This window comes from Companilactobacillus sp. RD055328, assembly GCF_022835675.1.
Lineage (GTDB): Bacteria > Bacillota > Bacilli > Lactobacillales > Lactobacillaceae > BQUT01.
On record NZ_BQUT01000001.1, the window covers coordinates 170,229 to 227,899 of the forward strand.

At 34.5% G+C, this 57,671-nt stretch carries 48 protein-coding genes and 5 tRNA genes (2 of these 53 cut by a window edge); 7 read left to right on the forward strand and 46 right to left on the reverse strand.

The genetic code is table 11. The features are described from left to right. On the forward strand, positions 1-379 hold the 3' portion of the coding sequence (locus RD055328_RS07295) for a prepilin peptidase (protein WP_375708054.1). It extends 296 nt beyond the left edge of the window; the window shows 379 of its 675 coding nt (coding positions 297-675); its start codon lies beyond the left edge, outside the window; it ends in the stop codon at positions 377-379. A 29-nt stretch (positions 380-408) separates the two neighbouring features. Here RD055328_RS07295 and RD055328_RS00965 read toward each other — a convergent pair whose 3' ends face one another. From RD055328_RS00965 to pth, 28 genes are all read right to left on the reverse strand, one after another. After that, positions 409-1,323 (reverse strand): DUF5692 family protein, encoded by a 915-nt coding sequence (locus RD055328_RS00965; RefSeq protein ID WP_244086963.1) that lies wholly within the window; start codon positions 1,321-1,323, stop codon positions 409-411. Between the two features lie 75 nt (positions 1,324-1,398). Then, entirely contained in the window at positions 1,399-1,953 is a 555-nt protein-coding gene (locus RD055328_RS00970) for a TetR/AcrR family transcriptional regulator C-terminal domain-containing protein (RefSeq protein WP_244086964.1), read from the reverse strand. A gap of 57 nt (positions 1,954-2,010) precedes the next feature. Further along, positions 2,011-5,673 carry a DNA-directed RNA polymerase subunit beta' gene (gene rpoC, locus RD055328_RS00975; RefSeq protein WP_244086965.1) on the reverse strand — a complete coding sequence of 1,221 codons (3,663 nt, stop codon included), beginning with the start codon at positions 5,671-5,673 and terminating at the stop codon, positions 2,011-2,013. Positions 5,674-5,684: 11 nt separating this feature from the next. Further along, the gene (locus RD055328_RS00980) at positions 5,685-9,308 is read right to left on the reverse strand and encodes a DNA-directed RNA polymerase subunit beta (RefSeq protein ID WP_244086966.1); all 3,624 of its coding nucleotides are present in this window, start codon (positions 9,306-9,308) and stop codon (positions 5,685-5,687) included. Between the two features lie 221 nt (positions 9,309-9,529). Continuing rightward, positions 9,530-12,013 carry an ATP-dependent Clp protease ATP-binding subunit gene (locus tag RD055328_RS00985; RefSeq protein ID WP_244086967.1) on the reverse strand — a complete coding sequence of 828 codons (2,484 nt, stop codon included), beginning with the start codon at positions 12,011-12,013 and terminating at the stop codon, positions 9,530-9,532. A 125-nt stretch (positions 12,014-12,138) separates the two neighbouring features. Then, entirely contained in the window at positions 12,139-13,359 is a 1,221-nt protein-coding gene (locus RD055328_RS00990) for an MFS transporter (RefSeq protein WP_244086968.1), read from the reverse strand. 222 nt (positions 13,360-13,581) lie between these two features. Next, positions 13,582-13,652, reverse strand: a tRNA-Gly gene (locus RD055328_RS00995). Positions 13,653-13,775: 123 nt separating this feature from the next. Next, positions 13,776-14,822, reverse strand: coding sequence for a 2,3-butanediol dehydrogenase (locus RD055328_RS01000; RefSeq protein ID WP_244086969.1), 1,047 nt, complete (start codon positions 14,820-14,822; stop codon positions 13,776-13,778). Between the two features lie 139 nt (positions 14,823-14,961). Beyond that, positions 14,962-15,255 carry a hypothetical protein gene (locus RD055328_RS01005; protein ID WP_244086970.1) on the reverse strand — a complete coding sequence of 98 codons (294 nt, stop codon included), beginning with the start codon at positions 15,253-15,255 and terminating at the stop codon, positions 14,962-14,964. Between the two features lie 11 nt (positions 15,256-15,266). Further along, complete coding sequence (locus tag RD055328_RS01010; RefSeq protein ID WP_244087147.1) at positions 15,267-16,556, reverse strand: arsenic transporter; 1,290 nt, start codon at positions 16,554-16,556, stop codon at positions 15,267-15,269. Between the two features lie 30 nt (positions 16,557-16,586). Next, a complete protein-coding gene (gene arsA / locus RD055328_RS01015; RefSeq protein ID WP_244086971.1) occupies positions 16,587-18,317 on the reverse strand; it encodes an arsenical pump-driving ATPase in 1,731 nt (576 codons plus the stop codon). An 86-nt stretch (positions 18,318-18,403) separates the two neighbouring features. Beyond that, on the reverse strand, positions 18,404-18,751 hold the full coding sequence (gene arsD, locus RD055328_RS01020; protein WP_244086972.1) for an arsenite efflux transporter metallochaperone ArsD: 348 nt from the start codon (positions 18,749-18,751) through the stop codon (positions 18,404-18,406). 3 nt (positions 18,752-18,754) lie between these two features. Next, complete coding sequence (locus tag RD055328_RS01025; protein WP_244086973.1) at positions 18,755-19,069, reverse strand: helix-turn-helix transcriptional regulator; 315 nt, start codon at positions 19,067-19,069, stop codon at positions 18,755-18,757. A gap of 133 nt (positions 19,070-19,202) precedes the next feature. After that, positions 19,203-19,275 (reverse strand) — tRNA-Thr (locus RD055328_RS01030). A gap of 7 nt (positions 19,276-19,282) precedes the next feature. Then, positions 19,283-19,365 (reverse strand) — tRNA-Leu (locus RD055328_RS01035). A gap of 36 nt (positions 19,366-19,401) precedes the next feature. Next, positions 19,402-19,474, reverse strand: a tRNA-Lys gene (locus RD055328_RS01040). A gap of 2 nt (positions 19,475-19,476) precedes the next feature. Next, a tRNA-Val gene (locus RD055328_RS01045) sits at positions 19,477-19,549 on the reverse strand. A gap of 128 nt (positions 19,550-19,677) precedes the next feature. Further along, positions 19,678-21,159 (reverse strand): lysine--tRNA ligase, encoded by a 1,482-nt coding sequence (gene lysS, locus RD055328_RS01050; protein WP_244087148.1) that lies wholly within the window; start codon positions 21,157-21,159, stop codon positions 19,678-19,680. A 42-nt stretch (positions 21,160-21,201) separates the two neighbouring features. Then, positions 21,202-22,212 carry a tRNA dihydrouridine synthase DusB gene (gene dusB, locus RD055328_RS01055; protein ID WP_244086974.1) on the reverse strand — a complete coding sequence of 337 codons (1,011 nt, stop codon included), beginning with the start codon at positions 22,210-22,212 and terminating at the stop codon, positions 21,202-21,204. 142 nt (positions 22,213-22,354) lie between these two features. Then, positions 22,355-23,224: an Hsp33 family molecular chaperone HslO gene (gene hslO, locus RD055328_RS01060; protein ID WP_244086975.1), complete on the reverse strand. Its 870-nt coding sequence runs from the start codon at positions 23,222-23,224 to the stop codon at positions 22,355-22,357. A 111-nt stretch (positions 23,225-23,335) separates the two neighbouring features. Then, positions 23,336-25,435, reverse strand: coding sequence for an ATP-dependent zinc metalloprotease FtsH (gene ftsH, locus RD055328_RS01065; RefSeq protein WP_244086976.1), 2,100 nt, complete (start codon positions 25,433-25,435; stop codon positions 23,336-23,338). An 83-nt stretch (positions 25,436-25,518) separates the two neighbouring features. Beyond that, on the reverse strand, positions 25,519-26,064 hold the full coding sequence (hpt, locus tag RD055328_RS01070; RefSeq protein WP_244086977.1) for a hypoxanthine phosphoribosyltransferase: 546 nt from the start codon (positions 26,062-26,064) through the stop codon (positions 25,519-25,521). Next, positions 26,051-27,403, reverse strand: a complete 1,353-nt coding sequence (gene tilS / locus RD055328_RS01075) for a tRNA lysidine(34) synthetase TilS (RefSeq protein ID WP_244086978.1) — start codon at positions 27,401-27,403, stop codon at positions 26,051-26,053. Before tilS ends, hpt begins: the two co-directional genes overlap by 14 nt. Positions 27,404-27,455: 52 nt before the next feature. Then, on the reverse strand, positions 27,456-27,839 hold the full coding sequence (locus RD055328_RS01080; RefSeq protein WP_244086979.1) for a septum formation initiator family protein: 384 nt from the start codon (positions 27,837-27,839) through the stop codon (positions 27,456-27,458). A 131-nt stretch (positions 27,840-27,970) separates the two neighbouring features. Further along, a complete protein-coding gene (locus tag RD055328_RS01085) occupies positions 27,971-28,210 on the reverse strand; it encodes an RNA-binding S4 domain-containing protein (RefSeq protein ID WP_244086980.1) in 240 nt (79 codons plus the stop codon). Then, positions 28,207-29,742: an oligosaccharide flippase family protein gene (locus RD055328_RS01090; protein ID WP_244086981.1), complete on the reverse strand. Its 1,536-nt coding sequence runs from the start codon at positions 29,740-29,742 to the stop codon at positions 28,207-28,209. Before RD055328_RS01090 ends, RD055328_RS01085 begins: the two co-directional genes overlap by 4 nt. Positions 29,743-29,744: 2 nt before the next feature. After that, positions 29,745-33,260 carry a transcription-repair coupling factor gene (gene mfd / locus RD055328_RS01095; RefSeq protein WP_244086982.1) on the reverse strand — a complete coding sequence of 1,172 codons (3,516 nt, stop codon included), beginning with the start codon at positions 33,258-33,260 and terminating at the stop codon, positions 29,745-29,747. Between the two features lie 17 nt (positions 33,261-33,277). Beyond that, positions 33,278-33,838: an aminoacyl-tRNA hydrolase gene (pth, locus tag RD055328_RS01100; protein WP_244086983.1), complete on the reverse strand. Its 561-nt coding sequence runs from the start codon at positions 33,836-33,838 to the stop codon at positions 33,278-33,280. Between the two features lie 124 nt (positions 33,839-33,962). Between pth and RD055328_RS01105 the strand changes: the two genes are divergently transcribed. Then, positions 33,963-34,940 carry an L-lactate dehydrogenase gene (locus tag RD055328_RS01105; RefSeq protein WP_244086984.1) on the forward strand — a complete coding sequence of 326 codons (978 nt, stop codon included), beginning with the start codon at positions 33,963-33,965 and terminating at the stop codon, positions 34,938-34,940. A gap of 54 nt (positions 34,941-34,994) precedes the next feature. Here RD055328_RS01105 and RD055328_RS01110 read toward each other — a convergent pair whose 3' ends face one another. Then, positions 34,995-35,153, reverse strand: a complete 159-nt coding sequence (locus tag RD055328_RS01110) for a hypothetical protein (protein ID WP_244086985.1) — start codon at positions 35,151-35,153, stop codon at positions 34,995-34,997. A 564-nt stretch (positions 35,154-35,717) separates the two neighbouring features. Between RD055328_RS01110 and cbpA the strand changes: the two genes are divergently transcribed. Next, the gene (gene cbpA / locus RD055328_RS01115; RefSeq protein ID WP_244086986.1) at positions 35,718-36,380 is read left to right on the forward strand and encodes a cyclic di-AMP binding protein CbpA; all 663 of its coding nucleotides are present in this window, start codon (positions 35,718-35,720) and stop codon (positions 36,378-36,380) included. 15 nt (positions 36,381-36,395) lie between these two features. Here cbpA and arsC read toward each other — a convergent pair whose 3' ends face one another. From arsC to murF, 5 genes are all read right to left on the reverse strand, one after another. After that, on the reverse strand, positions 36,396-36,812 hold the full coding sequence (gene arsC, locus RD055328_RS01120) for an arsenate reductase (thioredoxin) (RefSeq protein WP_244086987.1): 417 nt from the start codon (positions 36,810-36,812) through the stop codon (positions 36,396-36,398). Positions 36,813-36,822: 10 nt separating this feature from the next. After that, complete coding sequence (gene alr / locus RD055328_RS01125; RefSeq protein ID WP_244086988.1) at positions 36,823-37,926, reverse strand: alanine racemase; 1,104 nt, start codon at positions 37,924-37,926, stop codon at positions 36,823-36,825. Between the two features lies 1 nt (position 37,927). Then, positions 37,928-38,287 (reverse strand): holo-ACP synthase, encoded by a 360-nt coding sequence (gene acpS / locus RD055328_RS01130; protein WP_244086989.1) that lies wholly within the window; start codon positions 38,285-38,287, stop codon positions 37,928-37,930. A gap of 134 nt (positions 38,288-38,421) precedes the next feature. Continuing rightward, positions 38,422-39,990, reverse strand: coding sequence for a DEAD/DEAH box helicase (locus RD055328_RS01135; protein WP_244086990.1), 1,569 nt, complete (start codon positions 39,988-39,990; stop codon positions 38,422-38,424). A 117-nt stretch (positions 39,991-40,107) separates the two neighbouring features. Next, positions 40,108-41,481 carry a UDP-N-acetylmuramoyl-tripeptide--D-alanyl-D-alanine ligase gene (gene murF, locus RD055328_RS01140; RefSeq protein WP_244086991.1) on the reverse strand — a complete coding sequence of 458 codons (1,374 nt, stop codon included), beginning with the start codon at positions 41,479-41,481 and terminating at the stop codon, positions 40,108-40,110. A gap of 107 nt (positions 41,482-41,588) precedes the next feature. Here murF and RD055328_RS01145 point away from each other — a divergent pair, with 107 nt between their 5' ends. Then, on the forward strand, positions 41,589-42,809 hold the full coding sequence (locus RD055328_RS01145) for a multidrug efflux MFS transporter (RefSeq protein WP_375708059.1): 1,221 nt from the start codon (positions 41,589-41,591) through the stop codon (positions 42,807-42,809). Positions 42,810-42,838: 29 nt separating this feature from the next. On the opposite strand, the gene RD055328_RS01150 is transcribed toward RD055328_RS01145, so the two are convergent. From RD055328_RS01150 to RD055328_RS01180, 7 genes are all read right to left on the reverse strand, one after another. Next, the gene (locus tag RD055328_RS01150; RefSeq protein ID WP_244086993.1) at positions 42,839-43,273 is read right to left on the reverse strand and encodes a GNAT family N-acetyltransferase; all 435 of its coding nucleotides are present in this window, start codon (positions 43,271-43,273) and stop codon (positions 42,839-42,841) included. A gap of 49 nt (positions 43,274-43,322) precedes the next feature. After that, on the reverse strand, positions 43,323-43,571 hold the full coding sequence (locus RD055328_RS01155; protein WP_244086994.1) for a type B 50S ribosomal protein L31: 249 nt from the start codon (positions 43,569-43,571) through the stop codon (positions 43,323-43,325). A gap of 81 nt (positions 43,572-43,652) precedes the next feature. Further along, complete coding sequence (gene abc-f, locus RD055328_RS01160) at positions 43,653-45,170, reverse strand: ribosomal protection-like ABC-F family protein (RefSeq protein WP_244086995.1); 1,518 nt, start codon at positions 45,168-45,170, stop codon at positions 43,653-43,655. 269 nt (positions 45,171-45,439) lie between these two features. Further along, on the reverse strand, positions 45,440-46,708 hold the full coding sequence (locus tag RD055328_RS01165) for a UDP-N-acetylglucosamine 1-carboxyvinyltransferase (RefSeq protein ID WP_244086996.1): 1,269 nt from the start codon (positions 46,706-46,708) through the stop codon (positions 45,440-45,442). Positions 46,709-46,772: 64 nt separating this feature from the next. After that, on the reverse strand, positions 46,773-48,386 hold the full coding sequence (locus RD055328_RS01170) for a CTP synthase (protein WP_244086997.1): 1,614 nt from the start codon (positions 48,384-48,386) through the stop codon (positions 46,773-46,775). Between the two features lie 178 nt (positions 48,387-48,564). Further along, positions 48,565-49,146, reverse strand: a complete 582-nt coding sequence (rpoE, locus tag RD055328_RS01175; protein ID WP_375708055.1) for a DNA-directed RNA polymerase subunit delta — start codon at positions 49,144-49,146, stop codon at positions 48,565-48,567. A gap of 35 nt (positions 49,147-49,181) precedes the next feature. After that, positions 49,182-49,613 carry a DUF1934 domain-containing protein gene (locus RD055328_RS01180; RefSeq protein ID WP_244086998.1) on the reverse strand — a complete coding sequence of 144 codons (432 nt, stop codon included), beginning with the start codon at positions 49,611-49,613 and terminating at the stop codon, positions 49,182-49,184. 30 nt (positions 49,614-49,643) lie between these two features. On the opposite strand from RD055328_RS01180, the gene RD055328_RS01185 reads away from it, so the two are divergent. From RD055328_RS01185 to mscL, 3 genes are all read left to right on the forward strand, one after another. Beyond that, a complete protein-coding gene (locus RD055328_RS01185) occupies positions 49,644-50,450 on the forward strand; it encodes a lipoate--protein ligase family protein (RefSeq protein WP_244086999.1) in 807 nt (268 codons plus the stop codon). A gap of 9 nt (positions 50,451-50,459) precedes the next feature. Next, positions 50,460-51,785 carry an HD domain-containing protein gene (locus tag RD055328_RS01190; protein WP_244087000.1) on the forward strand — a complete coding sequence of 442 codons (1,326 nt, stop codon included), beginning with the start codon at positions 50,460-50,462 and terminating at the stop codon, positions 51,783-51,785. Positions 51,786-51,874: 89 nt separating this feature from the next. Next, the gene (mscL, locus tag RD055328_RS01195; RefSeq protein WP_279593874.1) at positions 51,875-52,273 is read left to right on the forward strand and encodes a large conductance mechanosensitive channel protein MscL; all 399 of its coding nucleotides are present in this window, start codon (positions 51,875-51,877) and stop codon (positions 52,271-52,273) included. Between the two features lie 35 nt (positions 52,274-52,308). Here the strand turns inward: mscL and RD055328_RS01200 are convergent, their stop codons facing one another. The 5 genes from RD055328_RS01200 to RD055328_RS01220 form a co-directional block, all read right to left on the reverse strand. Then, positions 52,309-53,277, reverse strand: coding sequence for a ribose-phosphate diphosphokinase (locus RD055328_RS01200; RefSeq protein ID WP_244087001.1), 969 nt, complete (start codon positions 53,275-53,277; stop codon positions 52,309-52,311). A 12-nt stretch (positions 53,278-53,289) separates the two neighbouring features. Then, complete coding sequence (gene glmU / locus RD055328_RS01205) at positions 53,290-54,681, reverse strand: bifunctional UDP-N-acetylglucosamine diphosphorylase/glucosamine-1-phosphate N-acetyltransferase GlmU (RefSeq protein ID WP_244087002.1); 1,392 nt, start codon at positions 54,679-54,681, stop codon at positions 53,290-53,292. A gap of 102 nt (positions 54,682-54,783) precedes the next feature. Continuing rightward, on the reverse strand, positions 54,784-55,623 hold the full coding sequence (gene purR, locus RD055328_RS01210) for a pur operon repressor (protein WP_244087003.1): 840 nt from the start codon (positions 55,621-55,623) through the stop codon (positions 54,784-54,786). 147 nt (positions 55,624-55,770) lie between these two features. Continuing rightward, on the reverse strand, positions 55,771-56,775 hold the full coding sequence (locus RD055328_RS01215) for an acyltransferase (RefSeq protein WP_244087004.1): 1,005 nt from the start codon (positions 56,773-56,775) through the stop codon (positions 55,771-55,773). Positions 56,776-56,877: 102 nt separating this feature from the next. After that, on the reverse strand, positions 56,878-57,671 hold the 3' portion of the coding sequence (locus RD055328_RS01220) for a MucBP domain-containing protein (protein ID WP_244087005.1). 715 nt of this gene lie beyond the right edge of the window; only the last 794 of its 1,509 coding nucleotides appear in the window; the start codon falls outside the window, past its right edge — the gene reads right to left on this strand; it ends in the stop codon at positions 56,878-56,880.

A 57,671-nucleotide genomic window follows, 5' to 3' on the forward strand; every position in this document is an offset into this window, starting at 1 on the left:
TAGAATCGTACTATTAATGTTCTTGTTATTATTTGCGACTATGGATTATTTTTATGGAATAATTCTGCCAATCTTCCTTATTCCTAATTTTGTCATTTTATTTCTTCTACATCCCCAGATATCATTATTAAACTGCTTTATCTTTCTCATTTGTCTATCCTGCTTTAGTTATATTTCTAAAGGTTTCGGGTTTGGTGATGTTGAAATATTATCTTTTTTGGCGTTATTCCTTCCATTATACGATTGTTTATTGATTATACTTATATCCTGTTTGCTATGCTTATTAGTAGAATTAGTTAAACAAAATTTTGACTATGCCATTCACTTTATTCCTTATATCTATTTAGCAACAACTTTAATCTTAATATTCTGCAAATAAAAAAAGACATCTATAAGATGTCTTTTTTGTTAGTTGTTTTCTACAACTTCATTATAAGCACGTGTTCCTTTGTACACTTCATCATGTAAAACATTACGTTTGTACTTATTAGCACGATATATGTGAAGAATTAATACCGAAATATTAATAACTAATGCTAATAAACTAACAACAAATAATGATGTACTGTCATGTGAACTAGCTACTGCGAATTGGCTATCTGTAACAAAGGCTGGATAACTCATAGTGAACATCATCCAAAAAGCCAATGTTTGTGCGCGAGCTTGTAGCCATGTACCTTTTTTGATAAAGAATGCTGCTGTTGTTGGTGCAACTAACAATGCTAAACCAGCATAGAAAGAATGATCACCTACACAGTTATAAACATAAGCAAAGTTCCAAACATCATAAGCGATAATCCAAGGCCAAATTTGGTCTGGCCAGATCATATCTTTTTGTTTGTTTTTACTAATCTTGATTCCAAACCAACCGGTAATGGTAACAATATTAATAATACCAGCAATACCGTTCATGATATTCCATGAACCACCATTCATGAATACTCCATCAACCATGCCATGCATACCTGATACTTGGAAATCACGAATTACTGCTTCTAAAATATTAAAGGCTAAAATAAATGGTGGAAATGCTAATAACCATTTATTCTTCGCTAACTTAGGATAGTATCTCAAAGCCATAAATCCTAAACAACCAGCTAAGGCTGAATAAACTTTGACCCAGTGGAACCAGCTTCCAGTACTACTTCCCTCTCCAGCCGTTGTTGGCCAGACAAATATTGTTAAACAAATTGGCACAATAATGAATAATATAATTGAAGTGATTTTGCTAGCTCGTGCTAGTTCATTAAGTGCCATTAAAACAGCGACTACAACAAACCAAACAACGATGTGCATTGCTTGCAAATCTTGAAATAAGAACATAATAATACCTCCTAGATTTATCCATACCCTATTACCATAGATAAATCTAAAACGCATTCATATGGTCAAAACCCACTATTTGTACAAATTAGCATTACATTTCACTACATATTCTAAAGTGGTATGTAACATGGCATACATTCGATCTAATAAACTCGATTTAGATTCTTCTAAATTAGTTATTAGCCACTGTACAAGTTGTACTTCAATTGCCGACCCATAAAAGTTACCAATTTCATTGCGTACTTTTTGAGGACACTGATCATCAATCTCATCTACGACTCGAACTACCATTTTGTATAGATTTTTATATAAAAAACAATTCAACAAATCTCGGTCTAATGATCTAAAAGTATTCAAGCAGAATTTTTTATTCTGTTCTATGTATTCTAAAACTAACTTTAATCCATCAAGCCAATGATCTTGATTTTGATAATCATCAAGCTGAGCAATTACTTCATGGTTATATATCCAAGCCAACAAATCATGAATATCTAAAAAATGATAATAAAATGTATTTCGTGACACATGTGCAAACTTTGCTAATTCATTAACTGTAATCTTGTCTATAGCTTCTGTTTGCATTAATGTTTTCAATGCATTAGCTAATTTGGTTTTTGTATCCGTCATCAAGTATCCTCCTATTCATAATATTTAAAAAAGGCATCCTAATGGATGCCTTTTTTATTATTCTTGTGTTGTTTCTTCTTCGGCTTTCATTTGAGCTTCAATGTCAGAAATAGTATAAGCACCATTTACTGCATTAGCTGCAACTGGACCATTCTTTTTAGGTTCCATATGACGATACTTAGCCATACCTGTACCTGCAGGAATAATCTTACCGATAATAACATTCTCTTTAAGTCCAAGAAGTGGATCGTGCTTACCACGAATTGATGCATCTGTAAGCACACGTGTTGTTTCTTGGAATGAAGCAGCAGACAAGAAACTGTTTGTTTCAAGACTAGCTTTAGTAATACCAAGAAGCACTGGACGACCAGTAGCTGGTAATCCACCTTTTAGAATTGATTTACGGTTATTTTCTGTGAAGTCAGCAATATCAAGAAGTGCACCTGGCAATACATCTGTATCTCCTGGATCAAGCACACGCATCTTACGAATCATTTGTCTGATCATAACTTCGAAATGCTTATCTGAGATATCGATACCTTGCATACGGTAAACTTTTTGAACTTCTGAAAGCATGTAAGTTTCAGTAGATAATACATCAGTGATTTGAATAAGTTGTTTTGGATCAATTGATCCTCCAGTTAACTTACCACCACGTGTAACGTGATCACCTTCTGCAACTTCAACGCTTGAAGCATAAGGAACGCTATAAGTACGTGTATCTGTTGCACCTTCAACTGTAATTTCACGAGTGTGTTCAGCTGAATTTTCATCAATTGCAGTAATAATACCATCAACTTCTGAAATGATAGCTTGTCCCTTAGGATTTCTAGCTTCCACAATTTCTTGAATACGAGGAAGACCTTGAGTAATATCGTTTCCACCAGCAACACCACCAGTATGGAAGTTACGCATAGTAAGTTGAGTACCTGGTTCACCGATTGATTGAGCAGCAACAGTTCCGACTGCTTCACCAATTTCAACTTCTTCACCAGTAGCCAAGTTACGACCGTAACATTTCTTACATACACCGTGTTTTGTATCACAGATGAATGCTGAACGAATAGTTACTTCTTCAACGCCGGCATCAACAATTTCTTGTGCCATTTCTTCGTCCATCAATGTTCCCTTAGGAACAATTACATCATGAGATTCAGGATCGAAGACAGTTTTTTGTGTGTAACGTCCGACAATTCTATCAAACAATGGTTCAATAATTTCATTTCCTTCACGGAAAGTTGAAACTATAAGACCACGATCAGTGTGACAGTCTTCTTCACGAACGATAACATCTTGAGCAACGTCAACCAAACGACGAGTTAAGTAACCTGAGTTAGCAGTCTTCAAGGCTGTATCAGTCATACCTTTACGGGCACCATGGGTAGAAATAAACATTTCTAGGACTGACAATCCTTCACGGAAGTTAGATGTAACAGGAAGTTCCATCATACCACCATTAGGGGCAGCCATTAATCCACGCATACCAGCTAGTTGAGTAAAGTTAGAGATATTACCACGAGCTCCTGAATCACTCATCATTGAGATTGGGTTATTGTGATCAAATGAATCGATAAGTTTTTGTTGAATACTATCTTTAGCTTCATTCCAGATTGTAATAACACGATCATGACGTTCTTCATCAGTAATCAAACCACGACGGAATTGTTTAGAAACTGTAGCAACTGAGGCATGAGCTTCTCCAACAATTTCTGATTTTTCAGCTAGTTGAGGAACATCTTTAACCCCAACAGTTAGACCAGAAACAGTACATACTGTATATCCAAGTTCTTTCATATCATCAAGTAATTCAGAAGTTCTTTGAACTCTGTATACTTTGAAGATTTGAGCAATGATATCACTTAAGAATCCACCATTAAATGGTTGAATAAGTGGTTCATCAGCTAAGTATTCATTAATATCTTGTCCTTTTTCAAGGAAATATTTATTAGGAACACCATTTTCAATATTATCTTGAGTTGGTTCGTTCAAGAAATTGAAGTCTTCTGGTAGTACTTCATTAAAGACTACTTTACCAACACTAGTTACCATAACTTTGTCTCTTTGAGCATCTGTAAATGGTTTGTCTGGCATTGAATCAACTGCCAAACCAATACGTGTATGGTAGTGAACACGTCCTGTAGCATAAGCCATTAAGACTTCTTTTGTATCTTTAAAAATAGTTCCTTCACCAGTACGACCTTTTTCTTCAATTGTTAGGAAGTAATGTCCTAAAACAACGTCTTGAGAAGGTGCAACAACTGGTTTTCCATCTTTAGGTGCCAAAATATGGTGAGCAGCAAGCATTAACATACGAGCTTCAGCTTGAGCTTCGTCAGATAATGGAACGTGAACAGCCATTTGATCTCCATCAAAATCGGCATTGTAAGCTTCACAAGCTAATGGGTGAAGACGCATAGCCTTACCGTCAACAAGAACTGGTTCAAATGCTTGAATACCAAGTCTATGCAATGTAGGTGCTCGGTTCAATAGAACTGGGCGTTCTTTAATTACATCTTCAAGAACATCCCATACTTCATCATCTTGTCGTTCAATCTTACGTTTAGCATTTTTAATGTTAGAAGCAATTTCTCTTTTAACAAGTTCATGCATAACAAATGGTTTGAACAATTCAAGAGCCATTTCACGTGGAAGTCCACATTGATAGAACTTAAGTGTAGGACCAACATCAATAACTGAACGTCCTGAGTAGTCTACACGTTTACCAAGTAAGTTTTGACGGAAACGTCCTTGTTTACCTTTAAGCATGTGTGACAATGATTTCAATGGACGGTTACCAGGTCCTGTAACAGGACGGCCACGACGACCATTATCAATCAATGCATCAACAGCTTCTTGTAACATACGTTTTTCATTTTGCACGATAATACTTGGAGCATTTAAATCAAGCAATCTCTTCAAACGGTTATTACGGTTAATAACACGACGGTACAAGTCATTTAAATCTGAAGTGGCAAAACGTCCACCTTCAAGTTGTACCATCGGACGTAAATCTGGAGGAATGACAGGAATTGCTTCCATAATCATCCATTCAGGTTTGTTGCCTGATTTTTTAAATGCATCAAGAATATCTAAACGACGAATTGCACGTGTTCTCTTTTGTCCTTGAGCTGAATGTAGAACATCACGAAGTTCTTTGATCTCAGCTTCAAGTTCAACTTTACTAAGCAATTCACGAATAGCTTCTGCACCCATTTTTGCTGTGAATTTGTTACCAAATTCTTCGTATTTTTCACGATATTCAGCTTCAGTAATAAGTTGCTTGTATTCAAGGTCTGATTGACCCGGATCAATAACAACATAGGCTGCAAAATAAATAATTTCTTCAAGTGAACGAGGACTCATGTCTAAAACAAGTCCCATACGACTTGGAATACCTTTAAAGTACCAGATATGAGTTACAGGTGCTGCAAGTTCAATGTGAGCCATACGTTCACGACGAACTTTAGATCTAGTAACTTCAACACCACAACGATCACAAACAATACCCTTGTAACGAATACGCTTGTACTTACCACAAGCACATTCCCAGTCTTTTTGAGGTCCAAAAATTCTTTCATCAAAAAGTCCGTCACGTTCTGGTTTTAAAGTACGGTAGTTAATTGTTTCTGGTTTTTTAACTTCACCATAAGACCAACTACGGATCTTATCTGAAGATGCCAAACCAATTTGCATACTTTCAAATTTATTAACGTCTATCACGCGGCAGCCTCCTATTCTTCACTATTATCAGAATCTTGTACTACAGGTTCTGTTACTTCAATATTTTGTTTTTCTTCATCAGTTGCATCTTGTAATGCATCTTCTTCAGCACGTTTTTGTTCTTGTTCTTGAGCAAACTTAGATAATGCATCAACGTTTACAACATCTTCATCATCGTCCATATCGCGAAGTTCAATTTCAGTCTTATCAACATTAAGAACTTTCATATCAAGACCAAGTGCTTGTAATTCTTTTACAAGAACACGGAATGATTCAGGAACACCTGGTTTTGGAATTGGTTCACCTTTAACAATTGCTTCATAAGTCTTAACACGTCCGACAATATCATCAGACTTGTATGTCAAGATTTCTTGCAATGTATAAGCAGCACCATAGGCTTCAAGAGCCCAAACTTCCATCTCACCAAATCTTTGTCCACCAAATTGTGCTTTACCACCAAGTGGTTGTTGTGTAACAAGTGAGTAAGGTCCGATTGATCTAGCATGTAGCTTATCATCAACCATGTGGGCCAATTTCATGTAGTACATAACTCCTACAGCAACACGGTTGTGGAATGGTTCACCTGTACGTCCATCATAAAGAATTGATTTAGCATCTGAGGCCATACCAGCTTCTTTAACAATGTCCCAAAGGTCAGCATCGTTTACACCATCAAAAACAGGTGATGCAACTTTGATTCCAAGGTTCTTAGCAGCCATACCTAAATGAAGTTCAAGCACTTGCCCGATATTCATACGAGATGGCACACCCATTGGGTTCAATAGGATATCAACTGGAGTTCCGTCTGGTAAGAATGGCATATCTTCTTCAGGTACCACGATTGAAACAGTACCCTTGTTACCATGACGTCCAGCCATCTTGTCACCAACTTGGATTTTACGTTTTTGAGCGATGTATACACGAACCATCATGTTAACACCTGGGCTCAATTCGTCGCCGGCTTCTCTAGTAAAGATCTTAACTTCTTGAACGATACCGCCACCACCGTGAGGAACACGAAGTGATGTATCACGAACTTCACGAGCTTTTTCACCAAAGATAGCATGTAACAAACGTTCTTCAGCTGACAATTCAGTAACACCCTTAGGTGTAACTTTACCAACTAAAATGTCACCATCATTTACTTCGGCACCAATACGGATAATTCCGTCTTCATCAAGATCTTTAAGAGCTTCTTCACCGACGTTTGGAATTTCACGAGTTATTTCTTCAGGTCCAAGTTTTGTATCACGAGCTTCTGATTCATATTCTTCAATATGAATTGAAGTATATTTATCATCGCGTACCATTTTTTCTGAAAGAACAATGGCATCTTCGTAGTTATACATATTCCATGTCATGAAGGCGATAACTGGGTTTTGACCTAGTGCTAATTCACCATTTTCCATTGCTGGTCCATCGGCAATGATATCTCCAGCGTCAACTTTGTCACCTTTAGCAACAATAGGACGTTGGTTATAACTCTTACCTGAGTTAGAACGACGGAATTTAGTGATTTTGTATGTTCTTGTTTCTGATTTTTCTTTGATTCTGATTTCTTTAGCATCAACATATTCAACGACACCAGCGTCTTCAGCAAGAAGAGCTGAACCTGAGTCATGAGCAGCTATGTATTCCATACCAGTACCAACAATAGGAGCTTCTGGTTTGATCAAAGGAACAGCTTGACGTTGCATGTTAGCACCCATCAAGGCACGGTTTGAGTCATCGTTTTCCAAGAAAGGAATACATGCAGTTGCAACAGAAACAACTTGCTTAGGAGAAACGTCCATGTAATCAAGTTTTTCAATTGTTGTTTCGATATTTTCATCTTTGTAACGAGCAAGAACTGTATTGTCAACAAATGATCCATCATCGTTAAGCAATGAGTTAGCTTGCGCTACGATGTAGTTATCTTCTTCATCGGCTGTAAGGTAATCGATTTTGTCAGTAACCTTGTGAGTCTTCCATGAAACACGACGATATGGAGTTTCAATGAAACCATATTTATTAACAACGGCATAAGTAGCCAAGTTATTAATAAGTCCGATGTTAGGACCTTCGGGTGTTTCGATAGGACACATACGACCATAGTGAGTATAGTGAACGTCTCGAACTTCATATCCGGCACGATCACGAGTCAAACCACCAGGTCCAAGAGCTGATAGACGACGTTTGTGGTTAACTTCACCCAGTGGGTTTGTTTGGTCCATGAATTGTGATAGTTGAGCTGAACCAAAGAATTCTTTGATAGAAGCTACAACTGGTCTGATGTTAATTAATTGTTGAGGTGTAATTGTTTCAACATCTTGAATTGACATTCTTTCACGAACAACACGTTCCATACGTGAAAGACCAATTCTAAATTGGTTTTGTAATAATTCACCAACTGAACGAATACGACGATTACCCAAATGGTCAATATCATCGGTATTTCCAAGTCCTTCTTGTAAGTTAAAGAAGTAGTTAACTGATGAAAGAATATCTGCAGGAAGTACAGTTCTAACGTTTTCTGGGATATGACCGTTACCCATAACTTTAACAACTTTTTCAGGGTCATTTTTTGAGTAAACTTCAATAGTTTGCATAGTGATAGGATCACTTAATACACCATCTTCTGATGGTTGGTATGTAGTAGCTTTGAAGTCTTCTTTTTCAAGGTATGGAGTCAATGTATCCATAGCTTCACGGTCAAGAACAGTATCTTTAGCCAAAATAACTTCACCTGTATCTGGATCTGCAAGTGTTTCAGCCAATGTTTGTCCCATCAAACGTGTACGTAAGTTAAGCTTCTTGTTGATCTTGTAACGACCAACTTCAGCCAAATCATAACGTTTTGGATCAAAGAAACGAGCATAGAATAATGATCTTGAACTGTCCGCAGTCTTTGGTTCACCTGGACGTAGACGTTCATAGATATCTTTCAAGGCTTCATCTGTACGTGAATCAGATGTATCTGTATGAACATCTTTTTCAAGTGTTAAGTTAAGTGAATCATTTTCACCAAACATATCTAAGATATCTGAGTCAGAACCAAATCCTAAAGCACGAACAAGTTCTGAGATAGGAAGTTTTCTTGTACGATCAATACGTACATAAGAAATATTTTTGGCATCTGTTTCAAATTCTAACCATGCACCACGGTTAGGAATAACAGTTGTTCCAAATGTGACACGGCTATTCTTATCTGTATCTGAATTGAAGTAAACACCAGGTGATCTAACAAGTTGAGAAACAATAACTCGTTCAGCACCATTAATAATGAATGTTCCTTCTTCAGTCATAAGTGGGAAATCACCAAAGAACACGTCTTGAGACTTGATTTCACCAGTTTCGTGGTTAGTCAATTTCAAAGTAACGTGTAAAGGAGCTGAATAGTTAGCATCGTGATCACGAGCTTCACCAACAGTATATTTTGGTGTTAACAATTTATAATCGACATATTCTAATGAAAGATTTCCTGCAAAATCTTGGATAGGCATAATGTCTTCAAACATAGAGCGTAGTCCTTCATCCAAGAACCATTGATAAGAATTCGTTTGAATTTCAATCAAATTAGGAAGTTTAAGAACTTCTTTGATTCTTGCATAACTACGTCTAGTTGAACGTTTTCCGTATTGGACGTCTTGTGCCAAATTTTTCCACCTCTTCTTTAAATTGACGAAATATTACAATTTGATTACAAATTCACTTTTTTATGAATTTGGGCAAGAAAAAAACAAAAGTAGCCATGCTACTTTTGTTTTTTATTACCGCCCCTGGACAATAGATCAGGCGCGATTGTAGTAAGTTCGTCGCTTACAAATCTGTTTAATATACTATACTTTTTGAACCTATTTGTCAATGGATAAACCCATTAAACAACCGGCTCAGCCTTCTTAACTTTCAACTCAATTTCACCTTTTTTAGCACCAACTAAAACAGTGTCATGTGCATTAACTTCGCCTGATAATAAAAGCTCACTTAATTTGTCTTCTACTTGTTTTTGTAATTCACGACGTAAAGGACGTGCACCATATTCAATACTAAAACCTTTTTCTGAAATGGCATCAAGGGCCGCACTGCTGAATTTCAAAGCAATATCTTGTTCTTTTAGGCGATTAGTTATCGTCTTAGCCATAATCTTAACAACTTGTCTTAATTGTGTCTTTTCAAGTTTCTTAAAGACAACTACTTCATCAATTCGGTTAATAAACTCTGGTTTAAAGAACTTCTTCACTTCTTCATTAATAGCAGCTTGCATAGCCGCATAGTTATCAGAAACACTTTGAGCGCCAAAACCAACATTTTTTTCTTCTTGTAGTTTTGTTGCTCCTAAGTTAGAAGTCATGATAATAATTGTATTTCTGAAATCGACCTTGCGACCTTTAGCATCTGTTAAGAAACCATCATCTAATACTTGTAACAAGATATTAAATACATCAGGGTGAGCTTTTTCAACTTCATCTAGAAGTAATACTGAGTATGGGTGATTACGAACTTTTTCAGTTAATTGACCACCTTCTTCATAACCTACATATCCCGGTGCTGATCCTACAAGTTTTGAAGTACTATATTGTTCCATAAACTCAGACATATCAACTCTAATCATGTCATCTTCTGAACCAAACACTTCTGTAGCCAATGTTTTGGCTAATTCAGTCTTACCAACTCCAGTAGGTCCAAGGAATAGAAATGATCCGATTGGACGATTAGGATCTTTGATACCACTACGAGCTCGGCGAATTGAACGTGAAACCACATCAACAGCTTCATCTTGTCCAACAACTCTTTTGTGAAGAGAGTTCTCAAGATTAATTAGACGTTCACTTTCTTTTTTACTCATTTGTTCAACGGGTACACCCGTCCATTGTGAGACTACTTGTGCAATATCTTCCTCACTAACAACAACATTCTCATTAATGCCATTGGCGTTGCGATCGTTCATCTTATCAAATTTTAATTGTAATTTCTTTTCTTCTTGACGATATGTAGCTGCTGCTGTGAAATCTTGATTTTCTAAAGCAGCATTCTTTTCAGCAATTTTTGCTTTAAGTTCATCTTCAATTTTTTGAACTCGATTAGCTTTTGAGCCACTCGCAGCACTAATACGTACCTTAGCTGCTGCTTCATCAACAAGGTCAATAGCCTTATCAGGCAAGAAACGATTAGTTAAGTATCTTGATGATAAATCAACCGCAGCTTTTAGAGCTTCATCAGAAATTGAAATGCGATGGAAATTCTCATAATTAGTCTTTAATCCTTCAAGTATCTTGAATGTATCATCTTTAGTTGGCTCTTCAACTCGAACTGTCGCAAAACGACGTTCTAATGCGGCATCTTTTTCAATATATTTTTGATATTCATCAAGTGTTGTTGCACCAATTAATTGCAATTCACCACGAGCTAGAGCTGGTTTCAAGATATTTGAAGCATCAATTGCTCCTTCAGCCCCACCAGCTCCAACTAAAGTATGTAGTTCATCGATGAAGAGGATTACTTCTCCGTCCATATAAACTTCACTAATGATTTTTTTGAGGCGATCTTCAAACTCACCACGATATTTTGTCCCAGCAACTAGAGATCCCATATCAAGCATCATCAATCGTTTGTTTTGCATGTCAATTGGAACTTCTTTTTTAACAATTGCTTGAGCTAAGCCTTCTACAATCGCTGTCTTACCAACACCAGGTTCACCAACAAGTACTGGATTATTCTTAGTGCGTCGACTAAGGATTTGAATTGTGCGCTTCACTTCTTGTTGACGACCCACCACAGGATCAGTCTGATCGATAGCTGCAATTTCCGTTAAATCTCTTGCTAATGAATCAAGCGTTGGTGTTGTTGCTTCACCATCTTGATTAGACACTTCTTGAATCGCTTTTTTGAATTGGGCACTATTACGATTACGTTTAGAAAGTCCCATTTCATTGAAGAGATGTTCTTTTAGTTTAGCTACACTTATTCCAAGGTTCAAAAGAATGCGATTAGCAATCGAATCACTGTTTGTTAATAAAGCTAACAACAAATGCTCTGTTCCGATTTCATTAGCTTGCATGAAATCAGCTTGTTCTTGAGCTTTTTGTAAAAGCATACGTGTCTTAGCTGAAAAAGGTAGTTCAACATTGCGAGCAACCTTGGCATCTTTCATACCGTAACCAGTTAAGCTCTCAACTTCTTCTTCGATATCAGTAGCTAAAACAGACATATCACGTAGAACAATCCCTGCAATTCCTTCGTTCTCAAATGATAATCCCAAAAGAATATGTTCGGTTCCTACTGCATTGTGGCGGAACTTCTTAGCCGATTGTTGCGCAATTGCTAAAACATTTTTTGCACTATTAGAAAATTCGTTAATCATTAATTGCCTCACTTGTTTATTATAGGTAGATTATACCAATTAGTTACAACAGTATAAAACTTATTAATAGAAATTCAAAATAAAAAGAGTCCCGGTATCGGGACTCAAGATTTTTCTCTAACTTTTTAATTATTAAAATAATTTACTGCTCTTAAATTTTTAATTGTTAACATTACAATTAAACTTAAAATGTACAATCCTGAAATAAAGAACATTACCATTGTTGTTGAATAGTTATCTAATATCCAACCAATTATTAGACTAGAAAATCCACCTAAACAACGTCCGGTATTCATAATAACGTTGTTTGCAGTTGCGCGAACTTCTGTGGGATACATACGACTAACTATGGCACCGTATCCGGCAAACATTCCATTTGAAAAATAACCTACCGCAGCTCCTACAATCAACAGTGAAGTCATATTTGTTGGTAGCGTTAGCCAAAATACTCCTAAAGCTGAAGCAACTAAGAAAACTCCAAAAGCAACACGTGGTCCAATCTTATCTAATATCCAACCAAACGTTAACATACCTAGAGACATTCCAAAGATAGTTGATAACATCCAACTAGATGATCCGGCCACCGTTAAGTTCAATTGTTTTTGCATAATTGTTGGCAACCAATTCATCAGCCCAAAGTATCCAGCGATTTGAACAACAGCCATAATCATCAAAGCTACAGTTTGATAGGCCAATGCCTTAGTTTTGAATAACGTTTTGATTTGACCTTTTTGTTTTTTATCAGCTTTGAAAGTCTTATTTTCAACCAAATTGTTTCTGATAAAGAACGTAATTAATACTGGCAATAATCCAAACAAGAATAATACATGCCATCCATATCTTGGCAAAATCAAAGTTGCCAATAACGCTGCAAAGATTGCCCCAATTTGTCCAGCAATACCAACATACGATGATACTTTACCCAATTGCATCTTAGGAAAACTCTCAGCTAGCACCGTCATTCCGATACCATATTCACCACCGGCTCCAATACCCGCAATAAATCGACATAGATATATTGCCACTAAACTATTAGCAAAAGCCATGGCTGCAGTTGCTAATGCGAAGATAAAAATTGTATATGTAAATACTTTAATTCTTCCAATTCTGTCCGCTAAGACACCAAAAAAGACGCCACCTAACAACATTCCAATATTAGTAACCGTTGCTATTGATCCAGCTTGCATACTACTTAAGTTAAATTGTGCGATGATAGATGATAGAGCAAAGGACAAAAACATAACGTCCATATTCTCTAATCCAAATCCCGCAGTAGTAGAAGCAACCACCTTAGCTTGGTATCCTGATATCCGATGTTGGCTGTGCGCCGTCGTCATAGATTTCATATTCAATTTCCCTCCAAAAAAGATGCTCTCTGTCATCTGTTATTTTAGTTCCATATTAGGTTATCATAATAAACCCATAGGATTCAATGGATATCATCAATATAATTCAATAAATATTTGTAATTTGATTTAATCTCTCAACCACGCTTAAAATAAAAAAGTTAGTAAGTCTTAAAAGACTTACTAACTTTTACTTTATTATATTTTCTTACGTTCTGATTAAGCGGGTGACGAGAATCGAACTCGCGACAACAGCTTGGAAGGCTGTGGTTTTACCACTAAACTACACCTGCGTTACTATTTAAGTGTAAAACAAGATAACTTATTCGGCAATAGTTTTTTATACATTAAGTCATATAAATAATATTGTCCAAATAAAAAATCCCGGTTCTTTAACCAGGATTTTTTTACTTGAATTATTCTTTACTAAAACCTACTAAAATTTTAGCTTGTGATTTGTCATTAGTTAATGCTTCAAATCCATCTTCTACGATTGCATCTAGTTCAATCTCTTTAGTTATTACAGGTTCTACTTGTAGTTTCCCACTTGTTATCCAATCAACAGTCTTTTGGAATGTTTCTCTTGAATAAGCAATTGTGGTAGTCATCTTAACTCCAGAATTCATCAATTGCATTGGGTTAAATGATATAGGTTTTGCAAAAATTGAGATTATTGTCATAGTTCCTCTAGGTCTAGTTGAATCAATTGCTTGTTCAAATGTTGGTTGGACTCCAGCAACTTCAAATGATTCATCTACTCCATTAGGAACAATCTTTTTAATCTGTTCAACAGCATCCCCATCTTTAGGATTAACTATATGTGTAGCTCCCATTGCCATAGCTTTTTCTAATCTTACTTCAGATAGATCTACAACAATTATTTCTTTTGCTCCTTGAGCTTTAGCGGCAGCAACTGTCAAAACTCCAATTGGTCCAGAACCAAAGATGGCTACAGAGTCACCAGGTTGAACATTACCTTCTTTGATTGCTTGCATAGCTACAGCTGTTGGTTCAATTGTAGCTGCCAATTTCAAAGAAAAATCTTCAGGTAATATATACAAATTATCTTCAGGTACGTTTACAAAATCTGTAAATCCACCATCACAGCTTAATCCAATAAAACTATAACCATCATAAACATCAACATCATCAGGACTATTTCTTCTAGTTATTGTTGGATTAATTGAAACATGGTCGCCCACTTTGAATTTTGTAACATCTGATCCTATTTTTTCAATAACCCCAGAGAACTCATGTCCCATTGTTAATGGAGCTAATCCTCCTGTTAATTCATCGGGTTTTTCTACAGGAATAAAAACAGGACCTTCTTGATATTCATGCAAATCACTTCCACAAATTCCAGTCCAAGCAACTCTCACTACTACTTCGTTGTCTTTCATTGGTTTCAATTCAACATCGTCAACTCTAACGTCTTTAACTCCATGCCAAACAGCTGCTTTCATAGTAATCCCTCCAAAAATAATATTATAGTAACCGCTTACATGATTATAATATTCTTAAAATTGATTCATTACAATATGCTAATGATAATATTTTTCAAAAATAAAAAACATAAGGAATAATCCTTATGTTTTTTATTCTTTATTGCGTAATAAGTTTATTAAATTCATTATATTCAGAATTTATTTTTTCAAAATTTCTCGAATAAGTGTGTAGATACCCATTCAGAATAACCTTATTTAATTTTAAAAATTCTTCATAGATCTCATTTATTTTATTATCATTCGTATGCATTTCTAATTCTGATAGTTCTTTATGAGCTTCGATTAAAAATGTTCCCGCTACAGAAACATCTTCAGAATTTATTGCATCTTTTACCAAATTATCAATAATTTCAATTTTATTATTTACTGATTTTTTATCAATTTCTTTCATAATTATATTCCTCACCCAAACATAGTTAGTGATATCCATAATCCACATAACGTTACAAATAGAACGGGAATAGTTATTGTTATTCCAATTTTAAAATAAGTTCCCCATGGAATTTTGACATTTTTTTGTTCCAAAACATGTAACCAAACTAATGTAGCTAATGAACCAATTGGTGTAATCTTAGGTCCCAAATCAGAACCAATTACATTAGCATAAACCAATGTTTCTTTAATAATTCCAGAAACATTAGCACCGTCAATCGAAAGCGCATTTATCATAACAGTTGGCATATTATTCATAACTGAAGATAATCCTGCAGCAATGAATCCCATTCCCATAGTTGTAGCAAATCTACCTGATTCAGCTAATTTGTTAATGACTCCTGATAATACTTGAGTTAATCCAACATTTTGAAGACCGTAAACAACAATGTACATTCCTATTGAAAATACCACGATTGTCCATGGTGCGCCTTTGACTATTTCCTTAGTATTAACTGCTTCACTCTTAGAAGCACTAATTAGGAATAATCCGGCAATAGTTAACGCAATAAATGATACTGGTATACCAAGGAAGCCGCTACTGAAATATCCAATTAGTAATGTTCCCAGAACAATCCATGATATTTTAAATAATCTTTTATCTTTAATTGCTGATTCTGGATCTGGCACTGCACTGATATCATAACGTTTTGGAATAGACTTCCCGAAATAAATATATAGTATGGAAATACTTGCAACTAATGAGAACAAGTTAGGAATTATCATCTTAAGAGCATACTCAGAAAAAGTAATGTTAAAGAAGTCTGCAGAAACTATGTTCACCAAGTTGCTAACTACTAACGGCAGGGATGTGGCATCCGCAATGAATCCACTTGCGATAATGAATGGAAAAATTTTCTTCTCATCAAACTTAAGAGCTCTTACCATTGCCAATACTATCGGTGTCAAAATCAAGGCAGCTCCATCATTTGCAAACAATGCTGCGACTATTGATCCCAAAATTGAGATCAGTACAAACATTTTTATACCGCTACCATTTGCAAAACGTGCCATATTTAATGCTGCCCATTCAAAGAATCCAATTGAATCTAAAATCAAGGAGATTAAGATGATGGCCACAAAAGAAAGGGTCGCATTCCAAACCATTCCGGTTACGGTACCAATATCAGCAAAACTAACAATTCCAAATAGTAATGCTAGTATTGCTCCTCCTGTTGCTGACCATCCTATTGATAGTCCTTTAGGTTGCCAAATAACAAATATCAATGTTACTAAGAAAATTAAGGTTGCTAAAATAATTTGCATAATTCATTCTATTCTTTCATTTTTTTATATGTTTAAATGTGATTTTTCAAAGTCTGGTTCCCAAGGCATAACTGCAAAATGATTATCAGATATCTCTTTTACTTTTTGTATCCATTCAACTTCATTTTGAGCTCTTGCTTGTAATTCAGCATTTGTAGTATTAGTTGCTAACATACTTTGATTAACCACCCACCAAGTATGAGCCATTGATGCTCTGTTCAAATCTTCATTCAATCTAGTAGACTCATAAACCGGTGTTGTTTCAGGTAGTGTTACCATAATGATTTCAGTTTGTTTAGGATCTTGTAGTTTTGGTAATAAATCAACGATTGCTTGTGGTACAGCACCTGATGATCTTTGCACTTCTTTGGCATAGCTTTGTGTTGAGTCTAATAACAACAATGTATGACCAGTAGGTGCAGTATCAATAACTACGACATCACTATCATCTTGTGCCACGATTTCAGCAAAAGATCTAAATACAGCAATTTCTTGTGTACAAGGAGATTTCAAATCTTCTTCTATGTAGTCAACATCATCTGAATTCATTGTTTGCTTAGCTTCACTCAATACTTCATCTTGATAATCTTTCAAAACCTGTTTTTCATCTATATGACTAACTGTCAACTTCGAGTCATCAGTTTTGAAGAAATTCAAGTGATTAGCAGGATCAGTAGTAGCCAAATGTACAGTCTTTCCTTTATTAATAAGGCCCTTAGCTATTTGAACTGCAACTGTTGTTTTACCAACGCCACCTTTACCCATGGTGAAAATGATCTTTTTATCAGATTCAACTAAATTATTAACAATCATATCTAATGATTCATAGTTATTTTTTTCAACTTCTTTTAGTTGAATTTCTGGTTGCTCATCTTGCAATACCAAATTCAACTTATCAATTCCGACTACATTGTAAGGTCTCAACGGAACTTCAAAAGTAGTTATCTGTTTCAAAATTTCTGGCATATTTTTCAAGTCATTTTGTTGTTGATCAAATATAGCTTGAGAAGCCACATCATTAGGATTCTTAAGTGTACCGTTAATTATTAGGTTTTGATTATTAATACCTGTTTCTGATAATTCAGATACCGCTCTTGCGGCTTCGATTAATGAAGCTCTTTGTGGACGTGAAACCATCATCATCGTAGTCTTTTCTGGATCATTTAATGTCTTCACTGCTTTTTCATACATTACTTTTTTCTCGCCCATTCCAGCAAGTTGGCCCAAACAATTAGGACCAGAATTATTCTCATCCAAATATTCGTTCCAAGCTGAAGGAAGTTCAAGCATTCTTAATGAATGACCTGTTGGCGCTGTATCAAAAATTATATAATCGAATTCTTTATCAATTTTTTCATCAGTTAAGAAATTCGCAAACTCATTAAAAGATGCAATTTCTACAGTACAAGAACCTGAAAGTTGTTCTTCCATATTTTCAATTGCCGATTTTGGCAAAGTATCTCGATATGGAGCTACTACACTTTCTTTATACTCAGCTGCTGCTACCACCGGGTCAAAATTAGCAGCATATAGTCCTGGCACTTCCTTAATTTCTGTAGGTTTATTAGTTAATTCAGTTTTAAAAACATCTTGCAAGTTACTTGCTGGATCAGTCGATGCAATCATAACCTTGTATCCACTATTAGCTAATGTTATAGCAGTAGCACTGGCGGTTGTTGTTTTACCAACACCACCTTTACCAGTGAAGAATAGATAATGTGTTAATTCAATCTCATTTGGATAATACTTTTTCATAGTAAATTCCTTCCTCGATATATAGATAAGTATCTATGTATAGTTTAAAAAATATAGCCATTAGATTACTAATGGCTAATATTTAATTAACCGCAACAATCACTATCTTTACTTGGCGCTTCAACAAAGACTAACCCAGTATATTTTGATAGTTCTTCAAGAGTTGGATAATTTTCTTTTTTAACAATTTTACCGTCAACAACAGTTATTGGTAGAACTTTATCTGCATCATCTTTTATTTCATCAAGAATTAGCTTGTTATCAGTAAATGCGTCTGGCGTTTGGCTTAAGTTGTATCTATTAGCCTCAATATCAGTTGAGTTTTCTAGATTTTTAAAAACAGAAGTAATCATTAATAATTCGCTATCAACACTTGGTCCACAAACTCCTGTTGAACAACACATAGCTGATTCATATATTTCAATAGTTTTCATTAGTTACGCCTCTCTTTTACAAAAATTAGTTGCCTTAGTTGCACCATTACCATTAAGTAATGATGTTGTTTCCTGTTTAAAATCTTCAATAAATGATTCGTTCAAAGTATAGTGTTGCCACTTACTCTCTTTTCTCGAAACAACAATTCCTGCAGTTTGAAGAACTTTCATATGATGAGATAACGTTGGTTGTGAAAAACTAAAATGTTCTAGAATATCACAGGCACATTTTTCACCATTAGAAAGCATATCAATAATTTCTAAACGGCTAGGATCAGCCATAGCTTTGATAACTTTTGCATAATTTTCATAGTTCATAAATTCATTCTCCATCATATAGATAATCATCTATATGTTTAATATAAGTTTACATTAATACTTTGTCAAGAAACGTTTTGTAATTAAATAAAAAAACACTTTAGACATCAAATGTCTAAAGTGTTTTCTGTAATGCCGACTAGAGGATTCGAACCTCCGACCCCCTGTTTACAAGACAGGTGCTCTGCCAGCTGAGCTAAGTCGGCATATTAATACGGGTGAAAGGACTTGAACCTTCACGTCCAAAAGACACTAGAACCTAAATCTAGCGCGTCTGCCAATTCCGCCACACCCGCATGTATTCAATTTTTCTTCACTGCACTCTTGTGCAATGAGCCGTGGCAGGTTCGAACTGCCGACCCTCTGATTAAAAGTCAGATGCTCTACCGGCTGAGCTAACGGCTCAATGGAGGATACAGGGCTCGAACCTGTGACCCTCTGCTTGTAAGGCAGATGCTCTCCCAGCTGAGCTAATCCTCCATAAGCTACTTAAATATGTAACCTAAATATTCTACCAATTTGCCACAATAACGTCAACGACATTTTATAAACTTCTGTGTAAATAAAAATATCCAAGGCATTTTATACCTTGGATATTTTCTTATTTATTAATCTTCTTTATGTTCCGGTCTCATTGTTGGGAATAATAAGACATCACGAATTGATGCAGCATCAGTTAATAGCATAACTAAGCGGTCAATTCCGATTCCTAATCCACCAGTTGGTGGCATTCCGTATTCAAGAGCTTCGATAAAGTCTTCGTCAATTCCTTCAGCTTCATCATTACCAGCATCACGTTCAGAAGCTTGTGCTTCAAAACGTTCACGTTGATCAATTGGATCATTTAACTCAGTAAAGGCATTAGCATATTCATTACCTAAAATGAATAATTCAAAACGATCTGTGAAACGAGCATCTTCAGCATTTTTCTTAGCTAATGGTGACACGTCAACTGGATGTCCATAAATAAATGTTGGTTCTTTGATTGTTTCTTCAACGAAGGTTTCAAAGAATTCATTAATAATATGGCCAACTTGCCAATATGATTCATATTTCACATGTTTTTCATCAGCTAGTTTACGCGCTTCTTCTAAAGTCATTTCTTGCCAGAAATCAATACCAGTAACTTCTTTAATTGCATCAACCATATGCACTCTAGCAAATGGTTTGCTCAAGTCAACTGGTTCACCTTGATAAGTGATTTGTTGAGTACCCAATGCTTCTTGGGCAGCATGTTGGAAGATAGCTTCTGTTTCATTCATAACATCATTGAAATCAAAATAAGCAGCATAAGTTTCAAGTGAAGTGAATTCTGGATTATGGTAAGTATCTACCCCTTCATTTCGGAATAAACGGCCAATTTCATATACACGTTCCATTCCACCAACGATTAATCTCTTCAAATGAAGTTCAAGAGCAATACGCATATACATATCAATATCTAAAGCATTGTGATGAGTGATAAATGGTTTTGCAGAAGCTCCACCAACTTGTGAATTCAATACAGGTGTTTCTACTTCTAAGAATCCTTGCCCATCAAGATAACGACGTACTGCAGAAATGATTTTTGTTCGTTTAGCGAAACGATCGTAACTATCATCATTAGTAATTAAATCAAGATATCTTTGACGATAACGTTGTTCGATATTTGTTAATCCATGGAACTTATCTGGCAACGGACGTAACGCTTTTGATAGTAGAGTAATGTGTGTAACCTTTAGAGTCAACTCACCCATATCTGTCTTCATCACATCACCTTCAAAGCCCATGATGTCACCTAAGTCTGAGCGTTTGAAGATGTAATAGTTTTCTTCACCAACAACATCTTTACGTACATATATCTGCATACGACCAGTACGATCTTTAATGTCAGCAAAACCAACTTTACCCTTACCACGTTTAGTCATCATTCGACCGGCAATAACGGTTTTTACTTCTTGATTATCTAATTCTTCTTTTTCAACATTTTCATATTTTTCATGAAGTTCTTGAGCAGTTGCTTTTGGTTCAAAGCGTGATCCAAAGGGATCAATACCTGAGTCTTGAAGCTCAGTAAGCTTTTCTCGCCTAGCTCGCAGTTGATCATTCATTTGTCTTTCTTCGCCTGTTAACTTAGCCAAAATAATTCTCCTTTATTTAGTCACAATTGTAGGTGATTCTTTTTCCATTTTTTCTAGTTTTTCAATGAAGTCATCTAATATATCAAAGACTTCTTTTTTAGTATCTACTTGCATAACAGCAGCACGTGTTCTTGCGGCTCTTGGAATGCCTTTAAGATAATAAGCAGCTTGTTGTCTAAATTCTGGAACTGCTACATGTTCACCTTTTAATTCGATTAATCTATCTAATTGAATTTTTGCAGTTTGAATTTTTTCAGATGGTGTTGGTTCACTAATTATTTCACCAGTTTCTAAATAATGATTCATTGCATCTAAACGCCATAGATTACCTAAAGCTGCACGTCCAACCATCACTGCGTCAGCACCAACTTCTTCAATCATAACCTTAGCATCTTCTGGAGTCTTGATATCACCATTACCCATGAATGGAATAGTTAATTGTTGGGCAACTTGATGTAATATATCCCAGTCTGCGTGACCTGTATACATTTGTTTACGTGTACGACCATGCATAGCTAATGCACTAGCACCAGCTTTTTCAGCAGCAATAGCATTCTCAACAGCTAGAATATGATCAGAATCCCAACCAGTTCTCATTTTTACAGTAACTGGTTTATCAATTGAAGATGTTACAGCATCAACCATTTCATATACTTTATCAGGATCCAATAACCAGCGAGCTCCTGCGTCTGTCTTAACAATTTTGTTAACAGGACAACCCATATTGATATCAATGATATCTGCTTCTGTATTTTCAGCAACAAATTGAGCGGCTTGTACTAAAGTATCTTTAGTTCCACCAAAAATTTGAATACTTACAGGGTGTTCTTTTGGATCAACAAATAACATGTTTAAAGTTTTCTTGTTTCGGTACATAATTCCACGATCGCTGATCATTTCACATACAACCAAACCTGCCCCAAATTCACGAGCAGTCATACGAAAAGCTGAGTTAGTAATCCCCGCCATTGGTGCAACAACTACTTGATTTGGTATTGTTACATCACCAATTTTCCATTCCATTATATATTATCTCCAAAAATTTTTTATCCGATTAATGATAGCAAAGAACACACCCTAATTGCAAGCTAGAGAACCAATGAACTCTTCTTTAATACACTTAAATAAAAAAACTAATAAGTAAAATTACTCATTAGTTTTTTGTCTATAATAATTCTTTTAGTTCTTCTGCACTAAAGTTATATTTCTTACCACAGAACTTGCAAACAGTTTCTGCACCATTATTTTGTTCAATTAATTCTTTAATGTCTTTCTTATCAATTGAAGCTAGTGCATCTTTGAATCGTTCTTTACTGCAATCACATTCAAATTTCACTGGCATTTTTTCAAGTATTTTTACATTATCTTCGTTGAATAACTCATAGATAACTTGTTCGGGTGTCTTACCATCACGTAATAATTCAGATACCAATGGCATATCTTTTAATTTCTCTTCTAATTCATCAATTGCTTGTTCACTAGCACCTGGTAGAGTCTGAACTAAGAATCCTCCAGCAACATCTACTGATTCATCAGGTTGAACAAAAACTGACAACCCAATGGCTGAAGGTGTTTGTTCAGATTTTGCCATATAGTAAGTGAAATCTTCAGCAATTTCTCCAGAGACCAATCCAACTTGTCCAGTAAACGGTTCTTTCAATCCCTGGTCTTTAGTAACTGAAAGCATTCCCTTTGTTCCAACAGCTCCTTTAACATCAATCTTACCTTGGTCATTACTGTCTAAACTTACATGAGGTTCTTGTATATAACCTTTCACTGTCCCTTTAGCATTTCCATCAACAATAATAGATCCAGCTGGACCATCTCCTTGTAAACGCACAGTGATTTTGTCTTCACCTTTTAACACCGCACTAGATATTAATAGAGTTCCAATCAAAGTACGTCCTAAAGCTGCAGTAGAAGTTACCCAAGTATCGTGTTTAACATGTGCTTCTTGTACTAACTCAGTAGCATTCACACAGTATACGCGGAAGTTGTCGTCTTTGGTGATGGCTTTTATTAGATAATCATTCATTCTGAATTCCTCTTTATTTATTACGTTTATTAAAATCAAAATGACGGTCAATTCCCGTTTCGGAACTGATCGTCATTTTGTTTTGTCGTTTAGTTATTTAACGACATATGATTAATCCTTATTCTCAGTTTCAGATTTTGGATCCTCTTTTTTATTGTCAGCTTCTGAAGGTGTTTCAACTTTTTTATCAGTTGATACTTCTTCGGCTTGTCTCTTAGCATCTTTAATTTCCATAGCAGCTTTTGCTTCATCAAAAGTTGCAGCAGTCTCACTTGGGAATTCATCCTTAGATTTTTCAGGCATTTCACCTGTGTTGTATAAGCTAAGGATTTCAGCTTCATTAAGAGTTTCATATTTCAACAATGCTTCAGCAATTGCTTTGTGTTGTTCACGATGTGATTCGATAATTTCATTAGCACGTTTGTGTTGAATGTTAATGATATCACGAACTTCATCATCAATTTCTTTAGCTGTTTGTTGAGAATACATAGGTTGTCCGTACTGTTGTTGTCCTTCTCTTTCAAGTTGAACAGTTCCCAGTTTTTCAGACATACCGTATTGAGTAACCATGCTACGAGCAATAGCTGTAGCTTGTTCAAAGTCGTTAGAAGCTCCAGATGATAATGCACCAAAGATGATTTCTTCAGCTGTTCTACCACCTAGAAGTCCAGCAATTTGTTCGTCTAATTCCTTCTTAGTTGCTAAGAAGTTCTCATCCTTAGGAAGCATAATAGCATAACCGCCAGCACGTCCACGAGGAACGATTGTAACTTTTCTAACAACACGAGAATCACTTAATACTAATCCAATTAAAGCATGACCAGCTTCGTGGTAAGCAACAACATTACGTTCTTTCTTACTAATAGCTTTGTCTTTCTTAGCTGGACCAGCGATAACACGATCTGTTGCTTCATCAATATCTAAATTATCGATTTTTTTCTTCTCACGACGAGCTGCTACAAGAGCTGCTTCGTTAAGTAAGTTCTCAAGATCAGCACCAACAAATCCAGGTGTTTGTTGAGCAACAACCTTTAGGTCAACATCTTCAGACAATGGTTTGTTATTTGAGTGCACTTTAAGAATAGCTTCACGTCCTTTAACATCAGGACGCCCTACTAAAACTTTTCTATCGAAACGACCAGCACGAAGTAAGGCCGGATCTAATACATCAGAACGGTTAGTAGCGGCAATGACGATAACACCTTCAGAACCTGTAAATCCGTCCATTTCAACTAGCAATTGGTTAAGGGTTTGTTCACGTTCATCGTTTCCGCCACCCATTCCGTTACCACGTTGACGAGCTACAGCATCAATTTCATCAATAAAGATGATTGATGGTGAGTTCTTCTTAGCAGTTTCAAATAAGTCACGTACACGACTAGCACCAACACCGACAAACATCTCTACGAAATCTGAACCAGAAATCGAGAAGAAAGGTACGCCAGCTTCACCGGCAACGGCCTTAGCTAGTAATGTTTTACCAGTACCAGGAGGTCCTTCTAATAGAACTCCGGCTGGAATTCGAGCTCCTAGTTCTAGATACTTACGCGGATCTTTTAAGAATTCAACAACTTCAACAAGTTCTTGTTTCTCTTCTTCAGCACCAGCAACATCAGAAAAACGAACTTTGTTCTTCTTAGGATCTTGTGGCTTAACTTGTGTCTTACCAAAGTTCATCATGCGACCGGCACCACCGCCGCCACCTTGACCACCGCTTTGTCCCATCATCATGTATAAGAAGAAGAACACAACAATTGTCGGAATTACAAGTAGAGCAATATTTAACCAAGCCCCCGTTTGTGATTCTTCTTGTGCTTTAACATCAACATTATTCTTATTAGCAATGTCATTAATTTGCTTTAATGTAGCATCATTAGTAAGGACGCTAGTCATAAAGTGTGTTGATTCACTGCTTGCACTTTGAGAGCTCGATAAGAATGGAATTGCATTAGTACTCTTTTTCGAGTCTTTTTTATCTTTTTTGGTAGATTTTAATTCACCTTCAATATGATAAGTTCCATTTGATGGTTGAATTGAAAATTCTTTAACTTTATTTTTTTCTAATTTAGAAATAAATTCTGTAGAGTTTAATGTTTTAGTTTGTGACCCACTTTGCCCACCTACGAGCCAGCTTAATCCCAAGATTAAAACAACAAAAACTAAGATATAGAATAGACTGTTATTAACCAGTCGATTTCTGTTGTTCTTCAATGTGGAGCCTCCTAAATATCAATAATTTGATAAAAAGAATATTAACATAACAATGTAAATTTAGCTATGTAATAAACTTTTAATTAATTTTCATATACCTCTGGTTTTAAAACACCAATATATGGTAAGTTACGGTACTTTTCAGCAAAGTCTAACCCATAACCAACCACAAATTCATTAGGTACGGTAGTTCCAACATAGTCACTGTTAATATTTGCAACTCGGTTTTCTTTTTTATCGAGTAAGGTACAAATTTTAACTGATTTTGCTTTTCTTGTTTTAAAAAGTTCAATTAAGTATTTAAGAGTTTGTCCAGTATCAACAATATCTTCTATAAATACAACATCTCGACCAGCTACAGAGACGTCTAAATCTTTTAAGATTTTAACATCCCCTGAAGATTCCATCCCGTCTCCATAACTGGAAACATCCATAAATTCTATTTCAACTGGGCTATCCATTTTTCTAACTAAATCAGTTAAAAATAAAACAGCTCCTTTAAGTACACAGACAAAAATTGGATTCTTGTCCTTATAGTCGTTACTTAATTGTTGTGCAAGTTCTCCATTGATTTGCTCTAATTCTTCAGCACTGATTAAAACGCGTTCAATATCGTCACTTAGTTTCATCGACGTCTCCTCTTATTTGTAGATAAAAACTATACTTTTTATCTTTTTGGTAGTTAGCAATATTATAAATACCATCCACCCATACAATTTTATCATCAAACGTAAGAATTAACGCGTTTTCTTTTTGTTTTTTTGATAATTTTAAATCAATCATTCGTTTCTTTAACTTTTGATGATGATTTTCGCTTAACTCTAACGTATCTCCATTGCGACGATTTCTTATCACAATTTTTTGTGGGATTTTTTCTGCAGTTACTTGGATTGAATTACTGTTTTTTATTTTGTCATTTAAAACCGCAGTTTGGCCATTATCTAGTGTAATTTTTTTGTTCATTGGTAATTCATTATAAAACACACTATCTACTTGTTTAGCTTCAATTGTGAATCGATCATGATTTTTTATGAATAGTAAACCATCATCTAGATATATCTCCATATTTGGCTTTTCAGATTTAATAGCATAACTAATCTGTTTGATTTGTTTGTCATTCAATTTGAATAACTGACGCTTACTCTTATAAATATTCCAAAATAAAATATTTTCAGATATAGGCAATTCTTTCAAACTTCTCAGCGTCCCACTTAATAAATCACTAGAAAAATCATTTAAAAATATTGGATTATAATAACGCTCCAACACTTTATTAGCTGTTTGAAGTTGATTAGTGAAATCCGTGAAATGTGATAAAACCTGCGGATTTTCTTCTTTCATCTGTGGAATCACATGATTACGTAATCGATTACGTAAAGTAAAATCTGTTTTATTCGTTTCATCTTCAAAATAATCTAATTTTTTATCCAAAGCATAATCAATTATTTCAGATTTTGAAAATTCTAACATTGGACGTAACAAGTTAATACCTGAAAAATCACGTTTGGCAGTCATTGCTTGAACTTCTCTGATATTACCACCACGAATCAACTTCATTAGAACAGTTTCAGTCTGGTCGTCAGCATGATGTGCTAAGACTAAGTTCTTAATATCATTTTCTTTCATTACCTGTTGGAAGAATTCATAACGAAACTTACGCGCTGAGTTCTCACTGGTTCCGGACATTTTCTGCTCAGCTTCTTCCCATTTAGTTGTATAAAAAGAAATATTATTTTTAGCACATAGTTCTCTTAAATAATTAACTTCTTGAATGCTTTGATCGCGTAATGAATGATCAATTGATGCCACTGAAAATTCAAAGAAAAATTCTTCTTTGAGTCTTAGAAACATCTCAAATAAGACGATTGAATCAACACCGCCAGAAACACCTAACAAATAATTGTTACCAGAAATTGTGTCGCTTAACTCAGCCACATTCTGCTTGAATTCACTAAATAAATTTCTCATGTCTACTCCAATAAAAAAGACGGATTTGAGTCCGTCTTTACGGCATCAATGCCTAATTCCCATTTGTTATGTCATCACTACCAGGCAAAGCGTACACTTGCTCGCCTTCTTTTGAGTAGTAGTACTTTGAACGAATTACTTTTTCAATATAATCTTGATCTTGTAATTGTTTAGCTTTTAATTTCAACTCTTTATTTGTACTTTTTTCTTTTTTTAGTTTTTGTTGACTAGTAACAATAGATTTCTGAGTCTGTGCATCAGAGATCTTTGAGCGAATAATTTGGAATCCAAAAAATAAGATAACCAAAACTAGTGCCGAAATAATCGCAATTAAACGACGACGATGGATTATATCTTCATGCGACAATTCAGCATGTTGCTTTTTATCCATACGTCGCTTAAAAGTTATGATGTTCTTGTTATCATCATTATTCATAACTAGCCTTCACTCCCCCACAAGAATTAGTGCAATATTCAATGTATATATTATTACTATTAAAATATCTTCTGCACTTTAGTATAGCAAGTGCAGATTATCTAGCAAACCTTTTATTGGAATCTTAATAATTATATTTGCCGATACATCAACTCTGCATCGGTTTTTTTAGTTGTATCTTGAACATTTAATATCTCAAAATTACTATCTTTATCGGCAAAATGAATTGTTACTTGATCACCAATCTTAATATCAGTAGAACTCTTAGCCACTCTGCCATTAACTTCTATTCGGCCTTTATCGGCAACTTCCTTAGCAACACTTCGGCGTTTGATAATACGGCTAACCTTTAAAAATTTATCTAATCTCATTTTATTATCCTCTTAATGACTGGTAAGTCAGCCAAATCTTCTTTTGAAAAAATTTTCAATTTATAAACAGACAGACTATAAACTACCACTCCCACGATTATTGAAACAAAAGTGACAATAATACTATCTAGTCTGGTCTCTTCTAACCATAAATAACAGATATTTGTTGTTATCCAAACTGCTAATCCCATTATTATTAATGCCACAAAGGTCTTAATAAGAAAACCGTTTTGTACTAAAACGTCACGAATACTTTGATCACTAATGAGTAGTAAAACAAATAATAAACAAATCAAACTTAAGTTCGTTGAAATACTTGCTCCCATTAATCCCATATTTTGAATCAACAACTTATTAAATATTGTTTTTAAGACTAACGATAATACTATAAATAAAAGAATTGTTTTATGATGCAGTGAATCATTTAAGGTTACCAAAATATTTATTAATGAATATAACGCAATCGATATTAGAAACACTCCAATTACATCACTACTCTTACCATCTTTGAAGAACATTATATTAATTGGTTTGATCAATAAGATAAGTCCAACTGTTTCAGCTAGTGAGAGTCCAATACAAAAATGAAGAACTCTGGTAATTGTTGTTTGATCATTATTTGATTCTTTAGCAGGAACCAGTACCGCCAAGAAAGAAATCACTATTACAATCCCCAACTGTGCTAACGGTTGAGCTCGATCAAATATTCCTTTTTGAATACCGGCATCCATAACTGTGAAACCATTCTTAATTAATTCAGGAACAATTGTTAATGAATCAATCATCTGAAAGAACACTAATATCCCTGTAACTAGAATTATTCCTAAACCTTCAACCGCGATTTTTTTAGATAACTTCTTATTAAATGTTGGCTTCAAGCTTAATTGAAGTCCATGTTTCTTTCTATTATTTATTAGTGCAAACATTAAGTATCCACTAGCAACTATAGCAGCAATAACTGAAGCAAAATTGGCATACGAACCCATTTCATAAACACCAAATATATTATGTCTAAATAAGTTAGCTACAATTAATATTAATGTTACTCGTACAACTTGTTCTATAACTTGAGAAATGGCACTAACTCTTACATCTAGTTTGCTCTGATAAAGCCCTCTAATGACTGCTTCAATCGGCATCAATAAATAAATAAGAGATGTTAGCTGTAATTCCTCTTGGATATTAACATCACCCATCATTTTTGCTAAAGAATTCGCACTGAGTTGAATAACCACAACCAGAGTTATAGCGACGTATGTTAGCAACCAAAAGACATCCCTAAAATTACTTCTTAACTCTTCGTTCGAATTGCCAGAAAAAAATTTAGAAATCAATAAAGGTAATCCAGTTAGTGATAAGACTCCAAAAATTCCGTAGATAGAATATATTTGTTGGTAAACATAGTATCCATGATCACCAACCATATTTTGCAAGGGAACGCGGTAAACAGCACTTAATATTTTTGAAAAAACAGCAGCAAATGCCATTATCCAAGTTCCTTGTAAGAGCTTCGTGTTCACTTGCTTATCCATTACTAATTCCCCTCTGTTGTTGCAACAACTTCATTTAATCCTTTAGCAAAACTTTCTAATTCATCTAGTATCTGATTATCTTTATAATCGTCGATACTTTTGAAAGTCAAAACAAACTTATTATCGTTTTGATTAACTGTAGCTTTTAATTTGGTAAATGACAACGCCTTAAATATATCTTCTCCACTAAGTTTGTTAGAAACCTCTTGTGAAAGATTCAAGACTAACTGTCCATTTTTCCTAATTAATGATTCTGTTTGTCCTTTATCTAAGAAAGTCTTGATGTAACTTATGCGGATTAAGGCTTCTGTTTGTTCTGGAATAGTTCCAAAACGATCGATTAGTTCTGATCTAACCTCTTCTACACTTTGTTTCGAGTCAACTTGTTTAATTCGCTTATACATCTCAATTTTCTGACGATCATCAGTAATATATTCAGTTGGAATATATGCTTCAATTTTCAAATTCAATTCAGAATCAGTAACTGCTTTTTCTTTAATTCCACGTTTTTGATTAACGGCAAGCGTCAACATTTGCATATACATATCATAACCGACCGAATCGATAAATCCATGCTGTTGCTTCCCTAACAGATTACCGGCTCCACGTATGGATAAATCACGCATTGCAATTTTGAATCCTGAACCTAACTCCGTGAAGTTCTTAATTGCCTCTAAGCGATTCTCACTAACTTCAGTTAATACTTTATTAGGCCGATACATGAAGTATGCATATGCCACTCGACTTGAACGACCTACACGTCCACGTAGTTGATACAGTTGTGATAATCCATAACGATCGGCATCTTCAATAATTAAAGTATTGGCATTAGGCATATCAACGCCAGTCTCAATTATAGTTGTAGTTACTAAAACATCATACTCACCTTGTAAGAAGTCATATATGACGCCTTCTAATTGTGACTCTGTCATTTGACCATGCGCATATGCTACTCGAGCGTCTGGAACTAGTAACTCAATTTGTGAAACAGTTCGTTCAATATCTTCCACTCTATTATGAAGATAAAATACTTGACCGTTACGTTCCAATTCACGATTGATTGCACTTCTTATAGCATCAGCATCTTGTTCCATTACATATGTTTGGATTGGATATCGATTGCTTGGTGCGGTTTCAATAATTGACAGATCTCGCACGCCTAACATCGACATATTCAATGTTCTTGGGATTGGTGTTGCTGTTAAAGTTAGTACATCTATTTTTGATTTTAATTGTTTAAGACGTTCTTTATGCTTAACTCCAAAACGTTGTTCTTCATCAACAATTAATAGCCCTAAATCAGAGAACTCTATATCTTTAGACAAAACACGATGTGTTCCTACAACAATATCAATTGTTCCAGCCTTAAGTCCTTTAATTGTTTCTTTAACTTGTTTTGCAGTTTGAAAACGTGACATCAACGCAACATTTACTGGAAAGTTTGCAAAACGTTCTTGCATTGTTTCGTAATGCTGTTGAGCCAAAATTGTTGTTGGTACTAAAAACGCTACTTGTTTTTGATTCTCTACTGCCTTAAATGCAGCTCTTAATGCGACCTCCGTCTTACCAAAACCAACATCTCCGACCAATAATCTATCCATTGGACGTTTTTGTTCCATGTCATGTTTAATTTCATTAGTACTTCGAATCTGATCTGGTGTTTCTGGATAAGCAAAGCTATCTTCAAAATCAGTTTGCATCGCATCATCTTTATCAAAAGCAAAGCCTTCTTCAGCTTCACGTTTGGCGTACAATTCAATCAAATCATCTGCGATATCTTCAATACTTGATTGAACTTTAGTTTTAGTTTTTTGCCATTCAGTACCACCAAGTTTATTAACCCTTGGCGTCTTACCTTCAGAAGCAACGTATTTTTGAATTAAATTCAATTGGGTAACAGGAATGAATATTGTCCCATTATCACGATATTCAACCGTCATGTAATCTTGGTGTTTACCATCAACTTCCATCGTTTGAATACCTGTAAACTTACCAATACCATGATTAACATGAACAACATAGTCTCCTGGTTTGAGGTCATTATAGTTCTTCAAACGCTCGGCATTATTTAATGTCGGACGACGATGTTTTTTGGTAACTTTATTAAATAGTTCAGTTTCTGTAATAACTACTAGCTTCTCATCATTAAACTCAAATCCATTGGCTAAACTAGTATTAATTATTTGAACTTTTCCAGCTTGAATATCGCCATCAGTATTATTAATGGCGTTAATTTCAAAGTCATTTAAGGTGTTTTCAATATTCTCCACTCTATGTTTGTTGGCAATTAAAAATAGCACCGTTTTGTCATCTTTTTTCCAACGGTCAACCTCAGATTTTATCAGTGGCATTTGGCTGAAAAACTTCGGAATACTACGTACATGGACGTTTTCAACTTGATGAAGTTTCATTCGTCCCATACCTTTTTGTAACATGGACAAATAAATCTGCTCATTATGATTTGTCTTGATTACATCTAATAAACGTTGACGAATGCTCTGATTAGGCAGTATTTTACCCAATTCCATTTGGCCTGTTAGCCATGCGTTTTCATCACTTAAATTATCATTAGCTTGATCAATTAGGCGATTATAATCATCAAAAATTATTACATCTTCGTCATCTAAGTAGTCAACTAATGAGTGCTTGTCTTCATACAAGTAATCAATAAAAGCACCTAAATTATCCGGTAGAATATTTTGTTCTAGTTTCTCAATCACCGGTTTAATATTAGTTTCATATTTTTCAATCAGTTCATTGTCTGCATATTTAGCAGTCAACTTAGTTAAGTCGGCATTAATATTTTGAGCAATTATATTAGTATCTGATAATTCCACAATACGGTCCGTAGCCGGAATTACTTCAGCTTCAGCTAATTCTGCAATTTTTAATTGAGTTGTTTCATCAAAAGTTCGAATGCTATCAACTTCATCACCAAAAAATTCAATTCGCAATGGGTTATCGAGATTCAATGGATATACATCCAAAATATCCCCACGAATTGCGAAATCAGCTGGCTTACCTACAATACTCTCACGATGATATCCCATAGATATTAACGTGTCGTTTAATTTTGTTAAGTCGTATTCACTGCCTGTTTGAAACTGTAATTTGTGATTAGAAAACATTTCCCTATCACTAATTACGTATTCTAATCCCGCAACTGAAGTCACCAAAATACCACTCTTATCAGAGCTCAAGAAGTTCATACTATCAAGTCTTTGTGCCAAAGAATCAGGGGAACTAATCGCCATTTCAGTAGAAATAGCTTCTTCTACTGGGAAGATATGTGTTAATGAATCATCTATAATTCTATTCAAGTCATCAAAAGTTTGATTAGCATGAAAATTAGTGTTTTCAACTATCAATAACTTGTTTTTCTTCTTTAATAACCCAGCGAAAAAAAGCGTATTTGCGGATCCTGATAACCCGGTCAATAAGCTTTTTGTATCATATTCGGTTTTTTCAACAAACTTTTGAATCTGTTTGTTCTGAAAAAAAGTATCGATTAAGTTCAAGGAAATCCCTCTTTTATCTAATTATATTGATTCATAATTTTTTCGAAATTATCATTCTTAATCCAATCAATAATAGCATTAGTAGCTTTGTCCACTCCAGCCATAGCCACTGGTTCATCATCTTTACTAAATGGAGTTAAAACCCAATCGACGACGCTCTTCTTATCGGGATGTTGAATCCCTATTTTAACTCGCTTGAATTCTTTATTGCCACCAAGTGCATTAATAATACTCTTAATTCCGTTATGCCCTCCGGCTGAACCTTTTTGTCGTAATCTTAACTTACCTATCGGCATATCCATATCGTCTTGCACAACTAATAATTCGTCAGCTTGTATTTGAAAATATCCCATTAATTGTCCAACTGCTCTTCCTGAATCATTCATATAAGTTAGAGGTTTAACAAGAAAAATATCCTCACCTTCGTATTTAAATCGACAATACTTAGCATCAAAATCATTTTTGTTAAGAGTTTCGTTGAATTCTTCTAATAATTCGTCAATTACTAAGAATCCCATATTATGTTTTGTTCTATCATATTTTTTCCCCGGATTACCGAGACCAACAATTATTTTCATATTTATCACCTTTTTCAATAGTAAATATTATATCACGGAGTCATGTAAATTACCTTTTTTCGCTTTTTTTATTACTTATAAAACAGTATAATAAAAGATGTTTAAAATATTAGGAGGCCTATTTATGACTGCTACAAACTCAAAGAATCATCAAAAAGTCATTCTTGTAGGTGATGGAGCTGTTGGTTCATCATTTGCTTATGCTATGACATTGCAAGGTATCGCTCAAGAAATCGTTATTGTTGATATCGCTAAAGAAAGAACTGTTGGTGATGCACTTGATTTATCAGATGCTATCCCTTATTCATTCCCTAAGAATATTAGAAGTGGTGAATATTCTGACGCTAAAGATGCTGATATCGTTGTTATCACTGCTGGTGCTCCACAAAAACCAGGTGAAACAAGATTAGATCTTGTAAACAAAAACCTTAACATCTTAAAATCAATTGTTAATCCAGTTGTTGAATCAGGATTCAATGGTATCTTCTTGGTTGCTGCTAACCCAGTTGATATCTTGACATACGCTACATACAAACTTTCAGGATTCCCTAAAGAACGTGTTATTGGTTCAGGAACTTCACTAGACTCAAACCGTCTACGTAAATTCGTTGCTGAAGAAATCAATATAGATCCTCGTTCAGTTCACGGTTATATCTTAGGTGAACACGGTGATTCAGAATTCGCTGCTTTCTCACACCTTACAATTGGTGGACTAACAATTCGCGAATGGATGCAAGCTAACCCAGGTTCATTCACTGAAGAAAAACTTGCTGAAATCGAAAAACGTACTGTTAACGCTGCTTACGAAATCATTAGTGGTAAAGGTGCTACATTCTACGGTGTTGGTACAGCTCTTGCTCGTATCACTAAAGCACTTCTTAACAATGAAGACACAATTCTTCCTCTTTCAGTTCTTATGGAAGGTCAATATGGATTGAATGATGTTTACGTTGGTACACCTGCTATTGTTAACAAAGACGGTCTACGTCAAGTTATCGAAGTTCCATTGGATGATGCTGAAAAAGCTAAAATGGCAGCTTCAGGTGCAGCTCTTGAAAAAGTTATCGAAGACGGATTCAAAGCTACTGACATTAAGAGATAATTATTAATAATTGAAACAATATTGAAGGGCTCCAGAAAAGTTAGACATTAAAACCTAACTTATTGGAGCCCTTTTTATGTCTAAATATACTAGTGGCAGCGTAACTAGTATTTGCTTACTACTAGAGAAAACCGATAAAATAATACCAAGTAATAATACTGTTATAGAAAAAATTGCTGCAAACTTTACAAAACTTATTTTCTTTGCTTTCATAGTGTCCTCCTTGTATTATAGAAATTGTAATATCGTCTAATTACACTTTAGATATAGCATCGAGGTGAAATTTATGAAAGGGACTTCTGATGTTTCCATAATTTTATTGTTAACCGCTTTTGCTTTAATAGTATCTTTGTATTTTAAATTTCCAATAATTGGTTATTCAATAGCCTTAATATCGTTTATTACTTGTTTAATATTATTGTTCATTAGGCGTAGTTAGTTGAATATTTTTTAAAAACCATTTAAGACAATATTGAAGGGCTCCAGAAAAGTTAGACATTAAAACCTAACTTATTGGAGCCCTTTTTATGACTACATATACTATTGATACAGAATTAAAAATAATCGCACTGTGTTTTAAGCAAAATAAGTCTATAAAATCATCCGCGAGCGGTTGAATATATTGAAATATATGTATAACTTTTTTAGAACCTACCATAAAATTTGTGAGTGCTTTTTTTGTTAGTTTTTTTCTAATTAATAAATCGACATAAATAGCCTTTATGTGCTAACATTACTAAGCTAGATTAAATTATTTTAATATTCGAGGTGAGTCGTATGCTCTTAGAAACTTTAATAATGAAGAAAGAAAAATTAACAACCGTCAAAGCAAGTGTAACGCTCGAACAAGCTCTGGCAATCCTTGAGGAATCAGGTTATCGTTGTATTCCAGTACTTGATGAGACTGGACAAATATTCCGTGGCAACATCTATAAAATGCATATTTACCGTCACAAATCTAACAACGGTGATATGACTTTACCAGTTACTTCATTATTAAAAAATGCGACTAAGACTATTCAAATGGACTCACCTTTCTTTAAAGTATTTTTCAATATTAAAGATTTGCCATACATTGCCGTTCTAGACGAAAAAAATATTTTCTATGGAATTCTTACACATTCTAAACTTCTAGATATGTTATCTGATGCATGGAATATTAATTTAAGTAATTATGTTCTAACTGTGACTTCCACTGGAAAACAAGGCGACTTAGCTTCGATGTCAAAAATCATTGCTAAGTATGTTTCAATCGGTGGTTGCATGACACTAGATGCTAGAGAAGAAGTAGGTGTTCGCAGAACTCTTTTCACCTTACCTTTAGATACTACAGAAGAAACACTAAATAAAATCACAAAAAGATTAACCAGAAAAGGATTTCAGGTTACTGAAATCGATAACCTACAAACAGGTACCGTTATAAGTTATGAGGACAAATAAAAAAAGAAGTTAGCATTAAATGCCAGCTTCTTTTTTATTTATTATTCTATTTTTAAGATCATCACGAACACTTCTGAAGACATCTAGTACTTCTTCTTCAGTTCCTTTTGCTTGTGCAGGATCTGGTAAATCCCAATGTTCATGAATTGCTTGATTAGCAATCATCGGACATCTATCTTTAGCATCACCACATAATGTGATAATTAAATCAGCATCTGCAAAGTAATCATTATCGATCAATGTTGATTCTTGCATAGAAATATCTATATTGTCCTCACCCATAACTTGAACGGCTTTTGGATTCAATCCGTGCATTTCTACACCAGCACTTCTAATTTCAACATCTTCATCTTTCCAGATATCTTTAGCATATCCTTCCGCCATTTGGCTACGACAAGAATTTCCCGTACATAAAAAATAAACTTTTTTCATAATTAGCCCCTTAATATATTCTCGGTAATCTTTCTGACAATGAACATACTATCTCATAATTGATTGTATCCGCATATTCTGCTGCTTCTTGTATAGTTATTTTATTCCCAAATTCATCTTTACCTAATATTGTTACCTTGGTACCAGCTTTATATTTCTCAGGCAAGCGTACCATAAATTGGTCCATACATATTCGGCCAACAATTGGACAGCGTTGACCGTTTATAAGAACTTCAAATCCTGACATTCTTCTTAACCAGCCATCAGCATATCCTATCGGAATTGTTCCAATCCACTGATTTTCTTCAGCTGTATATGTTGCTCCATAACCAATTTTAGTTCCAGGCTTAACTTCTTTTACAAAAACTAACTCACTATATAAATTAAAAGCTGGTTTCAATTTATAAGGTAATTCAATACTTGTTCCTGATGGATTCATGCCATACATGGCAATCCCTAAACGTACCATATTAAAATCACTTTGTTCACGCCACAAAGCTGTAGCTGAATTAGCAACGTGTTTGTATTTAAATTCTATTTCCAAATCATCTGTCAATTTATGAAAAATTGTCAACTGCTGTTGAAAATATGTGTCATCTGGATCATCAGCCGTGGCAAAATGAGTAAAGATTCCCTCAGGATTGATTCGCTTATCAGCTTTAATCATAGTTATTGCTTCTTCAATCATCTCACGGTTTGTATAACCTATACGACTCATTCCTGAATCAATACCGAGATGTATGTTAATTTTATCAAAATCTTGTTTTTTTACTTCTGAAATCCAGTCATTGTCTGCAACAGTTAGCGAAATATTCTTTTCAGAAGCTAAACTAACATCTGTAGCTTCTGTTACACCTAATACCAAGATAGGTGCATTAATTTTTGCATCACGAATTTCTAGCGCTTCATCTAAAGTAGCTACGCAGAGTCCTGTTGCTCCTGATTCAAGTGCAGTTTTACTTACTTCTACAATACCATGGCTATATGCATTAGCTTTTACCACCGCAAAAATCTCTTCACCATTATTTAGGTGATTCAAAACTTGTTTTATATTACTAGCGATATTATTTAAATCAACTTCAATGTATGCCGGTCTATGAATTGAAGGTATCATTTTATTTCACTTCCTCAATAATTATCTCCGTCATCACAACTTCATCAGTATGCGAAATAGAAATATGAACTTTGTCTTTTGTGAGTTTTGTATAAGCAGAAGGTTTTCCCTTGTCATCATCAAGAATAGTTATGTCATGAAAACTAACATCTTTCCCAATTCCTGTTCCCATAGCTTTAGAAAAAGATTCCTTAGCAGAGAACCGGGCAGCTAGATACTCATCTTGACGTTTTTCACTGAAATTAATATATTCGGTAATTTCTGGTTCCGTTAATATCTTGCTAACAAAAGTATCATGTTCTAGCTTTGCTGTTCTAATTCTTGTAATATCTGTAATATCAATTCCAATTCCCTTTATCATCAAACTCACCTCACAAAAGTGTACTTGCTTGAATACATATTTTAACATACGAGTTACTAGAAGAAATGTCAGAAGCAACTCACACTAAAAAAGCATTCAGATAATAAATATCTGAATGCTTTTTTAATAAATTATTATTTATTGTTTGTTCTAATAGTGAAATTACGACCGTTTTTCTTGCTGTCGTTACGTTTGTTACTATTACCGCCATTGCTACGACGATTTGAATCATTTGAACGACCTGATGATTTTGAATCTTTGTTGCGACGATCGCGTGAGTATCCACCACGACCATTGCCATTACCGCGTCCACTACTATTACGACGGTTACCTTTGTAACCACCTGAATGGCCACCGCCACGTCGATTACTGCTTCGTTTTCTTGAAGGTAATGGACGTTCAGGTGTGATTTTAACTGGAATGTTTGATGAATCTTTACTGATTGCTTTAATGTAAGCTTCTACTAATTGTTGTGGAGTATATTGTTCCAACAATTCATTAGCAAAGTCAGCATATTTATCTAAATCACCATTTTTGATTGTTTCCGCAATATCTTCACGAGCAACCTTAAATTGTCCGACAAGTGCTTCTTCATCAGTTGGTGGGTTCAATGGATCCATACGTACTTTAGTTAGTTGTTCAATTGTCTTCAAGTAGTCCATTTCGTTAGGTGTGATGAATGTAACAGCCACACCTGACTTACCAGCACGTCCAGTTCTACCGATACGGTGAACATAGCTATCTGGATCTTGTGGAATATCGTAGTTGTAAACATGAGTAACGCCGGAAATATCTAATCCACGAGCAGCAACATCAGTTGCTATTAGGAATTCAAGCTTTCCTTCTTTGAATTGGCGTAAAACAGCCATACGTTTTTGTTGTGTTAAATCACCATGTAGACCTTCAGCTCTATATCCACGAGCTTGCAATCCACGAGTTAATTCATCAACACGACGTTTTGTACGTCCAAATACCAATGACAATTCTGGTGCTTGTACGTCAAAGATACGTGTCATGATATCGAATTTTTCGAAATCTTTAGCCTTAACATAATATTGTTTAATATTCTTAGCTGTTAATTCTTTTGACTTAACTTGTACAAGTTTTGGATCAGTCATGAATCGCTTAGTAATATTTAGGATTGGTTTAGGCATTGTTGCTGAGAACAATAGTGTTTGATGTTTGTTAGGAACTGTTTCTAGAATGCTTTGGATATCTTCAATGAATCCCATATCTAACATTTCGTCAGCTTCATCTAGAACAATTGTATTAACATTTTCAAGACGTACAGTTTTACGATTGATGTGATCTAGTAAACGTCCTGGTGTCCCTACTAAGATTTGAGGGTGGTTCTTCAAGTTGTTAATTTGACGACGGATATCAGCACCACCGTAAACAGCTTGTACCTTAACACGCTTAGCTTTACCTAACTTGTAAAGTTCTTCTTGTGTTTGAATAGCCAATTCACGAGTTGGTGAAATGATTAATGTTTGAATCTTGTTACTTGTAGTATCCGCTCTATCTAACGTTGGAAGTCCAAAAGCAGCAGTTTTACCTGTACCTGTTTGGGCTTGACCAATCACGTCACTTCCTTCGATTACTAAAGGAATTGTTTCGGATTGGATTGGTGTAGCTTCTTCAAACCCAGCTTCTTGAATTCCTTTTAAAATTTCAGGGCTTAAATCTAGCTCATTAAATTTCAAATGTTTTCCTCCTGGAGATTTTTATTTTATTTTTTGTATAGTTACTATTTTCATTTTGCTTTCTGAAAACGCACTAAATAATAGTACCACTCAAGACCCGTAATAACAAGCACAATGCTACATTTCAATTTGTTCTAATACTTGATTTAGATGAATTCCATTACTTGCTTTCAACATAATAAGATCTGCCGGTTGTAAATCAACTTTGATACTCATTGATAACTCTTCTAATTGTGATTTTTCAAAATATTTAATTTGGCTTTGTTCATATTTTTCAGCTAATTTTTGCTTTAAGTATTTCATATCAGAACCGATTAAATAAACTTCTTGAAAATCTTGTGGGTTCAAATATTGGGCAATAGATTCGTGCAATACTTGTGACTGATCACCAAGTTCTAACATGTCACCAAGTACGACAATTCGGCGTCCATTGCATTCTATTTTTTTCAAATTTTCCAATACATCAATAACAGCAGTTGGATTTGAATTATAAACGTCACTTAAGATATCAGCACCATTGAATGCTTTTTTCCATTCTGTTCGATTCTTAGTTGGGACAAATTTTTGTAATTGGTCTACAATTTCAATGACAGGGATATTCATAACTTTACCCACACCAATTGCTGCCATAGCATTATTCACATTGTAATCACCCATCAATGGCAAAACGAAGTCAGTATCAGGATAGATATTAAGTTTGAAGTCTGTGCTACTTTTTTTACTATTTTGCTCTAAAGGACAGATATCATTATCTTCATTAAAACCAAAAGTTACTTTAGCTTGTTGTACTGATTCTGCTTTTTGACGCAACAAAGGATCATCTCCATTGTAAATAAAGATTCCATCTTCACGTAAGAAATCAACAATTTCCATCTTAGCATCAGCAATCTTGTCACGTGTACCAAAGAATTCGATATGTGCTTCACCAATCATAGTAATAACTGCAATATCAGGTTGAACTATTTCACTTAGTTTATGAATTTGTCCCGGACGATCCATCCCTAATTCGACAACTAAGACTTCAGTACTTGTTTCCATATTAAGAACAGTTACCGGTACACCTATTTCATTATTGAAATTAGCGTATGTGTAGACGACATTTGATTCTGACTTCAATATCGAAGCTATCATATCTTTAGTTGTAGTTTTCCCATTACTTCCTGTAACAGCGACAACTTTGGGATTGACTTTGTTTAAATAATATTTAGATAAGTCTTGTAGAGCAGTTAAAACATCATCAACCAAGATTAAGGGAATAGTAACCCCTTCTGGTATTTCATGATCTTTTTGCCACAAACTAGCTGTTGCTCCTAAGCTTTGGGCCTTATCAATAAATTCATGTCCATCACGGTCACCATTTAAAGGAATAAATAATGATCCTTCAATGGCTTTGCGACTATCAAAACAAGCATTCGTAACTATTGCATCATCATTTTTTATTTCTTGATCGAGATGCAAAGCACTCACTAACTCATTAACTGTTAACTTCATAAATTGTACTCCTAGTGTTGTTGTACTATACTTATTGAATTATATAACATTATACTTTCAATCGTTATTCAAATACAAATAATAATTATTATACAAGAGGAGGTGTTATTATGAGACGCATTTCTAATTTTTTCTCAGCCAATAAACCGCAATGGAAACGCAATCTACAAGTATTGTGGTTTGGTAATTTCATGGTCGGTGTGGGCTTCTCTATGATTACACCGTTCATGTCATTATATATAGATGAATTAGGTGATTTCTCCAAAGCTCAATTAAATATGTGGTCCGGTGTTGTCTTTTCATCAACTTTTCTAGTGATGGCTTTCATCTCACCTATTTGGGGAAGAATTGCTGATCGTAAAGGTCGCAAGTTAATGTTATTACGTGCCGCTCTTGGTATGTCCATTGTCTTAGGACTTTGTTCGTTAGTTACTAACGTCTATCAATTATTAGCTTTAAGAACATTGCAAGGAGTATTCTCAGGATTCATTAGTAATGCCAATACTCTAATCGCCACAACAACTCCTAAAGAAGAAAGCGGACGCGCATTAGGAACATTAACTACAGGTAATGTTTCCGGTGCCTTGTTAGGACCTATGATTGGTGGCGCTGTGGCCCAACTTTATGGCTATCGCGTTCCATTTATGATTACCGGTGTCGTCTTATTCATTGCATTCTTGTTATCTCTATTCTTCGTTCATGAAGATTTTACTCCAGTTGAAAAAGATGACCAAATAAGTGCACGCGAATTATTCAATGGCTTAAAAAACAAACGAATAATATTCGGAATGTTCATTACCACCATGATTATTCAAGCTTCTAACAATTCAATTAATCCGATATTGAGTCTATATGTACGGCAATTGTTACACGGTGGTGATAATGTCGCTTTCATCAGTGGGATTGTCGCTGCGGTTCCGGGAATTGCCACAGTAATTGCTGCTCCGAGATTTGGTGCCCTTGGTGATAAAATTGGTACGCAAAAGATTCTTCTATTCGGATTAGTCCTTGCGTTTCTAGTCTATTTACCACAAGGATTCGTGACAAACGTCTATCAATTAATGGCTTTACGATTCATCGTTGGTATTTCTGATGCCGCCTTGATTCCTCAAGTACAAACATTGATTGCTAAGAATTCGCCTCATGAATCAACCGGACGTATCTTCGGGTACAACCAATCATTCCAAGCAATCGGTAACGTTACTGGTCCGATGTTAGGATCAACTGTTTCCAGTGCTTTCGGTTATGGAGCCGTCTTCTTAAGTACAAGTATTCTTGAGCTAACAAACTTTGTAATAGCAACAAAAACTACAAAAAAAGAGGAATAACTTTAAAAAGTTATTCCTTTTTTTAATTCTTATGATTTCTTCCACACCATCGAGATATTTAGTTCGCCGGTTTCTTCTTCTATTTCTTCACTGAATATTTCAAATTCTCGTGATAAATAAAAATTAAGAGCATTTTGATTTTTCTTATACACAAACAATTTTAATATCTCATGTTTAACTTTTAATTCATCTAATAATAAACGTCCAATACCTTTTTTTCGATGTTTATCAGCAACAAATAAACCTTCTATATAGTCGTCATTTGCTCCAATAAATCCTAAAATTTCATTACCTTCTTTGTAAGCTAGCAATTCAACATTTCTAATAGCTGATTTGAAATAAGCAACATTATTCAACCAATAATTTTTGCTAATAAAGTTATGTGTTTTGATATTTGATTCTAACCAGATATCTGTAATTTGAGTATAATCTTCACTTGTCATTAATTCTTTAGTAATAATCATATATTTAACCTCGTGATATAAAAAAAAGACAACCTTAAAGGCCGTCTTTTTATTTTTCTGATAAACCGTATTTCTTGTTGAAACGATCGATACGTCCATCGGCTTGAGCAAATTTTTGCTTACCTGTGTAGAATGGATGTGAATCTGATGAAATTTCAATACGAATTAGTGGGTATTCTGTACCTTCATAATCTACTGTTGCATCTGATTGTACTGTTGATCCAGCAAGGAATTTAGCCCCTGTTGATGAATCCATGAATACAACTGGGTGAAAATCTGGATGAATATCTTTCTTCATTATAATTTCTCCTTTTGCCCTAAGTTGTGTGCCAACCTAGAGATTTATAACTAACAATATGAAATTTTACCATGTTTCTTACTATTTTTCAATATTATTTATTGATTCAAAATTAACTTTTTTATCTGCAACTTGCTCTATGAAATCACGATCATGCTCAATTACAATCATTGATGGCTGATATCGTTTTATGACATCAATAATTTGTTCTCTTGTTATTACGTCTAAATAATTCAACGGCTCATCCCAAATATATAAGTTGGCCGGTTGAACTAAATTAATTGCTAAGGCTACTTTTTTCTTCTGACCCTGACTCATGGTTTCAATTTTGCTATTAAATAATTCGCACTCAAATCCCAGTTTACGCAAACTTGAAAAAACTTCTTCTTCTGAAATTTCCATTTGCTCACATAGCTGGTTAATTGTACCCGATAATTCGTTGGCATCTTGACTTAAATATGCAATTTTATGTTTGCTATTCATTTTGAAATAGCCAGTATTAATTGCCGTCGTTTGCTTCAAAATTTTCTTAAGAAATGTTGTTTTTCCTGCACCGTTGTCACCAATTAAAGAAATTATCTCATTAGGGTGCAAGGTAAATGAAATGGGTTTATTTAATATTGTATCAGAAAATCCAACTGATAAATCATCGACAATCAGAACTTCCTTAGAATGTAAAATTTCAAGATAATTCATCTTTAAAGAATCACTAATTTCAACATTTTTTAACAACGATTGTTTGTCTTCAATAGCTGTGTTTGCGCGACCTTGTATCTGTTTAGCTCGCTTCATTACTCGTGCAGCTCGTGAGCCAACAAATCCTCTATCTATATTATCATGTTCCATACCAGGCTTTTTATACTTATCTTTTTCTTTTTGTTGCGACCAATTTTCTTTCTTAGCGGCTGATGATTTTAATTTTTTGATATCAGATTTTAATTTTTCTTTTTGATTGAATTCTAATTGATCTCGATTTTGTTTTTCTTGTTCCCATGTATCAAAATTTCCATGAATAACCGTAATATTATTACGATTAATTGAAATAACATGATCAATTACATGATTCAAAAAATGTCTATCATGGCTAATGACAATGAAACCTTGCTTTGAATTCAAGTAACTTTCAACAGCTTTTCGACCTTTGATATCTAAATGGTTAGTCGGCTCATCGAGCAATTGAAAATCATGGTCATCAACAAACATTGCCGCTAGTTGTATTTTGGTTTGTTGTCCTGGACTCAACTTTTTATATGGCAAACCTAATAACGAATCTGCTAATTCTAATTTGCTCATTTCAGTTTGAATTTTCCATAAATCGTATTCTTCTAATTTAGCAATCTGTAGGACTACGTCTTGAGTCGATTGATTTGGATTGGTTATGTTTTTAGGGAAATAACTAAAGTCCAGATTAGTTATAATTTGCCCATCATAACTTAATTTGTTTTGAATTATGTTTAAAAGAGTTGTTTTTCCTCGACCATTTCGACCTATTAAACCTAATTTCCATGATTCATCAATTCGTAAATTAATATTATCAAAGAGATTCTCACTCATATTTGCGTATTTAAAGCTTAAATTTTGTATTTGTATTGTTCCCATTATTATTACCTCATAATTCTTAAAAATGGGCTTTTCAACAAAAAAAGACACTACAAAAGTAGTGTCAAATAGGCCTATTATGTGTGCCTTTGATACCACTAAGTTGAAAAGCAAATAAACATACTACATAAGTATATTTAAATCTAACTTCAACTTAGTTTCTCAACGGCTTCACATCCCTTTGTTATTTAATAAAAGTAATATAGCAAATTATTATTATAAAAACAACTTTCATTAAATAAAAAAACTAGGCATTTTTGCCTAGTTTTTTAGTTTTCGTCATCAGTTAAAGTTATGTCAGCACCTAAGTTACGTAATTTCCAAATAACTCTATCATACCCGCGCATGATATTTTCTGCACTTTCAATAACTGTTTGACCTTGTGCCATCAATCCTGCTGTTAATAAGCAAGCACCCGCACGGATTTCATCCGCAACGACTGTAGCTCCTTGCAATTTATCATCAGATTTTCCGATAATAATTAAATCGTTCTCGTTACTGATTTCCGCTCCCATTTTGACCAATTGTGGAATATGTTTAATTCGTTTTGGATAGATTGTATCCGCAATAATCCCTTGTCCACCGGCCTTCAATAATAACGGAGTAATTGGTTGTTGCAAGTCAGTTGCAAATCCAGGGTAAGGCATAGTTTTAATCTTTACACTCTTTAGTTCATTAGCCGGATTAACGTAAATGCTATCTTCACGAACATCTAATTGAACACCCATTTCCTCTAACTTAGCAATATATGCATCTAAATGTTCTGCAATAATATTTTTAACTAAAACTCCATCACCAATAGCAGCTGCCATTGCTAAGTATGTACCTGCTTCGATACGATCTGGAATAATTGTATGTGAATTGTGAGATTCTAAACGATCCACACCCATAATTCTGATTGTTTCTGTACCAGCACCACGAATTTGAGCACCCATGTTATTTAAAAATGTTGCCAAATCAATAATTTCTGGTTCTTTTGCTGCATTCTCGATAGTTGTAACACCTTTAGCTCGAACGGCAGCCAAAATGATATTAATAGTCGCTCCAACAGAAACCATATCTAAGAATATCTTTGCTCCATGAAGTCCATCTTTAGCCTCAATGACAATATTCCCATTCTTGTTTTCTACGGTTGCACCTAAAGCTTCAAAGCCTTTAATATGTTGATCTATTGGACGTGGTCCAATATCGTCTCCACCAGGTAGTCCAACTATTGCTTTGTTAAATTTACCTAATAATGCACCCATGAAATAATAAGATGCTCTTAATGAAGTTACCTTATCATCAGGTAATGGTCCAAATTCCATTTCACTTGGATCAATGGCAAGAACATCTTCTTTGAATTCAGATTGTACGTTCATATCGCTTAAGATGTCCATCAAATTATAGACATCACGAATTCTAGGTACACAATCCAAAACAACTTTAGTATCAGATAAGATAGCAGCAGGAATAAGCGCAACTGTACTGTTTTTTGCGCCTCCTATTGATACTTCACCTGATATTTTTTTCCCACCATTAACAACGATTTTTTGCATTATAAAGTCCAACTATTTCTTATTTATACTCATTAAATATACAGATTTTTATTCTAATTTACAATTAAAATTGTGAACCCTCAAGGTCTGAAGCAGCACCGATAAATGCTTTGAACAATCCTTCAGGACGATCTGGTCTTGATAAGAACTCTGGATGATATTGAGCAGCCACAAAGAATTTCTTATCTGAAATTTCAACTATTTCAACTAAGCGATCATCAGGAGAAGTTCCTGAGAATGTAAGTCCTTTTTCTTCGAACTCTTTACGATATTCATTATTGAATTCATAACGATGTCTATGACGTTCTTGGATTTCTGATTGATTATCGTACAATTCTTTAGCTCTTGAACCTTCTTTTAACTTACATGGATATAACCCTAATCGAAGAGTTCCACCGATTTCTTCTACACCATGTTGGTCAGCCATAAGATCAATAATCTTATGTTCTGCATTTTCATCAACTTCGCCACTTGTTGCATCTTTAAGTCCAACAACATTACGAGCAAATTCGATTGATGCCATTTGCATTCCCAAACAGATTCCTAAGAAAGGTACATCATTTTCACGAGCATAACGAATTGATTCAATCATTCCTTCAAGTCCACGATCACCAAATCCACCTGGAACAATTACTCCATCGGTATCTTTTAAGATGTCAGCAACATTATCTTTAGTAATATCTTCTGCTTTTACTTTTGTAATTTTAATATCTGAGTTATAGAAGTATCCAGCATGTTTTAGAGCTTCTGTAACTGAAATATAAGCATCTTGCAATTCTACATATTTACCAACTAATGTAATATTTGTTGTATGTTTTAGACTCAAGACACGTTGTTCTAGTTTTTTCCAGTCTGTCATGTCAGCAACTGGACTATCTATATGTAAATAATCACAAACGATTTGGTCCATATTTTGTCTTTGTAGATTCAATGGAATTGAATATAAAGTATCCACGTCACGTGATTCAATTACAGCTTCTGGTTTAACGTCACAGAATGATGCAATCTTATCTTTCATAGATTGTGGAACTTCTTGTTCAGTTCTAACTACTAAGATGTTAGGTTGAATACCTACACCACGAAGTTCTTTAACACTGTGTTGTGTTGGCTTTGTTTTCATTTCGCCAGCAGCACGTAAGTAAGGAATCAAAGTAGTATGAATATAAATACAATTATCAGCACCTACTTCAGCCTTCATTTGACGTAGTGCTTCTAAGTAAGGAAGTGATTCGATATCCCCAACTGTTCCACCAATTTCTGTAATGATAACATCTGAGTCCGTTGTAATAGCGGCACGCATAATCTTATCTTTAATTGTATTAGTGATATGTGGAATTACTTGAACAGTGGCTCCTTGATAATCACCACGACGTTCTTTTTTTAGTACTTCAGAATAGATTTTACCGGTTGTAACGTTTGAATATTTATTCAAATTGTTATCAATGAATCTTTCATAATGTCCAAGATCCAAGTCAGTTTCAGTTCCATCATCTGTTACATAAACCTCACCATGTTGATAAGGACTCATTGTCCCTGGATCAACATTAATGTAGGGATCAAACTTTTGAACTGTAACTTTCAATCCACGGTTCTTCAATAATCTTCCTAAAGATGCCGCAACGATACCTTTACCTAATGATGAAACAACTCCACCGGTTACAAAAATATACTTAGTCATAAAATACTATCCTTCCTTCGTTTGTGTTCAGGTAGCAACTTTTTTGCCATAAACATAAAACAAGCTCCCTATTCATTGCGAACAGGGAGCTTGCTATTTAAGACGTCTCTTAAGAGCCCAATCAATATAATATAGGTATATGGCTCCTACGTCAATATAAAAACATATTTATTTCTTGTTATTCTTCGTCGTCATCGTCTTCTTCATCAAGATCGATTTCTTCTTCGTCATCATCAAACTCAGTTAGTTGACCTTCAATACCGTCTGGCAATGTTTCGTCTTCATCATCGTCATCGTCATCAAGCTTAGTTAGATCATCACTAGCTAACTTAGATAAGTCAGGACTATCAGCTGCAGCAACAACACCTTCTGCATCTTCGTCGTCATAATCAACAACATCGTCGTCTTCTGCATCATCATTTAAGAATGCATTAACTTTTGCACCTGTGTTAATTGATGGTTCGTCGTTTGTGTCTTCAGGATGATTTACTTCTTCATCAATTGAGTCAACGGCATACCACTTACGTAGTGCCCAAACATTATCACCTAACGAGATAAAGCTACCATCATTATTTAAATCTGTATAGAATTGAGGGAGTTGATCTCTAACAGCCTCATCAGCTTTGCCCAAGAATTCTTGCACCATATTAACCAAATCAGCAAAAGCGATTGATTCATTTTTTTCTTCAAGAATTGCGTGCGCAACTTCTATCATTGATAATTCTTCTTTAAGTTGACCATCGAAAATATCTAGTTTCAAGAGTACACGTCCTTTCAAACAGCATTATGAATATATTAACCTATTACAGCACTAAAAATCAATCGTAACTTGTATTCTCCGACCAATTGTTTTTGTTGAAATAGTAAATAGTCAATTTCTACTTGTCCATTATCTATGTCACTCAACAAATAAGTTGTCTGGGCTACTAAGCTCATAACTCCGTAACTAGTCTTATAGATTACTTCTTTTTGTTCTTTTTCTTTGAAATAAAAATCTGACATGTTTTGTTGATCGCTAGATTGGCGATTCAATAATACCTCGCCAGTTTTTAACAAATCAAAACGAATAAAAAATCTTCCTTCTTCATTCTCGTCTATAAAATTCAAAACAAATCGATCATCTTTTTCTTCAATTATTCCCGAATTTTCAATTGAGTGTTCAAAGTCTTCATTATCTTGTTTAATAGTTGTCGTTAATTTTATGTCTACTTTTTGTGTTTCGTTCATTTATTTCTTACTTTCTTATATAATAAGGTTATGACTAATACTATCTTATTATACGACCGCACATACAAACAACCAAATAAAATATATTTACCATTCACCGAAAATAATGTTTTGTTAAAAAGTCTTTCCGATTTGCAGCAATTACCTATTTTGAATTTTTGGACAATGGATAACACTGTTATTTTAGGAATGGCTGACCAAAGACTTAATAATCTATCTGCCGGACTCAACTATCTTAAACAAAGTAACTATAAATATTTTGTACGTAATTCTGGCGGTTTAGCTGTTGTTAATGATTCTGGAGTTTTGAATGTCTCATTATTTCTTCCTCGAAATGACGAATTAAGTATCAACTCAGCATACCAACGAATGGTTGATTTAATAAAAAACACTTTGCCAAAACTACACATTGACGTTAAAGAGATTCCCGATTCATATTGTCCTGGTGATTATGACCTAAGTGTTAATGGTAAAAAATTCGCAGGGATTTCACAACGTCGTGTCACTGATGGCATTGTTATTATGGCTTATATCAGTATTAACGGTAACCAAAAGCAACGTAGCTCTCTTATCCAGAGCTTCTATGAACAAAGTGAAGCTGATAGCAGTAATTTTGACTACCCAAATATTAATCCTCAATCAATGGCTAATCTTGACGAACTACTTGAACAACCTTTATCAATCGATGATTTTAAAAAAAATATGCTTGATTCGTTAGCAAATACTTACAAATTCGACTATGAAGCCGTTAAATTGTATACTCAAACTACAAAATATCAAGAGAAAATTACTAAAGCCTTATTAGATCTTGAGCAAAGAAACGAAAATATCATTTAAGGAGTCTTCATGGACAATATTGTATATTTACCTCGAGAAAAAGTCTTTCGCGATCCTATCCATAACTACATTCACGTTGAACACAAAGTTATTTTAGACTTAATCAATACAAAAGAATTTCAAAGACTACGTAGAATTAAACAATTAGGAACTTCTTCATTCACATTCCACGGAGCTGAACATTCACGTTTCACTCATAGTGTTGGTGTTTATGAGATTACTCGTCAAATTTGTAATAACTTCAATCGTAATTATCCAAGTAAAAATAACAAGGACGGACTCTGGAATGATGATGAACGTCTAGTAGCACTTTGTGCGGCATTACTTCACGATGTTGGTCATGGACCTTATTCACATACTTTTGAACATATTTTTAGCACTGATCACGAGAAGTGGACTCAAGAAATCATTACCAATAAAGGCACTGAAGTAAATACAATTTTGAACTCTGTTGCTAAAGATTTTCCAGAACGAGTGGCAAGTGTTATTAATAAAACATATGCTAATCCTCAAGTTGTGCAAATGATTTCAAGTCAACTAGATGCCGATCGTATGGACTATTTAGTTCGTGATGCCTATAATACCGGGACTAATTATGGAACTTTTGATTTAACTCGAGTACTGCGAGTTATGCGACCATATAAAGATGGAATCGCCTTCAACGCTGACGGTATGCGGGCTGTTGAAGATTATATCTTAGCTCGTTATCAAATGTATCAACAAGTATATTTCCATCCGGTATCAAGAGGTATGGAAGTTATTCTAACTAATCTATTACAACGTGCTAAATTCTTGTTTGAAAATGGATCTATGGAAGGCTTTGAAATGCCAAGTTTATTAGTTCCCTTCTTCGAGAAGAAAGTTTCCGTACAAGATTATCTTCGTTTGGATGACGGTGTTTTAAATACCTACTTCAATTTGTGGCAAGATCATCCTGATGATATTTTGCATGATTTAGCTCATCGATTCTTGGACCGTCACCCATTTAAATCCGTTGGTTTTAATGATGAAACAAAAGAACTAATCCCTGTCATGACGGAATTAGTAGAACAATGTGGTTTTGATAAGAAATACTATACCGCCATCAATAATAGTTCCGACTTACCTTATGATGCTTATAGTGAACCTAAAACACCTATTGAAATCATTCAACAAGATGGAACGTTAAATGAATTATCAACGTTAAGTCATCTAGTGGCAGCTATCTCAGATAAGATTGAAAAAGATGAACGTTTATTCTTCCCTAAGCAAATGCTTACTGATACTCGCAGTAGTATTTTTAATTTAAACTACGATGAATTCCAATCACACATTAATAATGGACAACTTAAATAATTGCTAACTTAGATAATGTTTTATATTGAATAGTTATTTTGCTTTCGCTATAATTATTGGCAGTGATTATATTATAGGAGGAAAATATTTTGAAGAATTTTCTAAATGAATTTAAAGAATTCGTTTCAAAGGGTAGCGTAGTCGACATGGCCGTTGGTGTTATCGTTGGTGGTGCATTCAAAGATCTTACTGGTTCTTTAGTTGATACTCTAATCAACCCATTAATTGGATTATTCCTAGGACAAGTAGACCTATCATCTATTGTACTTACAATCGGTGATGCTAACTTCAAATTCGGTATGTTCATCAATGCATTAATCGAATTCATTATGGTTATGTTCGTAATCTTCTTGATTGTTAAAGCAATCAATAGAATGCGTGCATTAGGTAAAAAAGAAGAAGAAGCTGAAGAAGCATCAATCGTTTCAGCTGAAGATTATCTAAAAGATATTCGCGATTTATTACAATCACAAGAAAACAAAAAATAATAACAAATAAAAAAACCTCCATAATGGAGGTTTTTTTATTTGCGTTTAAATCTTGTAACGAATAGTGGACTAACTGGTTCGTTGTTATGAATTCTTGTAATAGCATCACCGATAAGTGGACCAACAGAAATTTGGACCATTTTATCAATTTGTTTTTCTTCTGGTAAATTAATTGAATCAGTTACTATCAATTGTTTGATTGGTGATTCAGCAATTCTCTTAATAGCTGGACCCGATAATACAGGGTGAGTACAGCTTGCATATACTTCTGTAGCCCCAGCTTCAATTAGCGCTTGTGAAGCTAGTGATAAAGTCCCAGCTGTATCAATCATATCATCAATAATAATTGCACGTTTACCTTGAACATCACCAATGATATTCATTACTTCAGCAACATTTGCTTTTGGACGACGTTTATCAATAATAGCAATTGGAGTTTTTAGAAATTCTGCTAATTTACGAGCTCTTGTAACTCCACCATGGTCAGGTGATACAACAACAGCATCTTCATTCAATCCTTGTTCAAGGAAGTAATCAGCTAGTAAAGGTGCACCCATCAAATGGTCGACAGGAATATCAAAGAATCCTTGGATTTGTGCAGCATGCAAATCTAAAGCCAAGACGCGATCAACACCAGCACGTTCTAACATATTAGCAACCAATTTAGCAGTAATTGGTTCGCGTGAGCGAGCTTTACGGTCTTGTCTAGCATAACCATAATATGGAATTACAACATTAATCATTGAAGCAGATGCGCGACGTAAAGCATCAACCATGATTAATAATTCCATCAAATTATCATTAACTGGGTCTGAAGTTGATTGAACTAAGAATACTTCAGCTCCACGAATACTTTCTTCAATGTTGATTTGGATTTCACCATCACTGAATTTTTTAACAGAAGATTTACCTAATTCAATTCCCATTGATTCGGCAATTTTTTCAGCCAAAGGCTTATTTGAGTTTAGTGCAAAAATCTTTAACGGACGCTCTGAATTTGTCATATCTCTCTCCATCTATTTATTCCATTCTTCACTTTTAGAAACAGCCAATCTATCCCAAAACTCTTCTTTATTAACTTGTCTTGAACGTGCAATCCCCATTGCATGATAAGGTATATCTTCTGTAATTGTTGATCCTGCAGCAACAAAAGCATGATCTGCAATTTTAACTGGATTAACAATATTGGAGTTGCTTCCAAGGAAAGTATAACTACCTATCTCACTGTGGAATTTTTGAACTCCATCATAATTCACAAAGACAACTCCACAGCCAACATTAATATCAGTTCCTAGAGTTGCATCACCGATATAAGTTAGATGACCAACTTTTGTTCGATCGCCAATTTTTGTATTCTTAATCTCTACAAAATTACCAATGTGGACATCTTCACCAATTTCAGCATTTGGGCGCAAGTGACTATTAGGACCACAATTGCTACCATCTTTCATCACTGCATCTTCAATGGTTGAACTAATGATTTTGATATTGTTGCCAATTTTAGAATTTTCAATTCTTGAGCCACTACCGATTAAACAATCTTCGCCAATAACCGTATCACCAAAAATTTTAACTCCTGGTTCAACAATTGTATCTGAACCAATTTCTACACCGTAATCAATGTATGTGTTGATTGGATCAATCAGAGTTACACCATTTCTCATGTGCATCTCATTAATTCTTTGACGCATAACTTTTTCAGCATTAGATAAAGCTACACGATCATTAACACCCATCGATTCATTGAAGTCTTCCATCTGGTAGGCTGAAACCTTGCCACCAGTATTACGAATTATTTCTACTACATCTGGTAAGTAATATTCACCTTGAGCATTATCGTTACCAACTTCATGTAATCTAGTAAATAATTCATGATTATCAAAGCAATAAACTCCAGTATTAATTTCGTCTACGGCAGCTTCTTGCTCGTTAGCATCTTTTTGTTCAACGATATTAGTTACATCACCGTTTTCGTTTCTAATTACACGACCATATCCAAATGGATTAGGTGCCTTAGCTGTAAGAACCGTTGCTTTAGCATTTTGTTGTTCGTGATATTCAAACAAATTGTTTAATGTTTCCTCTGTAAATAGTGGTGTGTCACCACTAATTATTAAAGTAGTACCTGAGTGGTCCTTCAAAATATCTTCCGCTTGAATAACGGCATGCGCTGTTCCTAGTTGTTCAGATTGCAACGCATATTTAGTACGTTCTTGTAATAAATCTTCAACTTCTTGTGCACCATGACCAACAACAGTCACGATTTCTTTTGGTTTCATAGCTTCAACTTGAGTCAAAACATGATCCACCATAGATTTACCTGAAACCTTATGCATTACTTTGTATAACTTTGATTTCATTCTAGTACCTTTACCGGCAGCTAAAATGATGACAAATCGATCACTCATCCACTAATATCTCCTAACATAAAAAGGCCTTAATTAATTGAACCCATCTCTATAAATAATACCCTAAAGACTAGGTTCTCTCAACTAAGTGCCCCAATTTAACTATGAAAAATTATCTGGTCGAATATCTTTTAAGAAAGAACCAGCTTCAACTTGTAATTTTTGTTTGTCTGTATCAATTTTTTTCACTTTAATTAATGATGTTGTTTCAAAATCTAGGTTCTTAACTTCTTGCGGTGATTCAGCAAAGACAGTAACTCCGACAAGCTCTGAGTTAAATTCTTTAATCATGCCTTCCATACCACTAACAGTTCCGCCGCCTTTCATGAAATCATCAACGACTAATACTCGTGAGTTTTCTGGCAAACTGCGTTTTGAAAGTTCCATTTTTTCAATGCGGCTTGATGAGCCAGATACATAATTTACACTGACTGTAGAACCTTCAGTGATTTTTGAATCACGTCTAACAATTACAAAGGGAACATTCAAATAAGATGCCACACTTTGAGCAATAGGAATACCTTTAGTTGCAACAGTCATAACGGCATCTACTTTTGAATCAGCATATTGTGTGGCAATAATTGCACCTAATCGACGTAGAACATCAGGTGATCCTAATAAGTCTGATAAATAAACATAGCCACCTGGTAATAGACGTTTAGCATCTGTTAATTTCTCAACCATTTCTTCAATGAAATCACTTGCGACTTCTTTACTAACGGCAGGAGTATAAATAACCCCTCCACCAGCACCGGGTAAAGTTTCTAAAAAACCGATTCCACGTTTTAGAAATGTTTTTTTAACAATTCCTAAATCTTCGCTAATTGATGATTTAGCTGAATCATATCTTTTTGCAAAATATGTCAACGGTATCAAAGTATGGGGATTATTTAGTAAGTAATTAGTAGCGTCTATTAAACGTTCGCTTCTTCGTATTTTCATCAGGTAACCTCTTGATTTTTATCTAATTAGCGTCATTATACCTTATTTATGCGAACAATAAAAGTGCATAAATACTAAAAAGGCTCTAAAACATGAACACTAACCTATTTACTAGAAATTAAAAAGCGAATAATAATTATTCGCTTTTTAATACGCATATTTAATCCATTTGAATTCTTCTACTTTTCGTAGTTTTAAAATTAATATTCCAAATATAATAGTTTCTATTAGAGTTAGTTCAAAAATTACCGTCGCAGGCAAATGTAATGATTGTAAGAAACCATGATTCAAAAAGATAAATGAAAAATGACTTAAATACATAATACTGCTCAATTTTCTCATCTCATAAGCATAAGGAATATGGATATCTGCTACTAGTACTAACGAGAAGATAAAGTATACCAAGATAGGATAAATATATAATTGATCCGTTGAAATCAGAATATCTTTTTTAACTATTAGTTCAGCTCCCCATAATAAAACAGCTGCTAATAAGCCTAACCAATACATTGATATGTTAGCTTTAATATTTTCAACAGTATCGTGTGCAATTACATCACCGATTGCAAAGTAAATTGGCCCTACGAACACTGAAACTGGAAGGTACATCACATTTTTCATAAATAAAATCATGCCGTTATTTAATCTCAATGAAAATGTTGCAACAGCTAAGAATATAATAGCCGTAACAATAACCCGAGTTTTAATAGTATATTCTTTTAGCACAATGAAATATAAAAGTGCAGAAAAAATACAAGAAGCTAAGTACCAAGAACCATTAAATGTTGATTGAAAAATAATCTCAGCTATAAAATGGACTATGTTATTTGAAAAAGAATTCTCAGAATTAGCAAACCATGAGTCCCATACCCATTTCCAGTTAAAAACTAGCCAAAAAATATATAGTAGACTAACTTTTTTAGCATAACTAACAACTATTTCACGTGTTGATTCTTTATGCTTCTGAATTTTTTTGCTTAGTAAAAAACCGGACGAAACAAAAAATAACGGTAACGCTAAGCGACCAACCCACTGAAAAAACACTGTATTTAATAATGGACTGAAGTCTGTAAAAGCAGCGGTATGAATACCAATAATAAATATCGCTGCCACAAACTTCATTAAATCTATTGCATCATAATTTCTTTCCATAATCATATACTCTCCCACACTCACTTTACACTGTGGTGAGATAATTATCAGAAAATCATTATACTTCCTTAAACGTCTTAATAATTTGTTAAAAAATACATTCTAATCATTCTTCAATTTAACGTTTATGTATTCAGCACTTATCAATACCATTACACCTACTACGCTCAAAAGACTAACGATATTTGTTTCCATTCCTGTCGCCGGCAGTTTTTTAACATTCGTTTTGTTTGCAAGATTATCTTTCTTCTTATTAGATTGATTTTGCTCTCCACGAATAACAGGATCTTCTTCATCATGATTTTGATTATTTCCACCTGGATTTACCGAAGAATCATTATTTTTCTTATATACATAAGTTATAACTTGATCTTCTTCTGTAAATGTCCCGCTAACATTTCCTTTGACTTCATTAAATGTATATCCGGGAATTTCTTTTTGTTCTGTCACATAAGTATCGCCAACGTCTCCAGATTTTGTTTCACTTTTCGCTATTTCATTATCATTCTCATCAACATATTTAGCAGTTACATTTCCTGAATATACTTTATTTTTCTTATATACATAAGTTACAATTTGATCTTCTCCTGTAAATGTCCCACTAGCATTCCCTTTGACTTCTTTAAATGTATATCCGGGAATGTCTTTTTGTTCAGTTGTATAATCATCGCCTACGTTTCCAGATTTTGTTTCACTTTTTGCAATTTCATTATCATTCTCGTCAACATATTTAGCAGTTACATTCCCAATCATAACTTGAGGCTGCCATACATAAGTTCCTGAATCTGCCGTACCGTTATACTCATTCATGAATTCTTTTGAAGTCCATATTTGTTTGCCATTAGGATTAAATGTTGTTCCTGTTCCTACACTTTCCCATTTACCTGAATAATCAT

Bases quoted from the DNA above. Each gene is read 5' to 3' on its own strand.
- RD055328_RS00965 (WP_244086963.1), bottom strand. From the start codon at position 1,323: ATGTTCTTATTTCAAGATTTGCAAGCAATGCACATCGTTGTTTGGTTT.
- RD055328_RS00970 (WP_244086964.1), bottom strand. From the start codon at position 1,953: ATGACGGATACAAAAACCAAATTAGCTAATGCATTGAAAACATTAATG.
- RD055328_RS00985 (WP_244086967.1), bottom strand. From the start codon at position 12,013: ATGATTAACGAATTTTCTAATAGTGCAAAAAATGTTTTAGCAATTGCG.
- RD055328_RS00990 (WP_244086968.1), bottom strand. From the start codon at position 13,359: ATGAAATCTATGACGACGGCGCACAGCCAACATCGGATATCAGGATAC.
- RD055328_RS01000 (WP_244086969.1), bottom strand. From the start codon at position 14,822: ATGAAAGCAGCTGTTTGGCATGGAGTTAAAGACGTTAGAGTTGACGAT.
- RD055328_RS01005 (WP_244086970.1), bottom strand. From the start codon at position 15,255: ATGAAAGAAATTGATAAAAAATCAGTAAATAATAAAATTGAAATTATT.
- arsA (WP_244086971.1), bottom strand. From the start codon at position 18,317: ATGAAAAAGTATTATCCAAATGAGATTGAATTAACACATTATCTATTC.
- arsD (WP_244086972.1), bottom strand. From the start codon at position 18,751: ATGAAAACTATTGAAATATATGAATCAGCTATGTGTTGTTCAACAGGA.
- RD055328_RS01025 (WP_244086973.1), bottom strand. From the start codon at position 19,069: ATGAACTATGAAAATTATGCAAAAGTTATCAAAGCTATGGCTGATCCT.
- lysS (WP_244087148.1), bottom strand. From the start codon at position 21,159: ATGAATGATCAACTGCGAGCTAGGCGAGAAAAGCTTACTGAGCTTCAA.
- dusB (WP_244086974.1), bottom strand. From the start codon at position 22,212: ATGGAATGGAAAATTGGTGATGTAACAATACCAAATCAAGTAGTTGTT.
- hslO (WP_244086975.1), bottom strand. From the start codon at position 23,224: ATGAATGATTATCTAATAAAAGCCATCACCAAAGACGACAACTTCCGC.
- hpt (WP_244086977.1), bottom strand. From the start codon at position 26,064: ATGAAACTAAGTGACGATATTGAACGCGTTTTAATCAGTGCTGAAGAA.
- tilS (WP_244086978.1), bottom strand. From the start codon at position 27,403: ATGAGAAATTTATTTAGTGAATTCAAGCAGAATGTGGCTGAGTTAAGC.
- RD055328_RS01080 (WP_244086979.1), bottom strand. From the start codon at position 27,839: ATGAATAATGATGATAACAAGAACATCATAACTTTTAAGCGACGTATG.
- RD055328_RS01085 (WP_244086980.1), bottom strand. From the start codon at position 28,210: ATGAGATTAGATAAATTTTTAAAGGTTAGCCGTATTATCAAACGCCGA.
- RD055328_RS01090 (WP_244086981.1), bottom strand. From the start codon at position 29,742: ATGGATAAGCAAGTGAACACGAAGCTCTTACAAGGAACTTGGATAATG.
- pth (WP_244086983.1), bottom strand. From the start codon at position 33,838: ATGAAAATAATTGTTGGTCTCGGTAATCCGGGGAAAAAATATGATAGA.
- RD055328_RS01105 (WP_244086984.1), top strand. From the start codon at position 33,963: ATGACTGCTACAAACTCAAAGAATCATCAAAAAGTCATTCTTGTAGGT.
- RD055328_RS01110 (WP_244086985.1), bottom strand. From the start codon at position 35,153: ATGAAAGCAAAGAAAATAAGTTTTGTAAAGTTTGCAGCAATTTTTTCT.
- cbpA (WP_244086986.1), top strand. From the start codon at position 35,718: ATGCTCTTAGAAACTTTAATAATGAAGAAAGAAAAATTAACAACCGTC.
- arsC (WP_244086987.1), bottom strand. From the start codon at position 36,812: ATGAAAAAAGTTTATTTTTTATGTACGGGAAATTCTTGTCGTAGCCAA.
- alr (WP_244086988.1), bottom strand. From the start codon at position 37,926: ATGATACCTTCAATTCATAGACCGGCATACATTGAAGTTGATTTAAAT.
- acpS (WP_244086989.1), bottom strand. From the start codon at position 38,287: ATGATAAAGGGAATTGGAATTGATATTACAGATATTACAAGAATTAGA.
- murF (WP_244086991.1), bottom strand. From the start codon at position 41,481: ATGAAGTTAACAGTTAATGAGTTAGTGAGTGCTTTGCATCTCGATCAA.
- RD055328_RS01150 (WP_244086993.1), bottom strand. From the start codon at position 43,273: ATGATTATTACTAAAGAATTAATGACAAGTGAAGATTATACTCAAATT.
- RD055328_RS01155 (WP_244086994.1), bottom strand. From the start codon at position 43,571: ATGAAGAAAGATATTCATCCAGATTTTCACCCAGTTGTATTCATGGAT.
- abc-f (WP_244086995.1), bottom strand. From the start codon at position 45,170: ATGGGAACAATACAAATACAAAATTTAAGCTTTAAATACGCAAATATG.
- RD055328_RS01165 (WP_244086996.1), bottom strand. From the start codon at position 46,708: ATGCAAAAAATCGTTGTTAATGGTGGGAAAAAAATATCAGGTGAAGTA.
- RD055328_RS01170 (WP_244086997.1), bottom strand. From the start codon at position 48,386: ATGACTAAGTATATTTTTGTAACCGGTGGAGTTGTTTCATCATTAGGT.
- RD055328_RS01180 (WP_244086998.1), bottom strand. From the start codon at position 49,613: ATGAACGAAACACAAAAAGTAGACATAAAATTAACGACAACTATTAAA.
- RD055328_RS01185 (WP_244086999.1), top strand. From the start codon at position 49,644: ATGACTAATACTATCTTATTATACGACCGCACATACAAACAACCAAAT.
- RD055328_RS01190 (WP_244087000.1), top strand. From the start codon at position 50,460: ATGGACAATATTGTATATTTACCTCGAGAAAAAGTCTTTCGCGATCCT.
- RD055328_RS01200 (WP_244087001.1), bottom strand. From the start codon at position 53,277: ATGACAAATTCAGAGCGTCCGTTAAAGATTTTTGCACTAAACTCAAAT.
- glmU (WP_244087002.1), bottom strand. From the start codon at position 54,681: ATGAGTGATCGATTTGTCATCATTTTAGCTGCCGGTAAAGGTACTAGA.
- purR (WP_244087003.1), bottom strand. From the start codon at position 55,623: ATGAAAATACGAAGAAGCGAACGTTTAATAGACGCTACTAATTACTTA.
- RD055328_RS01215 (WP_244087004.1), bottom strand. From the start codon at position 56,775: ATGGAAAGAAATTATGATGCAATAGATTTAATGAAGTTTGTGGCAGCG.